General features: G+C 69.9%; 48 protein-coding genes, 3 tRNA genes and 1 pseudogene (1 of these 52 cut by a window edge). 24 read left to right on the plus strand and 28 right to left on the minus strand.

Annotated features, from left to right (window positions below; genetic code table 11):
• Positions 1 to 236: 236 nt before the first annotated feature.
• A complete protein-coding gene (locus ACFWYS_RS29555; RefSeq protein WP_384775382.1) occupies positions 237 to 896 on the minus strand; it encodes an HNH endonuclease family protein in 660 nt (219 codons plus the stop codon).
• A 604-nt stretch (positions 897 to 1500) separates the two neighbouring features.
• Here ACFWYS_RS29555 and ACFWYS_RS29560 point away from each other — a divergent pair.
• The 4 genes and pseudogenes from ACFWYS_RS29560 (at position 1501) to ACFWYS_RS29575 (ending at position 6873) form a co-directional block, all read left to right on the plus strand.
• The gene (locus tag ACFWYS_RS29560; protein WP_384775384.1) at positions 1501 to 2106 is read left to right on the plus strand and encodes an NB-ARC domain-containing protein; all 606 of its coding nucleotides are present in this window, start codon (positions 1501 to 1503) and stop codon (positions 2104 to 2106) included.
• Positions 2107 to 2121: 15 nt separating this feature from the next.
• Positions 2122 to 2336: pseudogene (locus ACFWYS_RS29565) on the plus strand (MerR family transcriptional regulator); the annotation flags it as partial.
• Between the two features lie 229 nt (positions 2337 to 2565).
• Complete coding sequence (locus ACFWYS_RS29570; RefSeq protein WP_384775387.1) at positions 2566 to 4548, plus strand: potassium transporter TrkA; 1983 nt, start codon at positions 2566 to 2568, stop codon at positions 4546 to 4548.
• An 897-nt stretch (positions 4549 to 5445) separates the two neighbouring features.
• Positions 5446 to 6873: a family 2B encapsulin nanocompartment shell protein gene (locus ACFWYS_RS29575; RefSeq protein WP_384775390.1), complete on the plus strand. Its 1428-nt coding sequence runs from the start codon at positions 5446 to 5448 to the stop codon at positions 6871 to 6873.
• Between the two features lie 43 nt (positions 6874 to 6916).
• On the opposite strand, the gene ACFWYS_RS29580 is transcribed toward ACFWYS_RS29575, so the two are convergent.
• Positions 6917 to 7126, minus strand: coding sequence for a hypothetical protein (locus tag ACFWYS_RS29580; protein ID WP_384775642.1), 210 nt, complete (start codon positions 7124 to 7126; stop codon positions 6917 to 6919).
• Between ACFWYS_RS29580 and ACFWYS_RS29585 the strand changes: the two genes are divergently transcribed.
• From ACFWYS_RS29585 to ACFWYS_RS29595, 3 genes are all read left to right on the plus strand, one after another.
• A complete protein-coding gene (locus ACFWYS_RS29585) occupies positions 7035 to 8222 on the plus strand; it encodes a family 2 encapsulin nanocompartment cargo protein terpene cyclase (protein ID WP_384775638.1) in 1188 nt (395 codons plus the stop codon). The two genes, ACFWYS_RS29580 and ACFWYS_RS29585, sit on opposite strands and share 92 nt — an antisense overlap.
• Positions 8223 to 8284: 62 nt before the next feature.
• Positions 8285 to 9160 (plus strand): geranyl diphosphate 2-C-methyltransferase, encoded by an 876-nt coding sequence (locus ACFWYS_RS29590; RefSeq protein ID WP_384775393.1) that lies wholly within the window; start codon positions 8285 to 8287, stop codon positions 9158 to 9160.
• Positions 9161 to 9389: 229 nt separating this feature from the next.
• The gene (locus ACFWYS_RS29595) at positions 9390 to 10742 is read left to right on the plus strand and encodes an FAD-dependent oxidoreductase (RefSeq protein ID WP_384775396.1); all 1353 of its coding nucleotides are present in this window, start codon (positions 9390 to 9392) and stop codon (positions 10740 to 10742) included.
• 1118 nt (positions 10743 to 11860) lie between these two features.
• Here the strand turns inward: ACFWYS_RS29595 and ACFWYS_RS29600 are convergent.
• The 7 genes from ACFWYS_RS29600 to ACFWYS_RS29630 form a co-directional block, all read right to left on the minus strand.
• The gene (locus ACFWYS_RS29600) at positions 11861 to 12094 is read right to left on the minus strand and encodes a hypothetical protein (protein WP_384775399.1); all 234 of its coding nucleotides are present in this window, start codon (positions 12092 to 12094) and stop codon (positions 11861 to 11863) included.
• Between the two features lie 217 nt (positions 12095 to 12311).
• Positions 12312 to 13220: a ParB N-terminal domain-containing protein gene (locus tag ACFWYS_RS29605; protein ID WP_384775401.1), complete on the minus strand. Its 909-nt coding sequence runs from the start codon at positions 13218 to 13220 to the stop codon at positions 12312 to 12314.
• 2 nt (positions 13221 to 13222) lie between these two features.
• Entirely contained in the window at positions 13223 to 14557 is a 1335-nt protein-coding gene (locus tag ACFWYS_RS29610; RefSeq protein WP_384775404.1) for a hypothetical protein, read from the minus strand.
• Positions 14558 to 14687: 130 nt separating this feature from the next.
• Positions 14688 to 15101, minus strand: a complete 414-nt coding sequence (locus ACFWYS_RS29615) for a hypothetical protein (RefSeq protein ID WP_384775407.1) — start codon at positions 15099 to 15101, stop codon at positions 14688 to 14690.
• A 221-nt stretch (positions 15102 to 15322) separates the two neighbouring features.
• The gene (locus ACFWYS_RS29620; protein ID WP_384775409.1) at positions 15323 to 15556 is read right to left on the minus strand and encodes a hypothetical protein; all 234 of its coding nucleotides are present in this window, start codon (positions 15554 to 15556) and stop codon (positions 15323 to 15325) included.
• Positions 15557 to 15727: 171 nt separating this feature from the next.
• Entirely contained in the window at positions 15728 to 16855 is a 1128-nt protein-coding gene (locus ACFWYS_RS29625) for a ParB/RepB/Spo0J family partition protein (protein ID WP_384775412.1), read from the minus strand.
• 431 nt (positions 16856 to 17286) lie between these two features.
• Positions 17287 to 17463 carry a hypothetical protein gene (locus ACFWYS_RS29630; protein ID WP_384775415.1) on the minus strand — a complete coding sequence of 59 codons (177 nt, stop codon included), beginning with the start codon at positions 17461 to 17463 and terminating at the stop codon, positions 17287 to 17289.
• 228 nt (positions 17464 to 17691) lie between these two features.
• Between ACFWYS_RS29630 and ACFWYS_RS29635 the strand changes: the two genes are divergently transcribed.
• Together ACFWYS_RS29635 and ACFWYS_RS29640 are read left to right on the plus strand one after the other, a co-directional pair.
• Complete coding sequence (locus ACFWYS_RS29635; protein WP_384775417.1) at positions 17692 to 18234, plus strand: hypothetical protein; 543 nt, start codon at positions 17692 to 17694, stop codon at positions 18232 to 18234.
• A 5-nt stretch (positions 18235 to 18239) separates the two neighbouring features.
• Positions 18240 to 19052: a hypothetical protein gene (locus ACFWYS_RS29640; protein ID WP_384775420.1), complete on the plus strand. Its 813-nt coding sequence runs from the start codon at positions 18240 to 18242 to the stop codon at positions 19050 to 19052.
• On the opposite strand, the gene ACFWYS_RS29645 is transcribed toward ACFWYS_RS29640, so the two are convergent.
• Together ACFWYS_RS29645 and ACFWYS_RS29650 are read right to left on the minus strand one after the other, a co-directional pair.
• Positions 19030 to 20022, minus strand: coding sequence for a recombinase family protein (locus ACFWYS_RS29645; RefSeq protein ID WP_384775422.1), 993 nt, complete (start codon positions 20020 to 20022; stop codon positions 19030 to 19032). The two genes, ACFWYS_RS29640 and ACFWYS_RS29645, sit on opposite strands and share 23 nt — an antisense overlap.
• A gap of 102 nt (positions 20023 to 20124) precedes the next feature.
• Entirely contained in the window at positions 20125 to 20373 is a 249-nt protein-coding gene (locus ACFWYS_RS29650; protein WP_384775425.1) for a DNA-binding protein, read from the minus strand.
• Positions 20374 to 20521: 148 nt separating this feature from the next.
• Between ACFWYS_RS29650 and ACFWYS_RS29655 the strand changes: the two genes are divergently transcribed.
• Positions 20522 to 22411 carry a tyrosine-type recombinase/integrase gene (locus ACFWYS_RS29655; RefSeq protein WP_384775427.1) on the plus strand — a complete coding sequence of 630 codons (1890 nt, stop codon included), beginning with the start codon at positions 20522 to 20524 and terminating at the stop codon, positions 22409 to 22411.
• A 148-nt stretch (positions 22412 to 22559) separates the two neighbouring features.
• Here ACFWYS_RS29655 and ACFWYS_RS29660 read toward each other — a convergent pair.
• The 3 genes from ACFWYS_RS29660 to ACFWYS_RS29670 form a co-directional block, all read right to left on the minus strand.
• Positions 22560 to 22636: transfer RNA gene (locus ACFWYS_RS29660), tRNA-Ile, on the minus strand.
• 179 nt (positions 22637 to 22815) lie between these two features.
• Positions 22816 to 22888, minus strand: a tRNA-Asn gene (locus ACFWYS_RS29665).
• 5 nt (positions 22889 to 22893) lie between these two features.
• Positions 22894 to 22966 (minus strand) — tRNA-Asn (locus tag ACFWYS_RS29670).
• 158 nt (positions 22967 to 23124) lie between these two features.
• Here ACFWYS_RS29670 and ACFWYS_RS29675 point away from each other — a divergent pair.
• The 4 genes from ACFWYS_RS29675 to ACFWYS_RS29690 all read left to right on the plus strand — a co-directional run bounded on the left by ACFWYS_RS29675 (position 23125) and on the right by ACFWYS_RS29690 (position 28873).
• Positions 23125 to 23433, plus strand: coding sequence for a YtxH domain-containing protein (locus ACFWYS_RS29675; protein ID WP_384775430.1), 309 nt, complete (start codon positions 23125 to 23127; stop codon positions 23431 to 23433).
• A gap of 175 nt (positions 23434 to 23608) precedes the next feature.
• Positions 23609 to 25060 (plus strand): FGGY-family carbohydrate kinase, encoded by a 1452-nt coding sequence (locus ACFWYS_RS29680; protein ID WP_384775433.1) that lies wholly within the window; start codon positions 23609 to 23611, stop codon positions 25058 to 25060.
• Between the two features lie 151 nt (positions 25061 to 25211).
• A complete protein-coding gene (locus ACFWYS_RS29685) occupies positions 25212 to 26945 on the plus strand; it encodes an ABC transporter ATP-binding protein (RefSeq protein ID WP_384775436.1) in 1734 nt (577 codons plus the stop codon).
• On the plus strand, positions 26945 to 28873 hold the full coding sequence (locus tag ACFWYS_RS29690) for an ABC transporter ATP-binding protein (RefSeq protein WP_384775439.1): 1929 nt from the start codon (positions 26945 to 26947) through the stop codon (positions 28871 to 28873). Before ACFWYS_RS29685 ends, ACFWYS_RS29690 begins: the two co-directional genes overlap by 1 nt.
• Positions 28874 to 29005: 132 nt before the next feature.
• On the opposite strand, the gene ACFWYS_RS29695 is transcribed toward ACFWYS_RS29690, so the two are convergent.
• The 5 genes from ACFWYS_RS29695 to ACFWYS_RS29715 all read right to left on the minus strand — a co-directional run bounded on the left by ACFWYS_RS29695 (position 29006) and on the right by ACFWYS_RS29715 (position 36120).
• Positions 29006 to 30325, minus strand: coding sequence for an RNA polymerase sigma factor (locus ACFWYS_RS29695; RefSeq protein ID WP_384775442.1), 1320 nt, complete (start codon positions 30323 to 30325; stop codon positions 29006 to 29008).
• A gap of 125 nt (positions 30326 to 30450) precedes the next feature.
• Positions 30451 to 32352, minus strand: a complete 1902-nt coding sequence (gene dnaG, locus ACFWYS_RS29700; RefSeq protein WP_384775444.1) for a DNA primase — start codon at positions 32350 to 32352, stop codon at positions 30451 to 30453.
• Positions 32353 to 32381: 29 nt separating this feature from the next.
• Complete coding sequence (locus ACFWYS_RS29705; protein ID WP_384775446.1) at positions 32382 to 33647, minus strand: NAD(P)/FAD-dependent oxidoreductase; 1266 nt, start codon at positions 33645 to 33647, stop codon at positions 32382 to 32384.
• A gap of 158 nt (positions 33648 to 33805) precedes the next feature.
• Positions 33806 to 35059, minus strand: coding sequence for a deoxyguanosinetriphosphate triphosphohydrolase (locus ACFWYS_RS29710; RefSeq protein WP_384775449.1), 1254 nt, complete (start codon positions 35057 to 35059; stop codon positions 33806 to 33808).
• Positions 35060 to 35232: 173 nt separating this feature from the next.
• Positions 35233 to 36120: a sirohydrochlorin chelatase gene (locus ACFWYS_RS29715; protein WP_384775452.1), complete on the minus strand. Its 888-nt coding sequence runs from the start codon at positions 36118 to 36120 to the stop codon at positions 35233 to 35235.
• 224 nt (positions 36121 to 36344) lie between these two features.
• On the opposite strand from ACFWYS_RS29715, the gene ACFWYS_RS29720 reads away from it, so the two are divergent.
• Positions 36345 to 37031, plus strand: coding sequence for a vancomycin high temperature exclusion protein (locus ACFWYS_RS29720; RefSeq protein ID WP_384775454.1), 687 nt, complete (start codon positions 36345 to 36347; stop codon positions 37029 to 37031).
• Between the two features lie 152 nt (positions 37032 to 37183).
• Here ACFWYS_RS29720 and ACFWYS_RS29725 read toward each other — a convergent pair whose 3' ends face one another.
• From ACFWYS_RS29725 to ACFWYS_RS29735, 3 genes are read right to left on the minus strand one after another with little or no spacing between them, the layout of a single operon-like run.
• A complete protein-coding gene (locus ACFWYS_RS29725; protein WP_384775456.1) occupies positions 37184 to 37951 on the minus strand; it encodes an enoyl-CoA hydratase-related protein in 768 nt (255 codons plus the stop codon).
• A gap of 25 nt (positions 37952 to 37976) precedes the next feature.
• Positions 37977 to 39224, minus strand: a complete 1248-nt coding sequence (locus ACFWYS_RS29730) for a hypothetical protein (protein ID WP_384775458.1) — start codon at positions 39222 to 39224, stop codon at positions 37977 to 37979.
• Positions 39221 to 40759, minus strand: a complete 1539-nt coding sequence (locus ACFWYS_RS29735) for an amino acid adenylation domain-containing protein (RefSeq protein WP_384775459.1) — start codon at positions 40757 to 40759, stop codon at positions 39221 to 39223. Before ACFWYS_RS29735 ends, ACFWYS_RS29730 begins: the two co-directional genes overlap by 4 nt.
• Positions 40760 to 41084: 325 nt before the next feature.
• On the opposite strand from ACFWYS_RS29735, the gene ACFWYS_RS29740 reads away from it, so the two are divergent.
• Entirely contained in the window at positions 41085 to 43331 is a 2247-nt protein-coding gene (locus ACFWYS_RS29740) for a molybdopterin oxidoreductase family protein (protein ID WP_384775462.1), read from the plus strand.
• A gap of 156 nt (positions 43332 to 43487) precedes the next feature.
• Here ACFWYS_RS29740 and ACFWYS_RS29745 read toward each other — a convergent pair whose 3' ends face one another.
• The gene (locus tag ACFWYS_RS29745) at positions 43488 to 43916 is read right to left on the minus strand and encodes a gamma-glutamylcyclotransferase family protein (protein WP_384775464.1); all 429 of its coding nucleotides are present in this window, start codon (positions 43914 to 43916) and stop codon (positions 43488 to 43490) included.
• A gap of 112 nt (positions 43917 to 44028) precedes the next feature.
• Between ACFWYS_RS29745 and ACFWYS_RS29750 the strand changes: the two genes are divergently transcribed.
• The gene (locus tag ACFWYS_RS29750) at positions 44029 to 45675 is read left to right on the plus strand and encodes a M4 family metallopeptidase (protein ID WP_384775466.1); all 1647 of its coding nucleotides are present in this window, start codon (positions 44029 to 44031) and stop codon (positions 45673 to 45675) included.
• Between the two features lie 122 nt (positions 45676 to 45797).
• Here the strand turns inward: ACFWYS_RS29750 and ACFWYS_RS29755 are convergent, their stop codons facing one another.
• Positions 45798 to 46340: a GNAT family N-acetyltransferase gene (locus ACFWYS_RS29755; RefSeq protein ID WP_384775469.1), complete on the minus strand. Its 543-nt coding sequence runs from the start codon at positions 46338 to 46340 to the stop codon at positions 45798 to 45800.
• A gap of 62 nt (positions 46341 to 46402) precedes the next feature.
• Positions 46403 to 46777 carry a VOC family protein gene (locus ACFWYS_RS29760; protein WP_384775472.1) on the minus strand — a complete coding sequence of 125 codons (375 nt, stop codon included), beginning with the start codon at positions 46775 to 46777 and terminating at the stop codon, positions 46403 to 46405.
• Between the two features lie 194 nt (positions 46778 to 46971).
• Between ACFWYS_RS29760 and ACFWYS_RS29765 the strand changes: the two genes are divergently transcribed.
• From ACFWYS_RS29765 to ACFWYS_RS29775, 3 genes are all read left to right on the plus strand, one after another.
• Positions 46972 to 47364, plus strand: a complete 393-nt coding sequence (locus ACFWYS_RS29765; protein WP_384775475.1) for a VOC family protein — start codon at positions 46972 to 46974, stop codon at positions 47362 to 47364.
• A gap of 269 nt (positions 47365 to 47633) precedes the next feature.
• Complete coding sequence (locus ACFWYS_RS29770) at positions 47634 to 48152, plus strand: hypothetical protein (protein ID WP_384775478.1); 519 nt, start codon at positions 47634 to 47636, stop codon at positions 48150 to 48152.
• A 121-nt stretch (positions 48153 to 48273) separates the two neighbouring features.
• On the plus strand, positions 48274 to 48978 hold the full coding sequence (locus tag ACFWYS_RS29775; protein ID WP_384775481.1) for a class F sortase: 705 nt from the start codon (positions 48274 to 48276) through the stop codon (positions 48976 to 48978).
• Here ACFWYS_RS29775 and ACFWYS_RS29780 read toward each other — a convergent pair.
• Positions 48913 to 49317, minus strand: coding sequence for a winged helix-turn-helix transcriptional regulator (locus ACFWYS_RS29780; RefSeq protein ID WP_384775483.1), 405 nt, complete (start codon positions 49315 to 49317; stop codon positions 48913 to 48915). The genes ACFWYS_RS29775 and ACFWYS_RS29780 overlap by 66 nt on opposite strands.
• A 98-nt stretch (positions 49318 to 49415) precedes the next feature.
• Here ACFWYS_RS29780 and ACFWYS_RS29785 point away from each other — a divergent pair, with 98 nt between their 5' ends.
• Positions 49416 to 50315, plus strand: coding sequence for an NAD(P)-dependent oxidoreductase (locus tag ACFWYS_RS29785; RefSeq protein WP_384775486.1), 900 nt, complete (start codon positions 49416 to 49418; stop codon positions 50313 to 50315).
• A 17-nt stretch (positions 50316 to 50332) separates the two neighbouring features.
• Here ACFWYS_RS29785 and ACFWYS_RS29790 read toward each other — a convergent pair whose 3' ends face one another.
• Positions 50333 to 51115 carry a sulfite exporter TauE/SafE family protein gene (locus ACFWYS_RS29790; RefSeq protein WP_384775489.1) on the minus strand — a complete coding sequence of 261 codons (783 nt, stop codon included), beginning with the start codon at positions 51113 to 51115 and terminating at the stop codon, positions 50333 to 50335.
• 248 nt (positions 51116 to 51363) lie between these two features.
• On the opposite strand from ACFWYS_RS29790, the gene ACFWYS_RS29795 reads away from it, so the two are divergent.
• From ACFWYS_RS29795 to nirD, 3 genes are read left to right on the plus strand one after another with little or no spacing between them, the layout of a single operon-like run.
• Positions 51364 to 52587, plus strand: coding sequence for an NAD(P)/FAD-dependent oxidoreductase (locus tag ACFWYS_RS29795; protein ID WP_384775492.1), 1224 nt, complete (start codon positions 51364 to 51366; stop codon positions 52585 to 52587).
• Positions 52587 to 55199 (plus strand): nitrite reductase large subunit NirB, encoded by a 2613-nt coding sequence (nirB, locus tag ACFWYS_RS29800; protein WP_384775495.1) that lies wholly within the window; start codon positions 52587 to 52589, stop codon positions 55197 to 55199. Before ACFWYS_RS29795 ends, nirB begins: the two co-directional genes overlap by 1 nt.
• On the plus strand, positions 55196 to 55546 hold the full coding sequence (gene nirD, locus ACFWYS_RS29805) for a nitrite reductase small subunit NirD (RefSeq protein ID WP_384775498.1): 351 nt from the start codon (positions 55196 to 55198) through the stop codon (positions 55544 to 55546). The genes nirB and nirD overlap by 4 nt, the downstream gene beginning before the upstream one ends.
• A 39-nt stretch (positions 55547 to 55585) precedes the next feature.
• Here nirD and ACFWYS_RS29810 read toward each other — a convergent pair whose 3' ends face one another.
• Positions 55586 to 56245 carry the 3' portion of an oxidoreductase gene (locus tag ACFWYS_RS29810; RefSeq protein ID WP_384775501.1) on the minus strand. Its footprint extends 270 nt past the window's final position, so 660 of the gene's 930 nt are visible here — the last part of the coding sequence; its start codon lies beyond the right edge, outside the window; its stop codon occupies positions 55586 to 55588.

Consider the following 56245-nt stretch of genomic DNA (forward strand, 5'->3'; position numbering starts at 1 on the left):
GTTGGGTTTCACTACACCCCCCCCCCTGTTGGGGGGTGTTCGCGGGTTGTCCCCCGCCGCGGGGCCCCGGCGCGGGCGCCCGGCGGGGGGCGCTGCGCAGGCGGGCCCCACGCATTGCCCGGTTCCCATGGACTCAGACGGCGGACACTTCGGCGTCACAGCATGCGTTGCGTATGCGGCTGAGGCACCATGCACTGGCTGGGCCCGCCGCATTCGCGGCGGGCCCGTTTCCTTGTTCAGGGGGCGGGATCGTACGTCACCGTCTGGCCCGGACAACCCGAAGCCACCCCCTCCAGCGCGGCCAGCTCGGCGTCGTCGACGGCCAGGCCCCAGCGGAGTTTCGTGCCCACCCACTCGCCGACGTATCGGCAGTGCGCATCGGCGGCGGGCGGCAGCCACTGCGCGGGGTCCTGGTCGGCCTTGCTGCGGTTGGAGCGGGCGGTGACGGCGACGAGCGACTGTTCGGCGCCCTGGTCGTTGGCATACGCCTCCCGGCGCTGCGCGGTCCAGGCGGAGGCTCCGCTGTCCCAGGATTCGGCGAGGGGCACCATGTGGTCGATGTCGAGCCCGGACGCCGACGTCACGACAGTGTTGTCGTAATACGAGAACCAACTCCCGCCGGTCAGCCGGCAGCCCGGCCCGACGGCGGGCGGGGCGACCGCCTCATGGAGGAGGACCTCGGCGCGGGTGTTGCAGCCGTCGGCCGGGGCGTCGCCACTGTTCCAGTGGCGGAACTTGTTGCGGTCGTAGCCGTCACGGGACTCAGTAGCCACGGGCAGGCGGGCGACGGCTTCCGTAAGGAGCATGGTCTCCGCGGCATGGGCGGGAGTTACGACGGTGAGAGGCAGGACGGCGAGGGCGGCGGCCGTGAGACCGCGCAGGACAGCATTGATCATGTGCCGTTGATAGCCCCGCTCCCGGGGGCGTGATCAGCAGTTTCCTCGGAGCGCCGCCCTTGTGGGTGGAAAGGTCATACCGGAGAAACGAAACGCCCCGCGGCTCGACGGCGGTGGGGTTCAGTTATGCGGGGTGCCTGCTAGTGCCGTCTTCTCCGATGGGAAGCCAGTCTGGCCGTAGCTGATCCGCCAAGATGCGCTTCGCCGGGCACCGTTGTCGGATGTTCCGCTGCTGAGGTGATGGCCTGTCACTATGGTCCGAGCGAGTGGCCGTCGTCGGGGGTTCGGGTGCGCGTTCGGTTCGTGAGCTTGGTGTCGCTGGCTGGCATGGGTGCGGTGCTGGCGGTCGGTCTGGCGCTGGCAGGAAACGCCGCCACATCCGGTGATCGGTGGCCCGGACTGCTGGATGAGCTGCGGAAGCATCCGTGGCCATGGACCGGCGCGCTGGCCGGACTCGCGCTGGTGGCGGCGTGTGCCACGGTGTGGATACAAGAGCGTGTACCGGCGGCTTCGGACGATCCGCCGCCCCCGCCGCCCGCAGCCGTGCCGGGCTGGTTCGTGGACCGGGAGCAGACCCGGGCAACGGTTGGAGCGGTGTGCCGTGATGGCCGTGCAGTTGGCATCACCACTTCCCTGTGGGGGGGCGGGCGGCTTCGGCAAGACCACACTCGCCACCGCCGTGTGCGCGGACCGGTCGGTGCGGCGCCGGTTCCGCCAGCGCGTCTATCCCGTCACCATCGGCCGGGACGTCCGCGGGCGGGCCGCTGTCGCCGCGAAGGTCGCCGAGGTCACCCGGTTCATCACCGGTGACACCGCCGAATTCGACGATCCTGACCTGGCCGGCGCCCACCTCGGGCGGCTCCTCGACGCACGGCCGCGCACCCTGCTCCTCCTCGACGATGGGTGGGAGAGCGAGCAGCTCACCCCGTTCCTGCACGGAGGCCGGCACTGCGTCCGGCTGGTCACCACCCGCAATCCCGACCTCCTGGCACCTGGCACCTGGCACCTGGCACCTGGCACCTGGCACCTGGCACCTGGCACGCACCGTATCCAGGTCGACGAGATGTCCCCCCTCCAGGCGCGGGCGGTGCTCACCTGGGATCTGCCGCCCCTACCCGATGCCGTTCGAGGACCTGATCCGCACCACCGGCCGACTCCGCATTCTTACAAACGTCGCGGCACGCCACCCCGGCCAGCTCGGCTTCGATGAGCGGGATGCACCGCCCTGCGCTTCTACGGGCGCGGAGGGCCTGCTCGTCGGACCGGTCCAGCGCATCGGGCGGCCGACGGCGCTACAGCTCCGGCGATGCCGAGTGGATGCGGGTCTGCGTCAACCTCCGCGAATCCGGCATGCCGCTTGCCGATATCGAGCACCTCGCTGAACTGGCAAGCCGAGGACCGGGCAACGAAGTGGATCGTCTGCGACTGCTCCATCAACATCCCTACCCGCAACAAGTAGTTGTCCCAGATGATCGCTATTTACGCGTCCGAGCCAAGATGAGAGGCGAAGGCGCGGGGAGCCATCCCGCCTGTCCGCTTGCTGTGTGCACCTCTGCGCCCCCTCGATCCCCTGTACCCCCTGTGTCCTGGCGATTAAGTGATCGCGTCGACGGTAGGAATGCCGTTGCTCGGGGGAGGGCCACCGGCAGCGGAGGGAAGGTCTTCGGCGGTGCGCGTGAGGCTGCGGGAGCGATTGCGGTACTGGTTCGACGGGACGATGGACCGGGGGACGCAGGCATTGATCGGCTGGCTGGGCCTGGCCTCCGCCGTGTTGATCGTCCTGGTGACGTCCGGTGTGGTCGCGCTCACCGACGAGGACACCGAGAGGAACGGCGGCTGGCTGGGCGTGGCCTGGATGAGCCTGCTGCGTACGCTCGATCCCGGCACGATGGGCGGGGACACCGGGGGTCCGCTGTTCCTCGGCCTCATGCTGGCCGCGACCGTCGGCGGGATCTTCATCGTCAGCGCACTCATCAGTGTGCTGACCGCCGGTCTGGAGGCCCGGATCCACGAACTGCGGCGGGGCAAGTCCCGGCTGATCGAGCGTGGGCACACCGTCGTGCTCGGCTGGTCGGAGCAAGTCTTCACGGTGATCGCTGAGTTGGTCGAGGCCAACCAGAGCGAGCGGCGTTCGTGTGTCGTGATCCTCACCGAGCGCGACAAGGTGGAGATGGAGGACGAGATCCGCAGACGGATCCCCGACACCAGACGCACGCGGGTGATCTGCCGGTGCGGCAGCCCACTTCAGCGGGCGGATCTGGAACTGGTGAGTCTGGACGCGGCCAAGTCCGTCATGATTCTGCCGCCCGGCGGGGACGACGGGGACACCGATGTCATCAAGACGTTGCTGCTCCTGAACAACCGGTCGTGGAGCGGCCCGCGTCCGAACATCGTTGCGGCCGTGCACCGGTCGCCCAATCTGGCGGCGGCCCGCCTCGCCGCAGGCGAGGACGCCCTGGTGATCGACGTCGACGACATCGCAGTACGCCTCATCGTGCAGTCGCACCGGCAGACGGGCCTGTCCACCGTCTTCAACGAAATGCTCAGCTTCGTCGGCAACGAGTTGTATCCCTACCCCGTGACCAGGCTGGCCGGCTCCACGTACGGGGAGGCGCTCAACAGATTCGACCTCGGCATTCCGGTCGGACTGCGCAGGAAGGACGGTGAGTCCCTGGTCAATCCGCCGATGGACACGGTCATCGCCCGCGATGACGAGGTGCTCGTCCTGGCCGAGGACGACCTGCTCATCCGGCTGGCAGACGCCCGGCCCGCGATCGTCGGCTCGGCGATCACCTCCGCCCCCGGCCGGCCTCCGACACCCGACCGCACCCTCATGATCGGCTGGAACTCCCGTTCGGCAAAGATCATCACGTTGCTGGACTGCCTGGTGGAGCCCGGATCGCTGATCGACATCGCGGCGGCCCAACGCCCCGAGTGCGACCTCCAGCAGCACGTGGAGAAACTCACAGTCGGCTACAAACCCTGCGACCCCACACTCCGGCCGTCGCTGGAGTCCTTGGGACTGGACGGCTACCGCAACATCATCGTCCTGACCGATGACGACATCGACCCCGAATGGGCCGATGCACACACCTTGGTGACGCTGCTTCACCTGCGCGACATCGCCGTTAGGTACGACAGTCCGTACTCGATCGTCACCGAGATGAACAATGACGCCAACCGCGAGATCGCCCAGGTCACCAAGGCGGACGACTTCATCGTCAGCACCAAGATAATCAGCCTCCTGCTGACCCAGCTTGTCGAGGACCGCCACCTCCACGCCGTGTTCACCGATCTCTTCGATCCGGCGGGATCGGAGATCTACCTCAAGCCGGCCACCAACTACCTCTTTGCGGAAACGCCAGCGAACTTCGCGACCGTCATCGAGGCGGCCCGGCAACAGGGAGAGACAGCAATCGGCTACCGGATCGCGCGGCACAGCGAGGAACCTCCGAACTACGGCATCTTCCTCAATCCCGCCAAGACCGCGCCACTGACCCTGAGCGAGGACGACACCGTCGTGGTCCTCGCCGAGAACGGCCGCCCGGCCATCACCATGCCCACAGCTCTAGACGGCCACCAGACCGGCGGTGCAGAGGCGGTACCGCCCTTCAGCTCCGGCCGCAGGCCGTCCGCACCAGGTCCTGCCTGAACGCCGGGCACCTTGGGCTCGGTTCTGCCGGGATGCTCCTGCGCCAACGGGTGTTCGATGAGGGTCCGTGGTGGCCCCGCCCCGTGGCTGCAGCCGCAGGCAGGCGGCAAATGGGGCCGCTTCAAAACGTCACCCGGCGCTCGCCGTCCAGGCGGGGCCAAGTGGCCCATGTCGAGGGGCCGATGAACGGCGTCAAGGCCACCGCAGGCCGCCCACCCAGGCGCCGTGCTTGCCACTCGGTAGGCTCCAGCTCTTCTGCGCCATCCACTCCGAGTAGCACCTTCCGCGCGGTCAGCGGTTGCCGGAGGTGACCGGGAGGCCAGGCGACACTGTCGGCGATGATCCGCTGACCGGTGAAGCCCAGGCAGCGGGTCGGCCGCCATTCGAGGTCGCTCGTGATCTCGATGCCGACTCCGGGTTGCCCGTAGGGCGTGGAGGACTCCCGGCACGTAACGGGCTTGGAGCGCGCAGTGGACGGAGACGTCGAAGTGGCGGGCGAACGCCGCGTGCAGTGCGTGACAGTTGTCGACCGCGCGGCGTGGCAGGTACAGCAGCGGCCACGTCTGAGCGTCCGCGGCGTGATCGGGACGCACGATGGCCCGGGCCGTTTGACTGCGGTGCGGGCTTGCGGTGTTCGTGACGGCGTCACACGATCGCCGTGCCTGTCACCTTGTGCTGACCTGCCGGTGTCACTCTCAGGCTGACGCACGTGTCCTCTGAACAGCAAGTTTGACCGATGAGGGGGCGTGGGGGGCGCATTTCAGTGCGAGCAACGCCCTCACGCGCCACCCAGGTCGATTACTCACCGTGACAGATTCCTGATAGTTCTGTGCACGGAGCGTGACGACACTGACGGTCGACACGTCGGTCACCCGTGCGATTAGGAAGAGGTATGTGATGTCGGTCGAGACCCGGACAGCCCCGGCGGACCCCGAGGCGGCGCAACAGCAGGAGCAGCAGAGCCTCAGCACTACGGCAGCGCGCAATCTGGCCACGACGACCAAGTCCGAGCCCCAGATGCAGGGGATCAGCTCGCGCTGGCTGACCCGGATGCTGCCCTGGGTGAACGTGCCGGGCGCGACCTACCGGGTCAACCGCCGCCTGTCGTACACCCTGGGTGACGGCCGGGTCTCGTTCGTGAAGACCGGCTCGAAGGTCCAGGTCGTGCCGGCCGAGCTCGGCGAGCTGCCGCCGCTGCGCGGCTTCACCGACGACGACGCGCTCGGCGCGCTGGCCGAGAAGTTCGTGCAGAAGGAGTACGAGCCGGGCCAGGTCATCGTGCAGGCCGGCCGCAAGGCCGACCACGTGTACCTGGTCGCGCACGGCAAGGTGGAGAAGATCGTCGAGGGCCCCTACGGCGACGAGTCGGTCGTCGGGCTGCTGGCCGACGGGGACGCCTTCGGCGGGCAGGCGCTGGCCGATCACGGCCAGAAGTGGGAGTTCACGGCGCGTACGCTGACCGCCACGACGATCCTCGCGCTACCGGTGACGGCGTACAAGGCGATCGCCGAGCGGCACGAGAAGCTGCGCGCGCATATGCAGATGATCAGCTCCAACGGCCACCGGAAGATGAACAAGGCCGGCGAGGCCGAGATCGCGATGAGCTCGGGCCACATCGGTGAGGAGACGCTGCCGCAGACCTTCGCGGACTACGAACTCAAGCCGCGTGAGTACGAGTTGAGCGTGGCGCAGACGGTACTGCGGGTGCACAGCCGGGTCGCCGACCTCTACAACGAGCCGATGAACCAGACGCAGCAGCAGCTGCGGCTGACCATCGAGGCGCTGCGCGAGCGGCAGGAGCACGAACTGGTCAACAACAAGGAGTTCGGCATGCTGCACAACGCCGACTTCGACCAGCGCATCTCCACCTTCTCGGGCCCGCCGAGCCCGGACGACCTGGACGAGCTGCTGGCCATGCGGCGCAAGACCCGCTGCTTCCTCGCCCACCCGAAGGCCATCGCCGCGTTCGGCCGCGAGTGCAACAAGCGGGGCATCTACTTCGGCGGGGTCGAACTGCACGGCAACCACCTGCCCGCCTGGCGCGGGGTGCCGCTGCTGCCGTGCAGCAAGATCCCGATCAGCAAGCAGGGCACCTCGTCGATCATCGCGATGCGCACCGGCGAGGACGACCAGGGCGTGATCGGCCTGTACCAGACCGGGATCCCGGACGAGGTCGAACCCGGCCTGAACGTGCGCTTCATGGGCATCAGCGAGCAGGCGATCATCTCCTACCTGGTCAGCAACTACTACTCCGCGGCCGTACTGGTGCCCGACGCCCTCGGGATCCTGGAGAACGTGCAGGTCACCCGCACGAACGGGAGCTGACGGCGGTGTCGCTGATCTCCCGGATCACCGCGCCCTCAGCGGGTCACGACGTGGCGGGGCTGGTGCGGGCGCTGCTGGCGGAGGGTGCGTCGGCCGAGCCACGGTCGCCGTCGCCCGCGAAGGCGACGAGCGGCCCGCGACTGCCCTTGGCCCCCACCGGGTTGGGTACGTCGGCGGCACGGATCTCCTCCGGCCCGGGCACGGCCGGAATCCGCACCACGACGAGCGGCGCGACAGGTGTCGCCTCCCCCACGCTTCCCCTCCCGCCCCCATCGGCCACACCGCAGGCCATGCCCGCCCTGCCCACCGGCCCCACCGGCCTGGGCACGTCCGCGACCCGCCCGGTCCCGGCTCCCCGACCTCACCGTCGATCGGCACCGGCGGATCCCGCACCCCGGCTCCACTGCCCGCCCGCCGTCCGCGACGACCGCGCTCTCGGGGACACCGTCACCGAACGCCTCGTCACCTGGGCCGAGGAGATCGGGATCTATCCCGGCCAGCTCGACAAGATCCGCAAGGCCGACTTCGGCCGGCTGATCATGCTCGCGCACCCGGAGTCCGACGACCCCGACCGGCTTCTGGCAGCGGCCAAGTGCGCCCTGTCGGAGTGGGCGGTGGACGACCACTACGTGGACGGCGAGGTGGAGGAGGCCCGGCACGACCTGCTCGGCCAGCGACTCGCCATCGCCCACTCGGTGATCGACCAGGCCAACCTCCCGCTCGCGTACGCGGGCCAGTTGGAAGAGGTCGTCACGGCGGACCCGGTGTGCCGGGCCCTGCGGGACAGCCTGCGCAACCTCCACTCGTACGCGACGACCTCACAGGTACGCCGACTGCGCCACGAGCTGGGCATCATGTTCGTCGCCTACGGCCAGGAAGGGGTCTGGCACACCAAGGAACAGACCCCGCCGGTGTGGGAGTTCCTGATGCACCGGCACGAGAACAGCTTCATTCCGTGCATGGTGCTCATCGACGCGGTCGCCGGTTACGAGCTGCCGTACGGCGAGTTCGCCGATCCCCGGGTCCGCCGCGCGTTCACCCTGGCCGGCACCGCCAGCGTGATCGTCAACGACCTCTACTCCATGGGCAAGGAGGACCCGACGGACTTCAGCCTGCCGAGGCTGATCGTCGCCGAGGACGACTGCTCGCTTCAGGAGGCCGTGGACCGCACGGTCGACATCCACAACGAGCTGATGCACACCTTCGAGGCCGAGGCCGCCGCCCTCGCCCTGACCGGCTCCCCGGAACTGCGCCGCTTCCTGGCCGGTACCTGGGCCTGGCTGGGCGGCAACCGGGAGTGGCACGCCAACAGCGCCCGCTACCACGGCGACGAGGCGAACGCCGCCTGACCACAGACCCGTTCACGCCCGGCCTGTGTTCCACCCACAACGAGTAAGGACCTGCACGACTCATGTCCCGCATTTCGACGCAGATGGAGGACATCGCCATGGGCGACGTCCTGCGCACCGACTACCAGAAGTCGGTTGCCGCGTACTGGAACGCCGAGAAGGACCCGGTCAACATCCGCCTCGGTGAGGTCGACGGCCTCTACCACCACCACTACGGCCTCGGCGAGTACGACCCCTCCGTCCTGGCCGGTCCGGCCGAGACCCGCGAGCAGCGCATCATCGAGGAGATGCACCGCCTGGAGACCGCCCAGGCCGAGGTCCTCCTCGACCACCTCGGCGCCATCAAGCCCGCCGACCGCCTGCTGGACGCCGGCTCCGGCCGCGGCGGCACCAGCATCATGGCCAATGCCCGCTTCGGCTGCCACGTCGACGGCGTGAGCATCTCCGAGCAGCAGGTCGCCTTCGCCAACGGCCAGGCGGAAAAGCGGGGCGTGGCCGACAAGGTCCGCTTCCACTTCCGCAACATGCTCGACACCCGCCTGGACACCGGCTCGCGCCGCTCGATCTGGACCAACGAGACGACGATGTACGTCGATCTCTTCGACCTGTTCGCCGAGTTCTCCCGCCTGCTGGAGTACGGCGGCCGCTACGTGTGCATCACCGGCTGCTCCAACGACGTCACCGGCCTGCGCTCCAAGGCCGTCAGCAAGATCGACGAGCACTACACCTGCAACATCCACCCCCGCAGCGAGTACTTCAAGGCCCTCGCCGCCAACAACCTCGTCCCCATCCAGGTCATCGACCTGACCCCGGACACCATCCCGTACTGGGAACTGCGCGCGCAGTCCTCGGTGGCCACCGGCGTCGAGGACCCCTTCCTCACCGCATACAAGGAGGGCAGCTTCCACTACCTCCTGATCGTCGCCGACCGCATCTGACCTGACGACGGCGCTCGGCCCCGGACCCCCCGGCCCGGGGCCGGGCCGAGCCCCGCCCAGTCCAGGAAGCACCTTGCGCCCAGGAGCGGGAGCGCGGCTTTGGTGTGCCGCAGGTGCTTCGAGCTCCGGTGATCGCGCCGGTGACCAGTTGACGGCCGTATCGCAATGATCAGTGTCCAGGGGTTGATCCCCGTGATCCGCCCCGCCCTCGACAAGCATGGGAGCCGAGATGAAGACGAACCGCCCCTGGGACAAGGCCGTGGTCATCGGCGGGAGTTACGCGGGGCTGGTGACCGCGCGGGTGCTCGCCGACTTCTTCGCGCACGTCGTCCTCGTGGAGCGGGATGCCATCGACGAGGACACCGGCGCCCATCCGGGCGCGCCGCAGGGCTATCACGCGCACGCGATGCTGGCCAAGGGCGGCGAAATCCTCCAGCGGCTCTTTCCCGGGCTGCGGGAGGAGCTACGGGAAGCCGGTGCGCCGGTGTTCGACTACGGGGAGGGGATCGACTTCCTGCTGCCGACCGGACTGGTGCCCCGGGGACGGACGGGGGTGCAGATCCAGTCGTTCACCCGTGACGAACTGGAGCGCCGACTGCGGCGCAAGGTCCTTGCCCGGGCCGAGGTCACACTGATGTCCGCCACGCAGGTCTCGGGCCTGACCCGGGACGCCTCGGGGCGAGTGACCGGGGTGACGTGCCGGCAGCAGGGCGCGGAAGCGATCGATCTGCCCGCCGATCTGGTCGTTGACGCCTCCGGCCGGTCCAGCGCACTGGAGGACTGGCTGCACGCGGCCGGCGTCACGGTCCCCCCGAAACGGACCGTGAAGGCGAAGGTCACCTACACGTCGATGAACTTCGACCGCCCGGAGGAGGACCACCCGAGCCACCCGGACTTCTACGTCGCGTACCAGATGCTGTTCGCCCCCCGTGTGCCCCGGGCCGGGGTCCTGCTGGCCGTGGAGCGCAACCGGTGGACCTGCTCGCTGTTCGGCTTCCAGGACCAGCCGCCCACCGACGACACCGGCTACCTGCAGTTCGCCGAGAGCCTGGACAACCCGCGCCTGGCCCAGCAGATCGGGCGCCGCACGGCCCAGGAGTCCACCTATCGCTACACCAACGTCGACAACCAGTGGCGGCCCTATCACGCCGTCAAGAACTGGCCGGACCGGCTGATCGCTGTCGGGGACGCGGTCTGCGTCTTCAATCCCGTCTACGGCCAGGGCCTGACCGTGGCCGCGATGGAGGCCGAGCTGCTGCACCGGATGCTGGCGCGCCACAGAACCTCCGGGAAGCAGCTGGACGGGCTGGCCCGCGGCTACCAGAAGCGGGTCGGCCGGCTGCTGCTCGGCCCGTGGACGCTCTCCACCAATTCGGACCTGATGTGGAACCCGGACCGTCAGCCCGTTGGAGCGAGGTTCGCGCACTGGTACAACACCAGGCTCTTCCATGTCGCGGTCAAGGACGCGGCCGTTTGGACGAGGTTCGTGCGGGTGGTGAACATGGTGGCTTCCCCCGCCGTGCTCTTCCATCCCGCCGTGGCGTGGAAGGTCCTGTCCACCGCGTTCACCCTGCGGGACTGAGCTTGACTCCGTCGGGGTTCTCGGAGTTGCCGAGGTCAGCTGCCCGCGGTCAACGACGCAACCCGCGAGCTAGGGATTGCCTTGGGCATCGCCCTGTTCAGCACCCTGGCCACCGGCACCTACACGAATCACGTTGGCGACGCGGCCCGTCGACTACCCCCGCCATACGCGGAGACAGCCCACGATTCCGCCGCCGGGGCGCTGGCCACCGCCCAACACCTCGGACCTGAAGGCAATGCCCTCGCCCATACCGCCCGCGACGCCTTCGTCCACGGCTTCTCCTTCACCGTTCTTGTGGGCGCGGGATCCTGCTCGCCACTGCGCTCGGAATCCTCCCCCGCCTCCTGCGGAAATAGGGCCCGGCCCGGCGGTCAGGCCGCCATGCGATGGTGGGACCGCTCGCGTTGCGGACCTTCTCCCTCGTGATCCGAGTATGGTGCGGCAGAACGAGAAACGACGTACTCGCACTCAAGCATGCAGGTCCACCTCGACGAACTCACCCTCCGGCTGGCCCCTGTGAGGGCCTCGCGGGTACCTCGGCTGGGCTCTGGCACTCCTGGGGTAGTGGCGGGTCATGCCCTCTGCTGTGATCTCCGTCTGCTTCAGCATGCCATCGGTCTGTTTCGGAGTCGCCTGTGTGCCGTGGCTGACCAGTGCGCTGCTGCCGGTCTTGAGCAACGGGTCTTCACTCAGAAATGAGGTGGGTGCGGTCTAGGCGGATGATGACAGCCGATTGATTGATGGCCTGCTCGCGCAGGGCTGTGTTCTCCGCGAGCAAGACGGCGATGACGGTAGCGGCTGCGTCGACCTGGTCCTGGAGTTGCTGTCGCTCTTGCCGGTTGTTCTTGAGTTGGCGGCGAAGATCAGCGATCTCCTGCGTTTGCCGTTGGTCGAGGAGACTTGCCGGGCTCTGGCCGATGTGGTCGTCCTAGTCAGGGAGCACGTCGGTGGCGCGGTTCATGGTGGCCCGGCTGACGCCGGCCTCCCGCCAGAGGTTGTTCTTTGTCCGGTATTGCCGAACAGCGGCGGACAGCCGCCTTCCAGGACCGGGGGGGACTGGATGACGGGCTCGTCGTCCCGGAAGACCGAGACGGGCAGGGCGAGCGGCAAGCGGCTGGTCATGCGTCGAAATCCACGTGCGCCGAGAGGGGAAGAGGCAAGGCCGCCTTGCCTTCGGCGATCTGGCGGCGGGCCTGAGCGATCTCTGCGCCGGTGCGGGCCTTGATCGCTTCGGTGACGTTGACGCGGCTCTGTCCCCAGAGCGTGTGGAAGAGCTGAGGCGACAGCCGCAACTGGAGGCGTTCGAGATGGTCGGAGAAGAGCAGAAGCTGGGGCAGGTTCGAGGGCAGCACGAACGCGTCACACCTCCGACTGGCACAGAAAGGCTGCACGTTGCCAGAGTGGTGACGCTCGCCTGTGGGGACAGGTCCAGAGTGATGGTGTTGGTGTCCTGCTCCCCGCACACGCGAGGATGGTCCCAGGGCGGCGCTCGTCGGCACGCCGTGCGTGGCCTGCTCCCCGCACCTACGGGGATAGTCCCAGCCATGCCGTGGCCGTGGGGCAGGGCTCTTAGACCCACTTTGAGTTGCCAGCCAGAACGCCGAGAGCTTGCCAGGGCTCGTTCTCCGGTACGGTGCCCTCCTGCACCATGCGGTCCATCACTGCTCGTATGGCGGCCGCGGTTTCCACCGGGATCTCCCGCACACCGAAAACCGACTCCAGCGGCGCAGTCCCCGCCCGGGTCGCCTCCCCGGAGTACGCGTCGAACCAGCCCTCGGCCAGCTCGCCCACATGTCTCTCGAACACGGCGAGGATCACGCCGAGCGCCGTCGCGCTGTTGCCGATCTTGTACGCAGCCCGGGAGGTCTCCAGCGCATCTAGTACCGGCTCGTACTGCTCCAGCCCGGCCACCCATCGCTGGTCCGCGGTCGCCGTCGACCGGGCCGCGTCGAAGGCGGCCTCCGCGCGCTCCAGCTCTTCGGGCAGGAACATGAACTGCACGCTGGCGAAGTCGAGGTTCGCCTCACCCAGGGAGGCGACGTCCACCTTCTCCAGCAGATCCAACGCCTTGTCGTCCAGGCCCGTGTACTGGCGCCACTCCACCGACTCCAGCTCGTCGTACAGCTCCTTGAGGATCGCCGGATCGTCCTGCCCAGCGATCGCGTTGTGGGAGAGCTGGAGCGCGATCTGCCGCTGCCGGGGCAGTGGCTCGTCGATCTGCATCCACCAGATTTCTGACAGGCCGGCCTCGATCGCGGCGAGCGTTCGGTGGTTGCCTGACAGCACAACGAGCCGCCTGGTTTCGGTGTCGTTCCACACCAGAGGCGTCGAGGTCAGACAGCCGTCGCGCTCGATGTTCGCGACGAGCTGCCGGAACTGCTCGTGCGGCAAAAACCTGGCGTTGACGTCGAGAAGCGTCAGCGTGCGCGGATCGCCCTGCACCATCTGCGGCGGGGCGAGGCGGCTGGTGTCCTCCATGATCAGACTCCCGTCTTCGTAGCCGGGGCGCCCCACCGCTTCACCCACATATCCAAGGCCTCGGCCAGCGTGTGCTGGCCCATGGCCCCCTGGTACTGGAGCTGGAACTTCCAGCCGTCCTCGTTCGACGGGCTGCGCTTGTTCAACCGCAGCAGCCCGCGGTACTTCATCGACACCGGGTTGTTGCTGAACGCCGTCGTCGCCACCCGCCGGATCCGCCGCGAGAACGCCCGCTGGCACAGCAACTGCGCCTCGCCGGAGGTGGCCGCGAGCACGATCAGCTTCGACAACCGCGGATAGGCGGTCGGCGCGACCGCGAAGTCCGAGAGCACGTACACCTCGTCGGGCGTGAACGTGCTGGGTGCCATGGCGAACACCCCGAGCAGCCGCCCACCGCCGTCCCGGACCGCAACGGCCAGATTCGCCGCGCCGGGCGCGATCCTCGGGTTCAGATATCGCGAGCGCAGCGCGTTGAACTGGCCGGGTTTCAACAACGACAGGGAGAGAGGGCCGACCAGTTCGTCTCCTTCGCGCAGGCGCGGGGCCTTCACCGGCTCGATCGGTTGGCGCGGAGCGACGATCCGCGTCCGGGCCTCGCTGGCGTACACGTAGAAGGGAGCGGCACGCGGCGTCGCCTTGATCACGCCGCGCAGGTAGGAGTGAAGCTCGGGTACATCGTGGTTGGAGGCTGTCAGCCAGTACGGCCGGCCCGTGATCGCACCGAGCACGCTGACCACGTCGTCGTCGGACAGCGGCTCGTACTGGGGCGCGTCCCAGGTGAAGTGGGCTTCCAGCGGCTCGTACAGCTTCTCGTATCCGCCGCCGTAGAAGGGAGGGAAGGAGCACACGGGAGCGTCACCGGGGACCTTCTGGAGCCAGGAGCGCACGTCTTCCATCTCGTACGAGGCCAGTTCGACGTCCGAGCGGGACAGCCGCTCCACGGTCTCCGCGTGCTTGGCTTTCCACTGCTCCCGGTAGGAGCGCACCACCCGCTCGTGCCACAGCCCTTCGCGTCCAACGCTGGCGAGGAACCGTGTGCCGAGCATGAGCGTGGCCACGGTGCCGACGCCGTCGTCCATGGAGTCTGCGAGCCAGCCGAGTTCGTCTGCACTGTCCTTGCGGAGCTGGATGCCGACCGGCTGCCGAGTGAGCCAACGGCCGACCGCGCTGGTGTAGATCGACACGTCGGAGGAGTGGAGGTCGAAGCCCAGGCCGGCCAACGAGCGTTCGATGGTGAAGTTCCCGCAGCACGGGACGTACACCGGACCGCGTGGCCACAGGCTGGCGGTCTCCCGCACGATCGAGCGCATGGGGCCTGGGATGGTGCCCTGGAACATCTCTCCTCCTGGAAACGACAACGCCCGGCCTCGGCGGGATGCCGGGCCGGGCGCCGTGCTGGAACCTAACACGAGGAGCGCATAGCCCCTTGAAATAATGCCACCTATCTATGGGGAGCGGTTCCGAGGTTCACATCAAGGTTCCCTGACGGTAGTGGCCGCCCTCCCCCGGAGACAGCTCCCGCACCTCATCCCCCGTGCGCTCCTTCCACCAGGAGGCGAACACGCTGCGGTGACACCACACTCCCGGCTTGGCCAGATCCTCGAAGCAGAGCAGGACCAGGCGGTGATCGCCCTCGGTTACCGCGATCTGATGGAGCAGCGCCGCGATCCGCTCGGGGCCGAGCTGGTCGAGGTCGGCCCGGTACGCCTGGGTGAACTCGGGCTTCGGCGCGGAGAGGTAGTCGCGACGTGGCGCGAGCTCCCGCACCGCATGGGTGAGGGAGTAGGGGAGCTTGAAGCGGACACCGCCCAGGGTGATCCGTACCGGCACCCCTTGCAGGGGCTGGAATGCCTGAAAGCGGTTGGTGAACAGGGTGAGCACTCAGCTGTTCCTTTCGTGCCGCTCGGCGGCCGGGTGCGCTTGCTGGCGCCGCCGCCGGCGGGCCCGGATTTCTTCGATGCCGCCCGTTCCGGCCCTGATGGACCTCAGCGGCACCGGGTGTGCAGGGAGCGTGTGTGTCCGGCACGCCCGGCTCGGGCTGCCACGCGCACGGGCGCGGGGTGCCGGTGCGGAGGGGGCGCGGATCCGTGCCTCCTTTGCGCTCAGTCGTCGCGTTCGGTCGCGGACTCCTCGCCGGAATCGTTATGCCAGTAGCCGTTCAGTAGCCAGTTGGCAGTGTGAGTCCAGTTCACGCAGTCCAGGTGTCGCCGTTCCTTGTGGGCCTTGTTGGCCTCATTTACCGCTTCCAGCGTGAGCTGTGCGACCGGCCCACGCGGGCTGGCGTATTCGTCATCCGAGGTGAGAGTCCAGACACTCCCCTGGAATTCAATCTCCACTGGAATTCCTTTCCGTTTACTCTTGGTTATATCTTATGACATTCCCAGCTCTATTGGAATTAAATTCGGAGGAAATTCACAACACAAAGCGGGCGCTCCCGGAATTTCGGTCGCGCCCACTCTTCTTTGCTCGGAGAGGAGCGGGGCGCGGCCTCCGCCGCGCCCCTCGTCCTACTTCGCCGCGCTGGCCTTCTTGGCGGGCGTCCGCCGCGCCGGGGCCTTGGCGGTGGCGACATTCCGCGCCGCGGGCTTCGCTGCAGCCTGCTTGGCGGTGGGCCGTGCCTTGGCTGCTGCCTTGGCCTCGCCCTTCCCGGTGGCCTGCGGTTCGGCGGGCTTTTCGGCCGTCTCGGGCTCAGCCTCCTCCGTGTTCTTCGCCGCCGCCTCCTGCTTCACCTCAGCGGCCGCCTTGTTGAACTCGGCTTCCATGGCCCGCTGGATGCCCTGGGCCTTGCTGAGAATGTTCTTCACCATCTGGACCTTGGCGTGCAGGCGGGTGACAACCCGCAGGTGCCGGGCGAGGTCGCCGCCGAGGATGACGGCCAGGTCCTCGGGCTTCTTCTCGGCCAGGTCCTCCAGCAGGGGGATCAGGACCTCTTCCGCCTTGCCGAGGCCGTCCTGGGTCTTTGCCTTGGCCTTCTTCCGCTTCTCCTGCTCCTCGGCCGACGGTGCCTTCTCGTTGGTGAGGGAGGTCTGCTGCTCGGTCATCTTGAGGCCGTTGGCGAAGTGCTGGGCCTCGGCCTCGCTGTCGAAGTCGCCGCGCACGTAGCGCATGGCGGCCACCATCTGGTTGGCGGGGCTGAGCTGGGCGATGTGCCAGGCCAGGTTGTTCTTGATCTGGCCCTTGTTGACCATCTCGGCGACCTCGGGCCGCAGGGTGAGCAGGCCGAGACGCCAGGTGATGTGGGTCTCCGTCTTGCCGAACTGCTTGGCGATCTTGGCCGGGCTCCAGCCGGCCGCCTTGAGGTCGGCATACGCACCGGCCTCCTCCATGACCGTCATGTCCGCGCGGCCGACGTTCTCCGCGATACCGAGGACGTACGCCCGCTCCTCGGCGGCATTCTTGATGATCTTGGCCTCGATCACATCCATGCCGAGGGCCGTGCAGGCCCGCAGCCGACGCTCGCCCGCGATCAGCATGTACGGCGCCTCGACACCCTCAACCGGGCGGACGACGACCGGCTGGAGGAGGCCGTTCTCCTTGATGGTGCCCTTCAGCTCCTCAAGCTTCGCCTCGTCGAAGAACTTACGGGGCTGGTCGGGGTTGGTGGCGATCTCGGAGATCTTGAGGTTAGCGAACATTTTTCCCGCGCCTTTCAATTTCATCGGAAAGCCGTCTTTTGGGCTTTCCCTTTTTCCTTATACTTATATCTTAATCGCATACACATCCAATGCAAGTGGGAATTCTTTTTAATTTCAGGAATTGAATTCCGAATTCTTCGCCCCGACTCCCGCATTCAGCGAAGGGTTGCCCGGGAACGAGGAGAGCCCGCCGCGGCGCCTTGCGCCGTGGCGGGCTCCGCTCCCATCACGCACCCCACTGGCCGCACCGACACGGCCGCTCCTCGCGGGTGGGGCGCGGGGGGTCGGCCACCCGCGAGGAGCAGGGAAGGGCGTCGTTCAGTACGACGCCGCCGGAGCGGGGTCCTGCGGCTGCTGTACCCGTCCGACGCCCAGAACGTACCTGAGCAGATCAAAAATGTCACCTATCTCTAGGGGTGGCGTGAGCCTCCTCAGTCACCTTCCCCCGCCCCCTGGCACGTACCGTCCTGCTCCTCGCGGCGCATCATGGCCATCACTTCCAGCACCGTGCGCACCTCCTTGAGGGCCTTCGCGCTGGCCCCGCCCCGCACTACCCGCGGGGGCCTCTTGGCCAGCTCGGCTATCCGTTGCTCGTCCAGCTCGGACATGAAATCCCTCCCGTAAACGGCAAGCACGTCGCCGCGCCCCGCCCACTGGATGCTTCCGCGCATGCCCGCCTGGCCGCAGGCGTGAGGGATGGCCCGGCGTCCGCCCCGCCCTCCCCAACTCCTTCACGGAAACTATCCAGCAAACCGTATAACCCATCCGACCTGCGATGTAGCTTAAATGTCAAGCAGTACCTATGCATTGGGCATATGCCGGGATGGGGGCGGGACATGGCAGACACCTCGGGTTCGCCCGAACTCATGAGCCTGAGCGCGAAGTTGATGACGTTGCTGCGTCTGCGCCGAGACCCGGACGGGTTCACGCCCAGCGCCCATGACGTTGCAAAGGCGACGTCAGAGTCCCCTCGCAGCAAACCGGTTGTCTCCCATGGTCAGGTCAACAGCCTTCTGAACGGGTCTAGTTGCAACCCCCGGTCATCCACCGTCACCGCACTCTCGCGGGCACTCGACGCCCCGGCCGCGTTCCTGCTATGCGGGCCGGAATGGGACGACCTCACCGCACTGACCGTGTACCGGGAGCAGCCCGCGGCGCGCGAGGTGCTGCGCTTAATGAAGGACCTCAAAGCAGAGGACTTTGTTGAAGTCACGTCGATGCTCAGGAAGATGCGCCGGGATGCGGGACTTCCCGAAGACGTCCCGGCGATCCCCCCACCGCCCCCTGGCGTCGACCAACCCCGTGAAGGCCGCCCGCGTCGCCGCTTGAGCCTGAGCGAAGCCGCTGAAAGGGCAGCGGCTGACCTGGAAGGACGCTGAACCCCTTGAACACCCATCTCTTCAGCGCGAGCGCCCTGCTCATCGCACTCGCCACGGCCGCCTACCTCACCTCCGCTCCCCACCCCTCACCCCAGGAGCCGGACCCCATCACGCGCCGCGCCCGCACCGTGCTGTGTACGGGCGCCTTCTTCAGCGCCTTCCTTCTGGTTCCCCCCGTCGCCGAAGCCGTGGACGAGATCACCGGCCGTGCTGGTGCGGGCGCTCTGCTCAACGCCCTGACCAGCGGGCTGACCATTCTCAGCATGCAGCTCGTGACGGTGAGCTGGTGGCTGCCAACCATCGGCGTGCGCAGAGCCGTTGTGGCCCACATCGTCTTCTACTGCTGCGTCATGGCCGTGCAGGTCTGGGAGTTCCAGTACGTCCGCGCCTCATCCGCCGAGCTGCTCTTCACACACGATGGGGACGGCATGGCGGCAGCCTTCGTACTGACGCACGTCGGCTTCTTGGATGTGATGACCATCGCTGTCAGCCTGCAGTACTTCCTCCTGGCTTATGCCGCCTGGCCGCGCTGGCGCATGGCAGCTGCAGGTCTCGCCGTCTCGGCCGTGGGGACCATGCTGGGTCTGGCGTACGCCGGCACCCGCACCGGACTGACCATCGCCCACCTCGCAGGATGGGCATGGCCGTCTGTTGTGGAGACACACGTTGTACCCATGACCGGCGCCCTGGCGGCGTTCTTCGTCTGCGTGGGCATCACGTTGCCCACGGTCGCGAAGCGGGTCTTCCTGCCGCGCGGCCGATCGGCAACGGGCCGGGCCGCCAAGGACACAGCGGTCAGGCGGATTGCTCTTCTGTAGATGGCGCCGATGTAGATGGCGCCGAGTCCCACACCCGCCATTTCAAGGCCACCCGGTCGGCGTCCACGGTGCGCGAGCCCCTGGACGCCGCCGGGTACACCGCCACCTGCTCCAGCATGAGGACCAGAACGCCCCTCTTCGCGGCCAGCGGCGCGTGCTTCCACCACCGCACCAGATCCGCCACATCACCGACCGGCACGTGCTTGACCTGTTCCAGGAACCGCGCCTTGGCCGCGCCCCCGCGGATCTGCTCGGTCAGCTCCTTGTCGGCCGCCTTGAACGCCTTCGTCGACATCCCCGACCGCGCGTAGTCCTCGCCCAGCTTCTTCTGCCGACGCTTCGAGGCAGCCACCTGCTTGCGCAGCTCCGCCGCCTCAGCCAGCAACCGGTCACGGACCTGCCCGATCAGGGCACTGACCTCCGGCTTGGCCAGCTCCGCCAGCACATTCTCAGCCAGGTAGGTCTCCAGCCGCTCAGCATTGATGCGGACCTTGCCGCACCCACCAGGATGCTGCGCGGTGCTGGGGGGACAGCGGTGGCCGCGGCTCCCCGCGTTCGAAGGCGCGCTGACCAGGGTGGTCGCGCACATGCCGCAGACGCCCAGCGGTCCGGAGAGAAGGTTGTCACGCTGTACAACCGGCTTGCCGTCCGGGCTGCCGGTCTGACGCATCGCGCGGATGGTCAGGAAGTCCTCGGCAGGGATGATCCGGGGACCGCCGCTGTCCACCAGTTCCCCGTCCTCGTTCTCCATCAGGCCGGCAATGGCCGGGTGGTGCAGGATCCTCGCCAAAACATCCGGTTTGAAGGGGTTGCCTTGTGTCGTGCGCCAGCCCCCAGCGTTCACCGCTTCGCAGATATCGGGAAAGCTCTGCTCAAGCAGGCGCCGCGACGCAGCGAGCCGGATGCCCTCCGCCTCACTCTCACGTACGCGGCGATACGCCATGTCCTGAAAGCCGAACAGCCTTGGCACCACTCCGCCCCTTCGCCGATCCTGCTGACCCCTGGTAGTGAGCCACCTTAGCGAAGATAGGTCGCCTTTTTGCAAAAAAGGTGAACATATCGAAAAGGCGCCTCACCCGTGCCGATCACGCTCTACACCGAGCACCTTCCACAAGCCCGCCGTCGGGACCCGCATCGTGCTGCCCAGCAGCAGCGTCCTGACCGGGAACTGCCCGTCCTTGATCAGCTGGTACGCCTTGTTCGGCGAAATCCCCAGCGCCCGCGCAGCAGTCACCACATTGACCGTGGCAGGAAGAGCCAGCAGCTCCTCCAGACCCATCACTCCGGCTGAAGCCTGCCCGCCAGCGTCCTGAGCAGCCATCTCGTTGGTCGCAATCTCCCCCGCGCCAACTTGCACGCGACTTTACATGAGTGTCCGACAACCCCAGCAAGATCGAAACAGATCCCGCTCAACACGCACCGATGCGTGCACACAACGACAGCGGGCCACCACGAACGCAAGGGATCGGATGTTCGAGCCGAGCTACTACCGGCGCTGCCAGTGCAAGGGACAGCTCACAGACGAGGACGGCCAACCAGTCCTCGGCGCCGACGGAGCACCGAAGATCGGGGACATCGGGCTCACCTGCCCGAAGCTCGGGAAGGGACACGGCAAGTGGTACTTCTACTTCAGAATCGAACCCTGCCCGGGCGCCAAGAGCGGAAAGGTCCGACGCGGGGGCTTTGCCACCCGGACAGAGGCCCAAACCAAGGCGAAGGAAACCTACGACGCCCTCAGCGCCGGCACCGACGTCCTCTCCCACGAGAAGTGCGCAGACTACTTCCTCCGCTGGATCAAGGCGAAGAAGTCCCTCGCCCGCACCACCCGCCACGGGTACGAAGAGCACCTGAACAACTACCTGCTCCCCCACCTCGGACACATCAAGCGGCGCGACCTCAAGGTGCGCCACCTCGACCTCATGTACGACGCCATCGACAAGGAGAACGCCGAGAGGATCCTTCACCGCCTCCGCGTCGATCAGCTCCAGAAAGACCGCGACGACGCACACCAAGCCTGGGTGAAGAAGGCCGGCTACGCCAAGCGGGAAGAGCGCCGAGCCGCCCGCCGAGCCTTCCTCGACGCCAACGCAGCCCTCCGCGAAGGGAAGAAGGGCCTGCGAAAGATCACGTCCGCCGCCACCATGCACCGCATCAACGACACCCTCAGCTCCGCCCTGTCCTGGGGGATCAAGCGCGAGCAGGCCTTCGCCAAGAACTGGGCCCAGCTCGTCGAGCTACCGCCCGCCACCCGGCCAAAGCCGCTCGTGTGGACGCCCGAACGCGTCGAACACTGGAAACGCACCGGAGAGAAGCCCGGACCGGTCATGGTCTGGACGCCCGAGCTCACCGGCCAGTTCCTCGACTTCGTCAAGAACGACTGGCTCTACGAGCTGTGGCACTCGTTCATCTTCCTCGGCCCCCGCCGCGGCGAGATGGCCGCGCTGCCCTGGACCGAGGTCAGCACCGACGCACTCTGGCTGCGCATCTCACAGCAGATCGTCGAAGTCGCCTACCAGTTGTACGGCGAGACACCAAAGGCCGAGAGCGTTCGCACCCTCTCACTGAGCCTGGAATCCGGCGACAACCTGATCCGCTTCCGCGCCAAGCAAGAGCGCAAGCGACAGGAGTGGGGCCAGGCCTACGTGGAGACCGGCCGTGTGTGGACCCGCGAAAACGGCGAGGAATTGCACCCCGACTGGATAAGCCGCCGCTTCGCACGCCTCGTGGAGCTATCCGGACTTCCTCCAGTGCGTCTCCACGATCTTCGGCACCTCGCCGCCACCCTGTCCCTGCTCGCCGGAAACGACATCAAGGTGGTCCAAGAGAAACTCGGCCACTCCTCCCGTCAGATCACCTCCGACACCTACACCAGCGTGCTGCCCGAGATGATGCGGGCCGAGGCCGAATCGGTCATGGCCGTCGTCCCCCGCGACATCGCCTTCGACATACGCACCCCGCTAGAGGTCCCAGAGGAGACCTGGCAGGACGGCCTCGCGGTCCTCCTCGCCCACGGCGCACGGCAGCCGGACGGCACCTGGGCCGTCGGAGCACAGACCCGCCCCGATGCCGATCTCCTCGGCATGGTCACGCTCACCGGCCACAGCCAGGACGACGCCGCCAACGCGGCCGTCAGATGGATACGCGATCACTGCGCCGCGAACAACCTGGAACTCGTCCGCGTCGAGAACTTCAACGACCGCTACTCCGAAGAGCAGCGGCCGGACTTCTCGCTGACGCGCTTCACGGTCAGCCGCTCGCAGGACCCCAGCCTGGACACCTGGGTGCTTCCGACAGGCCTGCCGACCACGACACGGAGCCGCTCCCGCCGCCCTGCGAACAGCCGCCGCAAGGCGGCGTGATGGCCCCTGCGTCCCCTGATCCGGTCCCGTGTCCCCTGTATGTCCCCTGGATCTTGGTCTGAACAGCAGAACGGGGGCCACCACTTTCGAGTGGTGACCCCCGTCGCGACGTTTGCGCAGGTCGGATCGTTTCTTCCCGCGTAGCAAGTGGTGGGGCGGGTGGGACTCGAACCCACGGCCGACGGATTATGAGTCCGCTGCTCTAACCGGCTGAGCTACCGCCCCATAGCGGCGTGTCGCGTACAAGTGTGCGCGCCGTCTGCCGCAGCATAGCCGCTCATACGATCTCCTGCTTCGTATGGTCGACTTCGCCTGCCCTGAAGGACTCCGCCACGACCTGCACGGTTCCCACGACAGGTGATCAGACATGAAAAAGGACCCCTGAGGGGTCCTCGTTCAGCATGCTCCCCCGACTGGACTCGAACCAGTAACCTGCCGGTTAACAGCCGGCTGCTCTGCCAATTGAGCTACGGAGGACCGAGCTCCCCCGACTGGACTCGAACCAGTAACCTGCCGGTTAACAGCCGGCTGCTCTGCCAATTGAGCTACGGAGGAATGCCTCGTTGCATCGAACGTACCTACCTGGGTATTCGCCAGGGGGCGTGCGCTCGCTGCGACACATACATTAGCGCAAGCAGGGGGGTGCTCCGCCAATCGGTTCCCCCCGGCGTCGACGCCGCACCAGGGACCTACGCAAGGGAAGGGTGGCCGCCATGCGCTACCGGCTCACGTTCGCGATCGGACTCGCTGTCGGTTACGTCCTCGGGACACGCGCCGGACGCGAGCGCTACGAGCAGCTGAAGAAGTCCGCTCGCGACTTCGCCCAGAACCCCGCGGTCCGCAACACCGCCGAGTCGGCGGCACAGCAGGGCCGCCACTTCGCGGGCAAGGCGTACCACACGGTCAGCGAGAAGGTCGGAGACCGAGTCCCGGAATCGGTCGCCCAACGAGTCCGCAGCCTCCGCGAACGCAGCGCCCACAACGGAGGCGCAGAGGACGACTGGGGCACCAGCAACACATGACAGCACCTCTGCTGCGCCGGGCACCGCAACGCCGCCAGGGGCGCGGGCTGTATCGATCTGCGGCTCCGCCGCGTGGGCGCGACCAGCCCCCACACACCCCGCACCCGAAACACGACCCGCATCCCTACGGCGCCCACGGCCCAAGCCAGCGCAGCGCTACGGCACAATTTGGGCCATGGGGATAGTCGCCGGGCTGGACAGTTCGCCCGATTTCACTCGCATCGTCGTCTGCGACACGGACACAGGCGCCGTGCTCAGGCAGGGGTATGCCTCGCACCCGGTGGAATCGCCGGACGGCGGCCGCCCCTCCGACATCGATCCGCAGGCCTGGCTGCTGTCCCTGGGCGAGGCGGCGGGCGGTGGGCTGCTCGAAGGTGTGCAGGCCATCGGCGTGTCGGCGCAGCAGAACGCATTGGTCCCGCTCGACGCGCAGGGCAACACTGTGCGCCCGGCGATGGTCGGCGGCGACAAGCGGGCGCAGGTCGCGGCGGCGGATCTGATCGACGCGCTGGGCGGGCGCGAGGCCTGGGCGCAGGCCGTGGGGTGTGTGCCGCAGGCCGCGCAGCCGGTGACCAAGCTGCGCTGGCTGGCCAAGACCGAGCCGGAGAACGCCGTACGCGCCGCCGTGCTGATGCAGGCGCACGACTGGCTGGTGTGGCAGCTGCTCGGCCGGCCCGTGAGAAGGACCACAGATCGGGGCGGTGCCTCCGGGACGGGCTACTGGTCGGCGGCGACCGGCACCTACCGCGGCGATCTCGTCGAGCTGGCACTCGGCCATCAGGCGATGCTGCCCGAGGTGATCGGGCCCGCTGAAGCGGCCGGTACGACTCCCGAGGGGCTCCTGATCTCCGCGGGGACCGGCGAGACCATGGCCGCCGCCTTCGGGCTCGGCATCGGACTGGGCGACGCCGTGGTGTCGCTCGGCGCGTCCGGGTCCGTGATGGCCGTCCATCCCGAGGCGCTCGTCGACAGCAGCGGGATGATCACCTCGCTGGCCGACGCGACCGGCATGCACCTCCCGGTCGTCACGACCCTCAACGCCGTACGCACCCTGCGCGGCACCGCCGAACTCCTGGGCATGCCCGACCTGGAGAGCCTGTCCGACCTGGCGATGAAGTCGACGCCGGGCGCGCACGGGCTCGTACTGCTGCCGTATCTGGAGGGTGAGCGGACGCCGCACCTGCCGCACACCGCGGGGACGCTGGTGGGGCTTCGGCGGGAGTCGATGAAGCCGGAGCATCTGGCGCGGGCGGCGTTCGAGGGCATGCTGTGCGGGCTCGCGGACGCGCTCGACGTGCTGCGCGGGCGGGGTGTCGAGGTGCGGCGGATCTTCCTGCTCGGGGCGGTCGCCGAGCTGTCGGCCGTGCAGGCGGCGGCGCCCTCGCTGTTCGGGGTGCAGGTCGTCGTACCGCAGCCCGCGGACTACGCGGCGATCGGCGCCGCCCGGCAGGCGGCCTGGGCGCTCGGTGTGTCGCAGGGCAGCCTCGACCCGCGTACCCCGCCGGTCTGGCAGGGTGCGGCCGCGCAGGTCCTGGAGCCCGGCGAGGAGCTGGCGGTGGGGCAGGCGGTGCGGCAGCAGTTCGTGTCGGTCCGGGAGCAGACGCATCCGGGGGCGTTCCGGCCGTAACGGAACGTAAGAGACCGGTAGGAGTCGTACCCATAAGGCCGTACGAAGCCCCGCCGACGGGTTAATCGGTTGAAGTAACGCCGCGTGAGTGTTCGACGATAGGGGCCAAGGGCAACCGATCGCCCCTTAAGTCGGCTCCCAGAGGAGCAGCGTGCTCATACAACTTCTGCGGACCTACCTCAGGCCCTACCGGAAATCCATCACCTGGCTGGTGCTGCTGCAGTTCCTGCAGACCTGCGCCACCCTCTACCTGCCCACGCTGAACGCGGACATCATCGACACCGGCGTCGTCAACGGCGACACCGGCTACATCCTGTCCCACGGCGCCCTGATGATCGGCATCTCGCTGGCGCAGGTCGTGTGCAACATCGGTGCCGTCTACTACGGCGCGCGGACCGCGGCGGCGCTCGGCCGGGATGTGCGGGCGGCCGTGTTCGACCGGGTGCAGTCGTTCTCGGCCCGGGAGGTCGGGCACTTCGGCGCGCCCTCGCTGATCACCCGTACGACCAATGACGTCCAGCAGGTGCAGATGCTGGCGCTGATGACGTTCACGCTGATGGTGCCGGCGCCCATCATGTGCGTGGGCGGCATCGTGCTGGCGCTCGGCCTGGACGTGCCGCTGTCCGCGGTGCTGGTCGCCGTGGTGCCCGTGCTGGGCGTCAGCGTGGCCTTGATCATACGGCGGCTGCGGCCGCTGTTCCGGACCATGCAGGAGCGCCTCGACACGGTGAACCGGGTGCTGCGTGAGCAGATCACCGGCAACCGGGTGATCCGGGCGTTCGTGCGCGACGAGTACGAGCAGCAGCGGTTCCGGAAGGCGAACACCGGGCTCACCGAGATGGCGATGGGCACCGGCAGGCTGCTCGCGCTGATGTTCCCGATCGTCATGACGGTGGTGAACCTGTCGTCGATCGCGGTGGTGTGGTTCGGGGCGCACCGGATCGACAGCGGCGGGATGCAGATCGGTGATCTGACCGCGTTCCTCGCCTATCTCATGCAGATCGTGATGTCCGTGATGATGGCCACCTTCATGTTCATGATGGTGCCGCGCGCGGAGGTGTGCGCCGAGCGGATCCAGGAGGTCCTGGACACCGAGTCGAGTGTGGTGCCGCCGGTCGCGCCGGTGCGTGAGCTGCGCCGGCACGGGCATCTGGAGCTGCGGGGCGCGGGCTTCGGCTATCCGGGTGCCGAGGAGCCGGTGCTGAAGGCGATCGACCTGGTCGCGCTGCCGGGTGAGACGACGGCCGTGATCGGGTCGACGGGCAGTGGGAAGTCGACGCTGCTGGGGCTGGTGCCGCGGCTGTTCGACGCGACCGACGGCCAGGTACTCGTGGACGGGGAGGACGTGGCGGCCGTCGATCCCCAGCTGCTGGCGAAGACCGTCGGGCTGGTGCCGCAGAAGCCGTATCTGTTCGCGGGGACGGTGGCGACCAACCTGCGCTACGGCAACCCGGACGCGACGGACGAGGAGCTGTGGCACGCGCTGGAGGTGGCGCAGGCCAAGGAGTTCGTGGAGCGGCTGGAGAACGGGCTGGACTCCCCCATCTCGCAGGGCGGCACGAATGTCTCCGGTGGTCAGCGGCAGCGGCTCGCGATCGCCCGCACCCTCGTGCAGCGCCCGGAGATCTACCTCTTCGACGACTCCTTCTCCGCCCTCGACTACGCCACCGACGCGGCGCTGCGTGCGGCGCTCGCGCGGGAGACCGCCGAGGCGACCGTCGTCATCGTCGCCCAGCGGGTGGCGACCATCCGGGACGCGGACCGGATCGTCGTGCTCGACGAGGGCCGGGTCGTCGGCACGGGCCGGCACCACGAGCTGATGGCGGACAACGAGACGTACCGGGAGATCGTGCTCTCCCAGCTGACGGAAGCGGAGGCTGCCTGATGGCCGGGCCCATGGGACGGATGATGGCCGGGGGCGGTCCCGATCAGCGCTCGCTGGACTTCAAGGGGTCCGGCAGACGGCTCGTCGCGCGGTTCAAGCCGGAGCGGCTCACGGTCGGCGCGCTGCTGTTCTGCGTGTTCATGAGCGTGGGGCTTTCGGTCGCCGGGCCGAAGATCCTCGGCGCGGCCACCGACCTGGTGTTCGCGGGCATCGTCGGGCGGCAGTTCGAGTCCGGGACGAGCAAGGAGCAGGTTCTCGCGGCCATGCGGGAGCGCGGCGACGGCGAGATCGCCGACATGCTGCGCAGCACCGACTTCACACCGGGCGAGGGCATCGACTTCACCGCCGTCGGGGAGGTGCTGCTGTTCGCGCTCGTCGTGTTCCTCGTCGCCGGTCTGCTGATGGCGGTGGCGACGCGGCTGGTGAACCGGGCCGTGAACCGCACGATGTTCCGGATGCGCGAGGACCTCCAGGCGAAGCTGTCGCGGCTGCCGCTGTCGTACTTCGACAAGCGGCAGCGCGGTGAGGTGCTGTCCCGGGCGACGAACGACATCGACAACATCGGGCAGACCCTCCAGCAGTCGATGGGGCAGCTCATCAACTCGGTGCTGACCATCATCGGTGTGCTGGCGATGATGTTCTGGGTGTCGTGGCTGCTGGCGCTGGTCGCGCTGGTGACGGTGCCGTTGTCGTTCGTTGTCGCCACGCGTGTGGCCAAGCGGTCGCAGCCGCACTTCGTGCAGCAGTGGCGGTCGACCGGCAAGCTCAACGCGCATGTCGAGGAGATGTACACCGGGCACACCCTGGTGAAGGTGTTCGGGCGGCAGGCGGAGTCGGCCCAGCAGTTCGCCGAGCAGAACGACGCGCTGTACGAGGCGGGCTTCAAGGCGCAGTTCAACAGCGGTGCGATGCAGCCGCTGATGCTGTTCGTGTCGAACATCAACTATGTGCTGGTCGCGGTGGTCGGCGGGCTGCGGGTCGCGTCCGGCGCGCTGTCGATCGGCGACGTGCAGGCGTTCATCCAGTACTCGCGGCAGTTCTCGATGCCGCTGACGCAGGTCGCGTCGATGGCGAACCTCGTGCAGTCGGGTGTCGCCTCGGCCGAGCGGATCTTCGAACTCCTGGACACGGAGGAGCAGGAGGCGGATCCGGTGCCGGGGATGCGGCCGGAGGAGCTGCGGGGGCGGGTGGCGCTGGAGGGGGTGTCCTTCCGGTACGACCCGGAGAAGCCGCTGATCGAGGACCTGTCGCTGGCGGTGGAGCCGGGGCACACGGTGGCGATCGTCGGCCCGACGGGCGCCGGCAAGACGACGCTGGTCAACCTGCTGATGCGCTTCTACGACGTGTCGTCCGGCCGTATCACCCTCGACGGCGTCGACATCGCGCGCATGTCCCGGGACGAGCTGCGGGCCGGGATCGGGATGGTGCTGCAGGACACCTGGCTGTTCGGCGGCACGATCGCGGAGAACATCGCGTACGGGGCGTCCCGCGACGTCACCCGGGGCGAGATCGAGGAGGCCGCGCGGGCCGCCCATGCCGACCGGTTCATCCGTACGCTGCCCGACGGGTACGACACGGTGATCGACGACGACGGGGCGGGGGTCAGCGCGGGTGAGAAGCAGCTGATCACCATCGCGCGGGCCTTTCTGTCCGACCCGGTGATCCTGGTGCTGGACGAGGCCACGTCATCGGTCGACACCCGTACCGAGGTGCTGATCCAGAAGGCGATGGCGAAGCTGGCGCACGGGCGTACGTCGTTCGTCATCGCGCACCGGCTGTCGACGATCCGGGACGCGGACACGATCCTCGTCATGGAGAACGGCTCGATCGTGGAGCAGGGCGCGCACGGTGAGCTGCTCGCGGCCGACGGGGCGTATGCGCGGTTGTACAAGGCGCAGTTCGCCCAGGCGGTGGCCGAGGTGGACTGAGCGGGGCTGGCGGCTGCGGGCCGGTGGGGGTCGGTCGCGCAGTTCCCCGCGCCCCTGAAGGGGCGTCAGCTGCACGCACCCAAGGGGCGCGGGGAACTGCGCGACCAGCCCTCACCGGACCCGCAGACGGCCTCAGTCCAGGTAACCCCTCAGCTGATCCGCGAAGGCGTGGTCCCGCAGCTTGTTGAGCGTCTTCGACTCGATCTGCCTGATCCGCTCCCGTGTCACGCCGAATATGCGGCCTATCTCCTCCAGGGTGCGCGGGCGGCCGTCGGCGAGGCCGTAGCGGAGCTGGACGACCTTGCGTTCACGTTCGCCGAGGGTCGACAGAACCGCTTCCAGGTGTTCGCGCAGCAGCAGGAACGCCGCCGACTCCACCGGCGATGTCGCGTCGCCGTCCTCGATCAGGTCGCCGAGGGCGACGTCGTCCTCCTCGCCCACGGGCGCGTGCAGCGACACCGGTTCCTGGGCCAGGCGCAGCACCTCGCTGACCCGCTCGGGCAGCAGGTCGAGGTGGGCGGCGACCTCTTCCGGCGTCGGCTCGTAGCCGCGTTCCTGCAGCATGCGGCGCTGGACACGGACGACCCGGTTGATCAGTTCGACCACATGGACCGGCACCCGGATGGTGCGGGCCTGGTCGGCGAGGGCGCGGGACATGGCCTGCCGGATCCACCAGGTGGCGTACGTCGAGAACTTGTAGCCACGGGCGTAGTCGAACTTCTCGACGGCCCGGATCAGACCGAGGTTGCCCTCCTGGACCAGGTCGAGCATGGTCAGCCCACGGCCGACGTACCGCTTGGCGACCGACACGACGAGCCGCAGGTTCGCCTCGATCAGGCGCCGTTTGGCCATCCGGCCCATGACGACCAGACGGTCCAGGTCGAGGGCCAACTGGCTGTCCAGGTCGGGGGTGTTGATCAGTTTCTCCTCGGCGAACAGGCCGGCCTCGACCCGGCGGGCGAGTTCGACCTCCTCGGCCGCGGTGAGCAGGGGGATGCGGCCGATCTCCCGCAGGTACTGGCGGAAGAGGTCCGAGGACGGGCCGCTGGTGTCGGCGCGGCCCCGGGCGGGCAGCGGCGCCTCGACCGGTTCGGCGACGTCGGGGGCGTCCAGCGCCTCGGCGGGCGGCTCGGCGGGCTCGGGCGGGGCCTCCGCCTCCGGCTCCGTCTCCGTCTCCGGGTGGTGCGCGACACGGCTCTGCGGCGGCACCGCGACCAGAACGTCGGTCTCGGCGTCCGGCTCCGTGGCGTCCGTACTGCTGTCGGTCTGGATAAGGGTCTGGGTCTGCACGGGGGCGACCTCCAGGATGATCGCTGCCGAGGCGTACGGCAGCGCTGCTTCGAGGGCGGAGTCGGCGGCCTTGCCGCTGTCCGTCCCGTACGCGATGAGCGGAACCGCGGGGGTGTGGGACCCGTGGGGAACGGATCGGCCGCGCTCCGAGGACTCAGGCACCGGAACCCAGTGTGGAGTACGACACATAGCCGCCACGAGGGGCGTGCGGTGACTTTTTGAGTCCGGTCCGTGACCGACCGGTTACTCAGGCCGTTTGACCATCGGACTCACGTACGAGGACCGGCTCACAAAGCCGCGGCTCCCCGCTCCCGCAATGCCTGGTCGTACTGCTGCAGAACCCACAGTTCGTTCTGTACGGCGGCCAGTTGGGCCGGGTCGCCGCCCGCGCCGAGGCGGGTCAGCTGGCTCTGGACGTCACGGACGCGGCGCTCCACGGCGCGGCGGCGGACGGTGACCAGTTGTTCGCCGGCGTAGTTCTCGTCGACCGTCCTGCGCATGATCGCCTCGACGGCCAGCTCCGTGACCATCGCACGGACCTGGTCGTCGGGGGCCGCCTCGCGGACACGGACCAGGTACTCCTGCGAATCCTGGATGCCGTACTCCGCGCCGGACGCGTCCATGATCGCCTGGCGTACGGCGGCGTAGGGCGCGGCGGTGAACTCGTCGACGCCGTACGCGTCGAACGCCGGGGAGACCAACTCGGGGCGCTGCAGGGCGAGTTTGAGGAGTTCGCGTTCGGTGGCGTAGACGGGGTTGCGCAGCGTCAGGGCGGGGCCGGAGGCGCGGGGCGCGGGGGCAGCGTCGTACGGCTGCTGCGGGCCCCGGGACGTCGGCGCGCCCCTGCCGCCCCGGTCCCGGGCCCAACGCGCCAGCTGCGCCACCCGCTTGACCACGAACTGGGTGTCGAGGATGCCGAGCATGCCCGCGAGCTGGACGGCCACCTCGTGCTGGGCGCCGCTGTTCTTGATGCGGGCGACGATCGGCGCCGCCTCGTCCAGCGCGGACGCGCGGCCGGCCGGGGTGTCGAGGTCGTAGCGGACGACGATCTGGCGCAGCGCGAACTCGAACAGCGGCGTGCGGGGTTCGACCAGGTCGGAGACCGCCTCGTCGCCCTTCGCGAGCCGTAGTTCGCAGGGGTCCATGCCGTCGGGCGCGATCGCGATGTACGTCTCGGCCGCGAACTTCTGGTCGTCCTCGAAGGCGCGCAGGGCGGCCTTCTGGCCGGCCGCGTCGCCGTCGAAGGTGAAGATCACGCGGGCCGAGCCGTTGTCCATCAGCAGTCGGCGGAGGATCTTGATGTGGTCGCCGCCGAAGGCCGTGCCGCAGGTCGCGATGGCCGTGGTGACGCCGGCCAGGTGGCAGGCCATGACGTCCGTGTAGCCCTCGACGACGACCGCGCGGCTGGCCTTGGCGATGTCCTTCTTCGCGAGGTCGATGCCGTACAGGACCTGGGACTTCTTGTAGATCGCGGTGTCGGGGGTGTTGAGGTACTTCGGGCCGTTGTCCGCGTCGTACAGCTTGCGCGCGCCGAAGCCGACCACCTCTCCGCCGATGTCGCGGATCGGCCACATGAGGCGGCCCCGGAAGCGGTCGATCGGGCCGCGGCGGCCTTCCTGCGACAGCCCGGACAGGAGCAGTTCCTTGTCGGTGAAGCCCTTGCCGCGGAGGTAACGGGTGAGGTGGTCCCAGCCCTGGGGGCTGTAGCCGACGCCGAAGTGGACCGCGGCGGCCTGGTCGAAGCCGCGCTCGGCGAGGAAGATCCGTCCGGTGTCGGCCTCGGGGCTGGTGGCGAGCTGCTCGGCGTACCAGTCGGCGGCGATCTTGTGGGCCTCGACCAGGCGGATGCGTTCGCCGCGCTGGTGGGAGGGGTTGTAGCCGCCCTCCTCGTAGCGCAGGGTGATGCCGGCCTGGGCGGCGAGCCGCTCGACGGCCTCGGAGAAGGAGAGGTGGTCGACCTTCATCACGAACGTGATGGTGTCGCCGCCCTCCTGGCAGCCGAAGCAGTGGAAGAGTCCCTTGCTCGGGCTGACCTGGAAGGACGGCGACTTCTCGTCATGGAAGGGGCACAGCCCCTTGAGGTTCCCGCCGCCCGCGCTGCGCAGCTGGAGGTACTCGGACACCACGGAGTCGATCGGGACCGCGTCCCGTACCGCCTTCACGTCCTCGTCGTTGATCCGTCCTGCCACGCGTGAATTCTAAGCGGGCGGACTGACAGCTACGGGACGAGGTTTTCGAGCGGAACGTGCGGGTCCGCCAGGGTCTGGGTGTTCACCTGTGCCTTCGAGCGGATCAGCTGCTGGATGGGCTCTGTGACGTCCCACACGTTCACGTTCATCCCGGCCAGCACCCGGCCGTCCTTCACCCAGAACGCGATGAACTCCCGCTTCCCGGCGTCCCCGCGGATCACCACTTCGTCGTACGTCCCCGGCGGCGCCCACCCGCTGTACTCCATCCCCAGGTCGTACTGGTCGGAGAAGAAGTAGGGGACGCGGTCGTAGACGGTGTCCTGGCCGAGCATCGCCCGGGCCGCCGCCGGGCCGCCGTTGAGCGCGTTGGCCCAGTGCTCCACGCGCAGCCGGGTCTCGAACAGGGCGTGCGGGAAGGAGGCGACGTCGCCGGCGGCGTAGATGTCGGGGTCGGAGGTGCGCAGCCGTTCGTCGACCACGACGCCGCGGCCGTGGGGGCGGTCGGCGATCTCCAGCCCGGCCGCCTCCGCGAGGCCGATGCGCGGGGCCGCGCCGATCGCCGCGAGGACGTCGTGCGCGGGGTGCTCCTCGCCGTCGTCGGTGCGGGCCGCCAGCACCATGCCGTCCTGGCCGACGATCTCCGTCAGCCGCCGGCCGAAGTGGAAGCGCACGCCGTGCTCGCGGTGCAGCTCGGCGAAGACGGCGCCCAGCTCGGGGCCGAGGACGCCGTGCAGCGGGGTCGGGTTGTGCTCGATGACGGTGACCTCGGCGCCGTACTCCCGGGCCGCCGCCGCGACCTCCAGGCCGATCCAGCCGGCGCCGGCGATCACGATGTGCCCGTTGTCCCGGCCGAGCGAGGCGAGGACGCCCTTGAGGCGCTCGGCGTGCGCGAGGCGGCGCAGATGGTGGACGCCGGCCAGGTCGGTGCCGGGGATGTCCAGGCGGCGCGGTTCGGCGCCGGTGGCCAGCAGGAGCTTGTCGTAGTGGACGAGGGTGCCGTCCTCGCCGAACCGCACGGTCTTCGCCGCGCGGTCGATCGCGTCGACGGTCTGGCCGAGGTGCAGCTCGATGTCGTTGCGCGCGTACCAGGCGGGCTCGTGCACGAAGACGCTGTCGCGCTCCTCCTTGCCGAGGAGGTAGCCCTTGGAGAGCGGCGGCCGCTCGTACGGGTGGTCGCGCTCGTCGCAGATCAGTATCACCCGCCCGGTGAAGCCCTCCGCGCGGAGCGTCTCGGCCGCCTTCGCGCCGGCGAGTCCTCCTCCGACGATGACGAATGTCTGATCCGCGTCGACCACTTGATGCCTCCTCGTAAACGTGCCGCCACATGCGAGCGTCCCGCACGCAGCGTGATGCGGGAAGAGGGGGTGACCCGATCAGGCCACGCAGGGTCACTTTCGAGTGCCCGTTCGCCTCCTGTGTCTCATCTGTCGCGCGCGGGTGACGGCATCGGCGCTCACGGCCGCTGGGTGAGCCGCGCGTGCAGGGCGCGCGCCGAGGCGTCCGTCAGGGACGCGATCTGGTCGACGATCACCCGCTTGCGGGCACGGTCGTCGGCGGCCGCGTCGAACAGCGCGCGGAACTGCGGGTCCAGCCCGTCGGGGGCGCGCGCGGTGAGCGCCTCGGCCAGTTCGGCGACCACGATCCGCTGGTCGGCGCGGAGCCGCTCCTGCTCGGCGCGCTGCATGACGTACCGGTCGGCGACCGCCTTGAGGACCGCGCACTCCAGACGGGTCTCGCGCGGTACGACGAGTTCGGCGCCGTAGCGGGTGAGCCGGCCGTCGCCGTACGCCGCGCGGGTGGCCCCCTCGGCGGCCAGGCAGAAGCGGCCGATCAGCTGGCTGGTGGCGTCCTTGAGGCGGGCCTGCGCCACGGCCGAGCCGTCGTAGCCGTGCGGCCACCAGGGTTCCTCCTGGAGGCGGTCGAGCGCGGCGGCCAGTTCCGCCGGGTCGGTGTCCTCGGGGACGTACCGTCCGATGGCGACCGCGAAGACGGCCGCGCGTTCGGGCTCGGCGTGCAGGCAGTTGGGGTCGATGTGGCCGGCGTGCAGGCCGTCCTCGACGTCGTGCACCGAGTACGCCACGTCGTCGGACCAGTCCATGACCTGGGCCTCGAAGGTGGTGCGGGTGCCGGGGGCGTCCTTGCGGACCCAGTCGAAGACGGGGCGGTCGTCCTCGTAGACGCCGAACTTCGGGGAGTTCGGGTCGGTGGGGTGGGCGCCTCGGGGCCAGGGGTACTTGGTGGCGGCGTCGAGGGTGGCGCGGGTGAGGTTGAGGCCGACGGAGCCCTCCGGGGTGAACCGTTTGGGTTCGATGCGGGTGAGGAGTCTCAGGGACTGGGCGTTGCCCTCGAAGCCGCCGCAGTCCTCGGCGAATTCGTTGAGGGCGACTTCGCCGTTGTGCCCGAAGGGGGGGTGGCCGAGGTCGTGGGAGAGGCAGGCGGCTTCCACGAGGTCGGGGTCGCAGCCGAGGGCTGCGCCGAGTTCTCGGCCGACCTGGGCGCATTCCAGGGAGTGGGTGAGGCGGGTTCGGGGGCTGGGGTCCCAGGCGTTGCTGTGGGTTCCTGGTGTGACGACCTGGGTTTTGCCGGCGAGCCTTCTCAGAGCGGCGGAGTGCAGTACGCGGGCGCGATCACGTTGGAAGGCCGTGCGGCCTGGGCGTTTGTCGGGTTCGGGGGCCCAGCGTTCGACTGCCGACTCTTCGTAGTACATGCACCGACAGTACGGGCAGACACTGACAAACGGAGGGCTGTGTTGCGCCTACTCGTCTGCCGGAATCTGTTGTGTCGCGAGTGCGGGTTGTGTGTGGCTTGTCGCGCCCACGCGGCGGAGCCGCAAATCGATACAGCCCCGCGCCCCTGGAGGGCGCGTTCCTGCCCGGCGTTCTAAGCCGACGCCAGTTCCGGTGCTGCCGTGGCCGGGATCGCGAGCATCCGGTCGTAGCGGTGGAGGAGCAGGCGGGCCATCGCCGGGTGGGTGCCCAAGGGGGCCGACGCCATCCACGGGGCCGCCTCCGCGCTCTCCGTCGCGAAGCGGCCGGGGGCCGTGAAGTACGACGCCACCGCGACCCTTGTGCGGCCCCGTGCGGCGAGAGCCTGGATCGCGTCCGGGACCGTGGGGGCCGCCGTCGTCGCGTAGGCCGGGATGACCGGGACGCCCAGGCGGTTGGCGAGGAGGTGGGCCGTGCGGGAGGTGTCGACCTTCGACTCGGGGTCGCGGGAGCCTGCCGCCGCGAGGACCACGGCGCTGGTGCGGCGTGTCGCCTCGTCCATGCGGGTGCGCCAGCCCGCCTCGACGAGGCGGGAGTAGAGGGCCTCCACCAGCAGGGGGTGCGGGCCGAGGGCGCCGGCCACGCGTGCGCGTACCCGCGACTCGGCGGCCATCTCGGGGATGTCCCGCTTGATGTGGTAGCCGCGGCTGAGCAGGAGGGGGACGAGGATCGCCGCGCGGTCGCCGAGGGCGGCGAAGGTGTCGGGGAGCAGGGGCTCGTTCAGTTCTATGTGGCCGAGGTGGACCGGGAGGCCGGGGCGCAGCTCGCGGACCTTGTCGAGGAGCGCGCGCACGGTGCTCAGGGCGCGCGGGTCGCGGCTGCCGTGGGCCACGACGACGAGCGCGGGAGGTTCCGGGCGGCGCCGGCCGTCGAGCGCGACGAGGCTGAGCTGGCTGGCGAGCTGGCTGCTGATCCGGTTCATGAGGTGCGCCGTACTGTCGAGGTGGGCCCCCGGGCCGGGGCGGGTCGTGGACTCGTCGTGAAGAGGGTTCGACGCCGTCATGAACCGATGGTGGCGGCGGCACGTTGCCGCCCCGTTTCACAGGAGTGACGGGTTCTTACGCCGGGTTCACGCCACGGTGCCAGGGCATTGTGAGGTGGTGTGACCTGCGGCTTCGCGGAATGAAGTGAAGCTGGTCACGTTGCGTACGGTGAACCGCCGAGGGCGACAGGACGTCCCTGAGTGTCGAGGGCGGGCCGTGAGCCGCCCCGGGGAGGGACTGTCCGATGCGTCTGCCGAAGCCGCGCCGACCGAGACTGCCGCGCACCCGTACCGGGCAGCGGCGGCTGGTACAGGCCGTGATGGCCGGGTGCGTGCTGGCGCTGCTGCCGGCCACCTGGATGTACGTCGTGACCGGTGACCGGCTGCGCACCACGGCCGACGTGCCGCGCACCGACGTCGCCGTCGTCTTCGGTGCCGGGCTGTGGGACGGCGAGCCGTCGCCGTATCTCGCCCACCGGCTCGACGCGGCGGCCGAGCTGTACCGCGCGGGGCGGATCGAGGTCGTCCTCGTCACCGGTGACAACAGCCGGGAGGACTACGACGAGCCCGACGCCATGCGCGCGTATCTGACCCGGCACGGTGTGCCCGACTCGCGGATCGTGAGTGACTACGCCGGTTTCGACACCTGGGACTCCTGTGTCCGGGCCAAGGAGATCTTCGGGGTCGACAGGGCGGTGCTGATCAGCCAGGGCTTCCACATCCGGCGGGCGGTCGCGCTGTGCCAGGAGGCGGGGGTGGCGTCGTACGGCGTCGGGGTCGACGCCAAGCATGACGTGACCTGGTACTACGGCGGTACGCGGGAGCTGTTCGCGGCCGGCAAGGCCGCCCTGGACGCCGTGTTCGAGCCGGATCCGAGGTTCCTCGGGTCGAAGGAGCCGGGGGTGGCGAAGGCGTTGGCGGCGGAGCGGTAGCGGTAGCGGCGCCCGGTACTGCGCGTACGAGTGCTGAGCCGGGGCGTCGTCCTCTGGCCGAGGACGGTCCCTGAACGGGTGGGAGTGGGGCGCCCTTGCCCCGCTCCCGCCCTCCGCATGTCCGGAGCCCGGTCCCGGCCTCGGCCTCAGCCTCAGCGTCCGGTGAAGCGCGGCCGGCGTTTCTCCAGGAACGCCGCCATCCCCTCCTTCTGGTCGTCGGTCGCGAACAGGGCGTGGAACACCCGGCGTTCGAAGAGGATGCCGTCGCGAAGCCCGGTTTCCAGGGCCCGGTCGACGCACTCGCGGGCCGCCGTGACCGCCGCGCGGCCGTACGAGGCGATCGTCGCCGCCGCCTCCAGGGCCTCGGGCAGGACCCGGTCGTCGGGGACCACCCGGGAGACAAGTCCGCAGCTGCCGGCCTCCCGTGCGTCCATCGTGCGGCCGGTGAGCACCAGGTCCATCGCCTTCGCCCGGCCGACCAGCCGGGTCAGGCGCTGGGTGCCGCCGATGCCGGGGATCACGCCCAGCTTGATCTCCGGCTGGCCGAAGACCGCCGACTCCCCCGCGATGACCAGGTCGCACATCATCGCCAGCTCACAACCGCCGCCCAGCGCGAAGCCGTTGACGGCCGCGATCTTCGGGGTGTGCAGGGCCGCGAACTCCTCCCAGGCCCCGAAGTAGTCCTCGGCCGCCATCTGCGCGGCCGTCCTCCCCGCCATCTCCTTGATGTCGGCGCCCGCCGCGAACACCCGCTCCGAGCCGGTGACGACGAAGCAGCCCACCTCGGGGTCGGCGTCCAACGGGCGCAGGGCGTCCAGGAGTTCGGCCAGCAGGTCGCCGCTCAGCGCGTTGAGCACCTGCGGGCGGTGCAGGCGTACGGTCACCACGGCGCCGTCGCGCTCGATCTTCAGGTTGTCCATGAGTGCCTCCAGGTTCCTCGGGGGTCTACGAGTCCCAGATCGCGCCGTACGCCGGAATCCCGCGCCGCTCCAGGCCGTGCACCACCTGCCAGGTGAGCTTCTTGTTGGAGATGCAGATGACGGCCTCGGCCCCGAAGTCCCGGTACGCCTCGTAGGCGAGCCGCACCATGTCGGGCTTGCCGTGCCGGGAGGTGTCCCAGATCAGGGCGTGCGGCTGGACGGCGAGGATCTCGTCGACCAGGGCGTCGCCGTAGGTGGTCCGGGGGTCACGGGTCGCCCAGACCAGGCGGGCGGGGACCTCGGCGGCCAGCAGATGGGGCAGACAGGGGCCGATGCCGCTGCCGGTGGCGACGTAGACCACCTTCTTGAACAGGGTCTCGATGTTGGCGACGCCCGCCGTGGTGATGCCCTTGACCCACACCTTCGGCGGCAGGTCGTCGATGAACGACCCGGTCCAGTCCCCGGCGCGGGAGATGGTGAGCCGGAAGCCGGACTCGCCGGGGGCCGGGACGTTGGCGAAGGAGTGCCACTCCTTGAGCGGGCTGCGGCTGATCGCCGTGGAGGAGCCCGCGAAGGGGGTCTCGCCGTGGTCGAAGCGGGCGAGGACGACGTGCGGGGAGGGCCGTTCGAGGCGTACGGCGACCTTGCGCAGCCGTAGCCAGGGCAGGGCGACGCTGAAGGTGACCACCGCCAGGACGGACACCTCCACCGGGCCCGGCGTGGACAGGAGGGTGTGCGCCCAGAAGAGGGCGAGGGCGCTCCAACCGCCGAAGCGGTGGATCTTCTCGAAGTGGTCGTGGTGGCGGGAGCGGAACGGCGGCAGGGCGGTGGCGACGATCACGGCGAGGAGGGCGACGAGGGTCCAGCTCACCACCGCCGGCAGGCCGTCGGCCCCGGTGAGCGTCAGCGCCAGGAACCAGGCCGCTCCCGCCAGCGCCCCGCCGATGTGCAGCCCGCCGAAGTGGTACACCTTGCCCAGCGTCCAGCGGATCTTCAGCGGCCAGGTGGGTGGCGCCCAGGTGGCCAGCCGGAAGAAGAGGTTGATGACGTACTGCTGGCGGACCAGGACGGCGAGCGCGAGGTCGGCGAGGGCCGCGCGGCCCATGGTCTGCGGGGAAGGGACCCAACTCGCCCACACGAAGACCAGGTTGGCGGTGAGGACCAGTGCCGCCAGCCGGTTGTGATGCATCAGGCGGGGGTGCTTGAGCAGGCGGCGCGGGAGCGAGGTGAGCGGGGGCAGTTCGACGGCCTCACGGCGCAGGGAGGTGGTCATCGGGCCACCGCCATGCGCTCCTCGACCATCCGCAGCAGCGCCTGCTTGTCGATCTTGCCGCGGTCGGTCTCCGGCAGGAACGGCAGGGGCATGACATGTTCGGGCACGCAGTAGTACGGCAGGGCGTCCGCCACCGCGCGCCGGGCCGTGTCCGGGTCGACGTCCGCCGGGCAGACGAAGGAGACGAGGGTGCGCGCGTCCCGTTTCAGGGTCACCGCGCGCAGACAGCCGTCCACCCGCTCCAGTACCGAGGAGACGGAGTCGAGCTCGACCCGGAAGCCGCGCACCTTGACCTGGTCGTCGGTGCGGCCGAGGTGTTCGAGTGCGCCGTCGGGGGTCCAGCGGCCGAGGTCGCGAGTGCGGAACATACGGCGGCCGGCGCCCAGGAACGGGTCCGGGGCGTAGCGCTCCGCGTTGAGGGCGTCGTTGCCGAGATAGCCGGCCGACACACAGTCGCCGCCCGCCCACATCTCCCCGACCTCGCCGATGGGCAGGGGGCGGCGGCCGGCGTCGAGGACGTAGACCGTGTTGTTGGGGGTGGGGCGGCCGATGCCGAGCAGCGGGTCGGACGGGCGGTGGCGCTGCATCGTGTTGACGATGGTCGTCTCGGTCGGGCCGCAGCAGTTGTGGAAGGCGGCGGTGCTGGCCCACCGGTCGGCCAGCGGGCGCGGGCAGGGCTCCCCGGCGACGGCGACCGTGCGGACGCCCGGGCAGGCCGCCGGATCGATGCCGGACAGCACGGTCGGGGTCGCCACGATGACGTCGGCCGTGCGGGCCGCCGCGGCGATGTCCTTGCCGCGGAGCACGAGGGTGCCGCCGTGGGTGAGACAGCCGAGGATCTCCCAGGCGGCCATGTCGAAGGCGACGTTGAGCAGCTGCGCGACCCGGTCACCGGGGCGGATGCCGAGGCCGCCGGGTTCGGTGAGGAGGATGTTGGCGACGTTGCGGTGGGTGACCTTCACCCCGTTGGGGCGGCCGGTGGTGCCGGAGGTGAACAGGACGTAGCAGCCGTCGCCGGGCCCCGTCCGGGTCCGTGGTCCCGTGGCGTACGGCTGTGGCTCGTCCAGCGTGATGATCAGGTGGCCGTCGGGCAGCGGTACGCGGTGGGCGTGCTCGGCGACCGTGAGGACGACGCGGGTGCGGGCGGTGCGGACGACGTGGGCGAGCTGGTCCGGGGGCGTGAGGCCGATGTCCTGGGGGACGTAGGCGGCGCCCGCCTTCAGGATGCCGAGCAGGCCGACGAGCATCGGGATCGAGCGGCGCACGAAGAGGCCGACGTGATCACCGGGGCGTACGCCCTCGCGGGCGAGCCGGGCGGCGAGGGCATCGGCGTGCCGGTCCAGCTCGCCGTAGGTGATGCGGTCGCCCAGGTGCTCGGCGGCGACGGCGTACGGGGCGGCCGCGGCCTGCCGTTCGACGGCACGGTGGACGAGCGGGTCGGGGACGGGGACGGTGGGGCCGCGACCGTACTGCCAGAAGAGGCGCTGGTCACGGGGAGTGAGGTGGCCCAGGGGACCGGGGGTGCGCAGGGGCATGACGTGGGGACCTCCTGGCTGTTTCGAATGTCGAATGCCGTGCGGAGTCCATGCGTCGTACAGCGCTAGCGCAGTGCTGGACGTGCGCACGACTGTAGCTCTGGCTCTTCAACTCTCAACAAGGCGTGATCGGCCAACTACGAGACCGAATGAGCCACATGTGGCGTCTTTCACACCAGCGGCAACTTTCGTACCGCCCGGCGGCGACTCCATGCGGGGCGCCTGTGCGCCTCACGGCGGCCGGGCGGCGACGGGGAGGTCACCGTCCCGGCCGCGTAACAGGGAGCCGTCCCGCACGTAACACGCCCGACTCACGCTGGACGGCATGCCGAACTCCGCGACACCCACGCACTGCCCGTACTGCGCCCTGCAGTGCGGAATGAACCTCACGCCCTTGCGGGACGGGGGTGTCGCGGTGGTCGAGCGACCGGACTTCCCGGTGAACAAGGGGGCACTGTGCGGCAAGGGCCGTACGGCCCCCGCGGTGCTGTCGTCGAGTGTCCGCCTGACCTCACCGCTGGTGCGGTCGGGCGGCACGCTCGTGCCTGCGACCTGGGACGAGGCGCTCGACCGCGTCGCCGAGGGCCTGCGCCGCACGCGTACGGAACATGGCCCGGACGCGTGCGGGGTCTTCGGCGGGGGCGGTCTGACGAACGAGAAGGCGTACCACCTCGGCAAGTTCGCGCGGATCGTGCTCGGCACCTCACAGATCGACTACAACGGCCGTTTCTGCATGTCCTCGGCCGCCGCGGCCGGGATGAAGGCGTTCGGCCTGGACCGGGGGCTGCCGTTCCCGCTGGAGGACATCCCGAAGACCGGCTGCGTCATCCTCGTCGGCTCCAACCTCGCCGAGACGATGCCGCCGTCGCTGCGCTTCTTCAACGAGCTGCGCGAGAACGGCGGCACGCTGATCGTCATCGACCCACGCCGCACGAAGACCGCCGAGCAGGCCGATCTGCATCTCGCGCCCCGCCCCGGCACCGACCTCGCGCTGGCCCTCGGCCTGCTGCACCTGGTCGTCGCCGAGGGGCGGGTGGACGAGGAGTACGTCCAGGAGCGCACGGCGGGCTGGGAGGACGCGCGGGCCGCCGCGATGGCGCACTGGCCTGAGTACGTGGAGCGGATCACGGGGGTGTCTGTTCCTCAACTCCGGGAAGCCGTACGGATGTTCTGCGAGCCCGAGCACGCGATGGTGCTGACCGCGCGCGGGCCCGAGCAGCAGTCCAAGGGCACCGACACGGTGGGCGCCTGGATCAACCTGTGCCTGGCGACGGGGCGGGCGGGCCGTCCGCTGTCCGGCTACGGCTGTCTCACCGGGCAGGGCAACGGACAGGGCGGGCGCGAACACGGCCAGAAGGCCGACCAGCTGCCCGGCTACCGCAAGCTGGACGACCCGGCGGCGCGCCGGCATGTCGCCCAGGTGTGGGGCGTGGACCCGGACAGCCTGCCCGGACCCGGGCGCAGTGCGTACGAGCTGCTGGACGCGCTGGGCTCGGACATCAAGTCGCTGCTGCTGATGGGCTCCAACCCGGTGGTGTCGGCGCCGCGTGCCGCGCATGTCGAGGAGCGGATCAAGTCCCTCGACTTCCTTGCCGTGTGCGACGTCGTGCTGTCGGAGACGGCCGCGCTCGCGGACGTGGTCCTGCCGGTCACCCAGTGGGCGGAGGAGACGGGCACGACGACCAACCTGGAGGGCCGCGTCCTGCTGCGCCGCCGCGCCATCGCCCCGCCGGAGGGCGTCCGCAGCGACCTGGAGGTCATGCACGAGCTCGCGGCCCGGCTGGGCGACGAACGCGGGCTGGAGAAGGGCTTCCCGACCGACCCCGAGGAGGTCTTCGAGGAGCTGCGGCGGGCGAGCGCGGGCGGCGCGGCGGACTACTCGGGGATCACCTACCGCAGGCTGGCGGAGGAGAACGGGGTGTTCTGGCCGTGCCCCGCGACGACGGCGACGACCGCGGCGGACGCCGCCGAAGGCCCCGACGGCCCCGACGGCTACGAGGGCTACGAGGGCTCCGGCAGCCCCGAGGACTGTGAGGACGCCTCGCTGGACGCGACCGCGGGGGCCGACGACCCGGCGCAGGACGACGAGGCCACGGGCACCGCCGTACACCCGGGTACGCCCCGTCTCTTCCTCGACCGCTTCGCCACGCCCGACGGACGCGCGAGGTTCGTCCCCGTCACGCACCGGGCCGCCGCCGAGGAACCCGACGACGAGTACCCGGTGCTGCTGACGACGGGGCGGGTCGTGGCGCAGTACCAGTCCGGCGCCCAGACCCGCCGCGTGGACGAGCTGAACGCCGCCGCGCCGGGCCCGTTCGTGGAGCTGCACCCCCGGCTGGCGGCGCGGCTCGGGGCGGCCGAGGGCGACCCGGTGGCCGTGGTCTCACGCCGGGGCCGGGCGGTGGCGCCCGCCCGCATCACGACCGGCATCCGCCCGGACACCGTCTTCATGCCGTTCCACTGGCCGGGCGAGGGCCGCGCCAACACCCTGACCAACCCGGCGCTGGACCCGACGTCGCGGATGCCGGAGTTCAAGGCGTGTGCGGTGCGTGTGGAGACGGTGCAGCCGTAGCGGCCGGGGCGCCTCAACGCCCTGGGGGGCGGGTGGAGGCGGCGCGTCGCAACGGGCGGCACCCCAACGCCCTGAAGGGGCGCGGGGAACTGCGCGACCAGCCGAAACGGCGCCGCAGCCGAACGACGACCGATCGCGGCACCCCCAGTAGGTCCTTCAGCGCCGCCCCCAGTCCCCGCCGGCGATCGGCGCACCCCGAACCCGCAACCGGGCGGCGACTGCCGGAGCAGCCACATACACCCACGCCCGCACGGCAGTTCCGTCGGCATCGCGGAGCACCTCGCGGGCGACGCGCTCGTACAGGTTGCGCGCGTCACCCGGCGTGTACTCCTCCAGGAGGTCCAGGGCGGCCACCAGCGCCGCGTACTCCTCCGGCCGGGCGTCGACCAGATCGCCGTACACGACGCCGCCCCCGCCCACCTCCTCGACGACATACGGATACCCGGGCCCGTCGTACAGCACCGCCCCTTCCATCCGCGCCGGTTCCTCCGCGCGGACGCGCCCCCGCAGGAAGGCGTCGTGGTTGGGCTCGCCGGGACGCAGGGTGCCGTAGACGAAGAACGGCAGTCGAGGAGAGAGGGTCACGGAAACGATTCTCTCCCCTCACACACCTCCACGTATTCACCCTGGCCACGGCATGTGAACGCCCCCTTGAATCTTGGTCACCCGCCTGAGCCCGTCCAGTTCGAGGAGACCGATGAGCCGAATACGGCCGCACATACGAGGTTCCCGTCTCGCCACCGCGGGCACCGCCACCGCGGTGACCGCCCTGATGGCCGCCGCCCTCTCCCCCACGGCGGGCGCGGACGACAGGCCGAGCAGGGCCACCGCGCTGGAGAACGCGTCGTCGGTCCTCACGGACCTGGCGGGGAGTCTGGGGCTGACGCCCGAGCAGGGCACGACCGCGCGGGACGTGGTCGTGGACGCGGACGGCACACAGCATGTCCGCTACGACCGTACATATCGCGAACTCCCCGTTCTGGGCGGCGACTTCGTCGTCCATCTGGCCGAGGACGGCACGTACCGCAACGCCTCCCGGGCCACGAAGGGCGCCGTCTCCCTGTCGAGCATCACGCCCAGGGTGTCCGCGCCGAAGGCGGCCGACCTCGCGGCGAGCGCACTGCGTGCGGCGAACGTCGGCGAGACGCTGAAGCGGCTGACGTCCAGGCCCGAGCTGGTCGTGGACGCCCTGCACGGCACCCCGAAGCTGGCCTGGCGGACCAATGCGGCCGCGCAGGACTCCCTCGGCAACCCGGTCGCCCGCACGGTGCTGACCGACGCCCGCACCGGCGCCCGGATCGACGCGTGGGACAGCATCGAGACGGCGTCGGGCGACGGGAAGTCGCTGTACGGCGGCACGGTGCCGTTGGAGACGACGCAGTCGGGATCGACGTACCAGTTGAAGGACCCGACGCGCGGCGGCACATACACGGGTGACGCCGGCAACAAGACGGACCTGTGCGTCCTGGCGGTCTGTCTCAACCGCGCCCCTGCGACGGTCTTCACCGACGCCGACAACCACTGGGGCACGGGCACGGCGGCCGACCGCTCGACGGTCGCGGTGGACGCGCAGTACGGCACGGACATGACCTGGGACTACTACAAGGACGTCCACGGCCGCAGCGGCATCGCGGGCGACGGCAAGGGCTCGTTCAACCGCGTCCACTACGGGAACGGCTACAACAACGCCTTCTGGGACGACAACTGCTTCTGCATGACGTACGGCGACGGTGACGGCAGCCAGCTCGGTCCGCTGGTGTCGCTGGACGTGGCGGGCCACGAGATGTCCCACGGGGTCACCTCGAAGACGGCCGCGCTAACGTACTCGGGCGAGTCCGGCGGGCTGAACGAGGCGACGTCCGACATCTTCGGCTCGCTGGTGGAGTTCCACGCGGGCAACACCTCGGACCCCGGGGACTATCTGATCGGCGAGAAGATCGTCCGGTCCGGCCTCGGGCGGGACGCCCTGCGCTTCATGGACAAGCCGTCGAAGGACGGCAAGTCGGCGGACTGCTGGAGCGCGTCGACCAAGGATCTCGACGTCCACTACTCCTCCGGCGTCGCCAACCACTTCGCGTACCTGCTGGCAGAGGGCAGTGGCGCCAAGACGGTCAACGGAGTCCAGTACAACTCGCCCACCTGCAACGGCTCTTCGGTGAACGGGATCGGCCGGGACAAGCTGGGCAAGATCTGGTACCGGGCGCTGACCGTCTACATGACGTCCTCGACGAACTACGCCGCGGCGCGGACGTCGACGCTGAGCGCGGCGAAGGACCTGTACGGGGCCGGGAGCGCGGAGTACGGCGCGGTGGCCGCGGCCTGGAGCGCGGTGAACGTCGGCTGAGGGAGCCTGCGGGAAGCAGTCCTGGAGAACGACGAAGGGGGGACCGGCCCGTGCCGGTCCCCCCTCCTCCGGTTACGCGCGGCCGGGGCAGGTCCATGAGTACTTGTCGGCCGACACGGACCCTAGCCCTTCGCGTTCGCCTTCCATTCCTCGGCGAGGAGGCCGAGGAGTACCTCGTCCAGGAACTCCCCCAGGACCCAGGCCGAGGAGCGGAGCACGCCCTCGCGGACGAAGCCGTTGCGCTCGGCGGAGCGCAGCATCGCGAAGTTGTCCGCGAGTGTCTCGATCTGCAGCCGCTGCAGGCCGCGTACGGCGAAGCCGTAGTGGCACAGCGTCGCGACCACGTCGGTGCCGTAGCCCTTGCCGCGTGCGGCAGGCAGCAGCCCGAGGCCGATGTGTGCGCATCGGTTGTGGTTGTCGATGCCCCACAGGGTCGCGGTGCCGAGCAGCGTGCCGCCGTCCAGCTCGACCACGGAGAACGGGACGCTGCCCTGCACGCTGTCGTCCACCACGAGCCGTGGGTCCTTCGAGCCCGGCGTGATCGGCCGCCAGGGCCCGCCCTCGGCCCGCGAGCCGTTGACCACGTCGTCGTAGAGCTCGGTCCGCAGGACCGGTATGTCGTCCTCGTGGCGGGCCCTCAGCCCGACCCTGTTCCCCTTGAGCATGCGGACTTCCTATCCGACCGCGCTGACCAGCGGCAACCGAATACCTCGGGGTGAGGTCAGGGTCAGTGGAGGCAGAGGCAGAACGGATGGCCGGCCGGGTCCGCGTAGACCCGCCAGTTGGCCCCCGGGCGGAGCTGGTCCGTCCGCTCCAGCACGGTCGCGCCGAGGGCGAGCGCCCGCTTCTCCTCCCCGTCGAGGTCGTCCACGTCGAAGTCCAGGTGCATCTGCTGCGGGCGTTCCTGGCCGGGCCACTGCGGCGGGCGGTAGCCGTCCGCACGCTGGCAGGCCAGCGGCGTCCCCTCGAACCCGTGCACCTCGACCCACTCGGGCGCCTCGGGGTCCACGACCACCCGGCCGCCGAGCAGCTCGGCGTAGAACTCGGCGAGACGTACCGGATCGGGGCAGTCCAGCGCGACCGCCTGCAGCTTTCGAATCACTTCCGACACTCCTTCGCTCTTCGGCGGCTTCCGCGACGCCCCGGTACGGGAGGCGTCGTACCCGCCATCGCGGCGGGCATGCGCGCAAGCATGCCCACCCCGACGAGCTCACCGGGGGTTCCGGGCAGACACTGTTCGGGATCTGCTCGCGCCTGAGACCAGGCCAACCCGTCCGGACCGGAGGAGAGCACACCGTGAAGATCCATCTGACCAGCGTCTTCGTAGACGACCAGGCCAAGGCCCTGCGGTTCTACACCGAGATCCTCGGCTTCGTGAAGAAGTACGACGTCCCGCTCGGCGAGCAGCACCGGTGGCTGACCGTCGTCTCGCCCGAGGAGCCCGGCGGCACCGAACTCCTCCTGGAGCCCGCCGGCCACCCTGCCGCCCAGACCTACCGCGACGCGCTCGTCCAGGACGGCATCCCGCTCGCCCAGTTCGCCGTCGACGACGTGCGGGCGGAGTTCGAGCGCCTGCGCGGCCTCGGTGTGCGGTTCGTCCAGGAGCCCCTGGAGATGGGCCCCGTCACCACCGCCGTCTTCGACGACACCTGCGGCAACCTGATCCAGATCGCGACCCAGCCGCAGTAGCCGCAGCCGGTCACCCGTTCACACGCCTGGCCCTCCGCTCATCGGATTCTCTTCCGCGGCACCCCCCGGACCGTCGATGACCTGCTGAAACACCGTCGGTTCGAGCACTCCGGCGCTGCCCTGCGCCACCCGTTCACCCCGTTTCCGCCGTTTCCCCGACAAGCGGTCCCGCCCCGCTTCCCCTTACCTCGAAGGGCAGGGGTCTCGGCCGAGGCGGCGGCACAAGGGGGTGTCGCGGGTCGTGAGTCCGTGAGCTCGGAGGAGCATCGATGCGACGTACCGCCCGTCTGCTGACCGGGACCGCGCTGGCCGTCGGTGCCGCCGGTCTCGCCGTCGCGCCCGCCCATGCCGACGGGGGTGGTCTGGAGGTGTCCCCGGCCTCGGTGGTGCCCGGCGGGGACGTCACGGTGAGCACGGCCGACTGCGGGGACGACGGTACGGCGGCGGGTGACGCCAGTGCCGTGGGCGCCGGTGACTTCACGCTGGCGCCGGACGGCGACGAGCAGCGGGCGGCCGGGGAGTTCCGGGTGCCGCCGAGCGCGCAGCCGGGGACGTACGAGATCGTCGTGACCTGCTCCGACGGCGGCAAGCGGGTGAGCGGGGACCTCGTGGTCACGCTGACGGCGCCGCGCGGGCAGGTGCATCCGAGAGGAAGTGTGAAGACGGGGGTCGGCGGCGCCTTCGACCGCGATCCCGTGCAGACCGCGGTCGGCGTCTCGGCTCTCGCCGTCGCCGCCGCGGGCGGTACCTGGCTCCTGCATCGCCGGGCGAGAGGCGACGGGTTCTGACGGACACCCTCCGCTGTCCGTCCACTGGTACCGCACGTCCCCTCCCCCTCCGGGTCCGACGCCCCTCGCGGCCCGGAGGGGGATCGGGGCGGCCCAGGAGAGTGAGTCCCGGGAGGCTCCCGTGCGCGTTCACCGCGGCGTCGGCAACGGCGCGATAGCCGTCGTCACCGTACTGGCCCTGTGCTCCGGCGCCTGGCTGCTGAGCAGCGGCGCCGACACGAAAGCCCCGCCCCAGCCGTCGGCCGCGCAGGCCAGCGGGGCCGGGGACGGCGGGGAGGCCCCGCACACCGGGGAAGCCGGGGAATCCGGGGAGTCGAGGGGGGCGCACACCCACCCGCGCGCCCCGCGCTCCGCCGCCCCCGCGCTCCCGCCCTCCCCTCCCGACCGCATCCGCATACCCGCCATCCGCGTCGACGCCCCCCTCATGGGCCTGGGCCTGACGAAGACCGGCAGCCTCGATGTGCCGCCCGCCGAGCGGAAGAACCTCGCCGGCTGGTACGAGGCCGGGACCACGCCCGGTGAGACGGGCACCGCGATCGTCGCCGGGCATGTCGACAACGCCGACGGGCCCGCCGTCTTCTACCGGCTCGGCGCCCTGCGCAAGGGCACCGTGATCGAGGTGGACCGGCGCGACGGCGGCACGGCGCGCTTCTCCGTGGACGCCGTCGAGGTGTACGACGCGAAGGCCTTCCCCGACGAGAAGGTGTACGGCCCGGCGCCACGCCCCGAGCTGCGGGTGATCACCTGCGGCGGCGGTTACTCACGGTCGACCGGGTATCGGGGCAATGTCGTGGTCTTCGCGCATCTGGTCGGCGGCGGTCGCTGACTCCTGCGCACGCTCTTGAAGGATGTTCTCCCGGCCCCATGTCCCCAGCGGGGCCAGAGCAGCGTTGAGCGTCGTGCCGAGCGGCGTCAGTGAGTACTCGACGCGCGGGGGCACCTCGTCGTACGCCTCCCGGTGGACGATGCCGTCGGCCTCCAGCTCCCGCAACTGTGCGGCGAGCACCTTCTCCGTCACGCCCTTCACCTCCCGGCGCAGCTCCCCGAAACGGCACGGACGCACGCTCAGCGCCCAGAGGATGAGCACCTTCCACTTCCCGCCCACCACGTCCATCGCCGCGTCGATTCCACAGACGTACGCCCCCGGCCGCCGACCGACCGCCATGGCACCCCTCCCCCTGCCTGGACTCTTTCCCCGCGGTAACCACCCACTCGTAAGTACGTACTTGAGCGGGCCATTCCCTTGCGACGAGCCTAAACGCCATGACTGACAACGCACTTGCCCCCACTGTCCCGACCCCGCTCACCCTCCTCGGCACCGGCGCCATGGGCACCGCCCTGGCCCGTGCCTGGCTCGCCGCCGGGCACCCGGTGACCGTCTGGAACCGCACCCCGGCCCGGGCCGAACCCCTGGCCGCCGAGGGCGCCACCGTCGCCGCGAGCGCCGCGGCGGCGGTGGCCGCGAACCGGCTGGTGGTCGTCTGTCTGCTGGACGACGCCTCAGTCGGCGAGGCCCTCGAAGGCGCCGACCTCACCGGCCGTGACCTGGTCGATCTCACCACCGGAACGCCCGCCCAGGGCCGCGCCCGCGCCGCCTGGGCCGAAGCGCGCGGCGCCCGCTTCCTGGACGCGGGGATCATGGCCGTACCGCCGATGATCGGGGCCGCGGAGTCGGGGGCGTATGTCTTCTACAGCGGCTCGCCCGGCCTCTTCGAGGAGCACGCCGACACCCTCGCCGTCCCGGCCGGCACCCGGTATGTGGGCGCGGACCCGGGCTTCGCGGCGCTGCACGACGTGGCGCTGCTGAGCGCGATGAGCGGCATGTTCGCCGGCATCCTGCACGCCTTCGCGCTGATCCGCCGGGAGGACGTCGCCCCGAAGGACTTCGCGCCGCTGCTCGTGTCCTGGCTCGGGGCGATGGCGCCCTCCGCGCTCACGGCGGCCGAGCAGGTGCGGAGCGGCGACTACGGCGGCGACGTCGTCTCCAACCTCGCGATGCAGGTCGCGGGCAACGCCACCCTGCTGGCCACGGCCGAGGAGCAGGGGGTGAGCCCGGAGCTGCTGACGCCGTACATGTCCCTGCTGGAGCGCTGGCTCGCCGAGGGGCACGGCGACGAGGACACCACCGGCGCGGTCGAACTGCTGGACCTGCGGCGGGCGTAGAGCCGGGCCGACAGGGCCTAGGCCACCCACTGCTCGTACGCCAGCTTCGCCACCAGTGCGAACACCACCGTCAGCAGCACGCCCCGGACGAAACCGCTGCCCTTCTTCAGTGCGGTACGGGCCCCCAGCATGCCGCCCGCCAGGTTGAACACGGCCATCAGGGCGGCCAGTTGCCACAGGACCGTGCCCTGCCAGGCGAAGGTGGCCAGGGCGCCCGCGTTGGTGCAGCAGTTGACGATCTTGGCGGTGGCGGACGCGGTGACGAGGTCGAGGTGGAGGACCGCGGTGAGGGTGAGGACCAGGAACGTGCCGGTGCCGGGTCCGATCAGGCCGTCGTAGAAGCCGATGCCCAAGCCCGCGAGGCCGATCGCGGAGAGGACCTGGCGGCGGGTGGCCGGACCCGTCGCCGGGGCCGTGCCGAAGGCGGGGCGCAGGATCACGAAGGCGGCCACGGCGAGCAGCACCACCATGATCACGGGCTTCAGCACCTCGGTGCTCATGCCGGCCGCGAAGAAGGCGCCGGCGGAGCTGCCCGCGAGCGCCGCCAGCCCGATGCGTACCGCGAGGCGCACGTCCACGGGTGCCTTGCGGGCGTACGTCACCGCGGCGCCCGACGTGCCGACGATGGCGACGGCCTTGTTGGTGCCGAGCGCGTACGCGGCCGGGGTGCTCGCCGGGAGGCCGAGCAGCAGGGCCGGGAGCAGGAGCAGGCCTCCGCCGCCGACCACGGCGTCGATCCAGCCGGCCCCGAGAGCTGCGATACACAGGACGACGACCATGGTCAGCGATATGTCGGGCATGATCGCGACCCTAGGCAGAGGGTGCGTGTGCGGTCCATGTACATGAGGAGTATCTGAGGTTCGAGGACCGGCCCGGTGACGGAAAAGCGATCTTGACGGGCTTTGTCCGGTGCCGCCGACCTCACAGCCCGCCCCTGCCTCCCCCTTCGAACCCTCACACCGGCTCCCGGCCCCCGCTGAGGGCAGCGTTCCTCGCGGGAAACAGGGGTGATGCGGTCGGGAAACACCGGCAACGCACGCTCCTGGACATGACCTCGAATACGCGTGTGGTGGTGATCGGCGCCGGCCTCGCGGGCGTACGGCTCGCCCGGCGGCTCGGCGAGCTCGGCACGCCCGTGACGCTCGTCGGCGACGAGGAGCACCGCCCGTACAACAGGGTGCTGCTCGCCGAGGTGCTGGCCGGACGCTACAGCCCCGAGGTGATCGCCCTCCCGGCGCCCGCGGAGCTCACGCGCGGCCGGGTCACCGGCATCGACCGCGAGCTGCGGACCGTACAGCTCGCGGACGGGTCGGAGATCGCATACGACACGCTCGTCCTGGCCACCGGCTCCAACCCGGTGCTGCCGCCGCTGCGCGGTCTGTTCACCCCGGACCATGTGCTGCCCGAGGGGGTGCACGCGTTCCGGACCATGGACGACTGCCTGGGGCTTTCCAAGGCCGTACGGCCGGGAGTCAAGGCCGTCGTCATCGGCGGCGGGCTGCTCGGGGTCTCCGCGACCCGGGCCCTGGCGCTGCGCGGCGCACAGGTGGTCCTCGCCCAGCAGGGCGAGCGGCTCATGGAGCGCCAGCTCGACCCGAGCGCCTCGAAGCTCGTACAGCGGCACCTGAAGGACCTGGGCGTCGAGATCCACACCGAGTGCCGGGTCCGTGACGTGCGCTGTGTCGGCGGCGCGGTCCGCTCGGTGGAGATGGCCGACGGCTATGCCCTGGACGCCGACATCGTGGTCCTGGCCTGCGGCGTCCGCCCGCGTGCGGGCCTCGCTCAGGCCGCGGGACTGGAGGTGCGCAAGGGGATCGTCGTGGACGACGAACTGCGTACGTCCGACCCGCACATCCGGGCCGTCGGCGACTGCGCACAGCACGACGGGACCGTGTACGGGCTGGCCGCGCCCGCGCTCGAACAGGCCGACGTGCTCGCCGAGTCACTGGCCGGGGGCGGCGCCGCCCGCTACACCGGCACCCGGGCGCTGACCCGGCTCACCCTCGCCGGTCAGGACAGCCCGCTGGGCTCCTTCGACCTCGCCGCGTTCGGCGAGACGGAGGCCCTGCCCGGCGACGACGTCGTGCAGCTCGCCGACGCCACCCGCGGCACCTACCGCAAGGTCGTCGTCCGCGACGACCGCCTGGTCGGCGGGGTCCTCGTCGGCGAACTCGGCACCGTCGGCGCGCTCGCCCGCGCCTGGGAGGGAGCAGAGCCGCTCCCCGACGACGGCCCCCTGCTCCACCTGCTCACCAACGATGGAGGCTCCTGATGACCGCCACCCCGGAGGCCACGGAGGCCACCCCCACGATCGTGCTCGTCGGCCACGGCATGGTCGGCCAGCGCTTCCTCGAAGCACTCGCCGAGCGCGGCCTGACCGCCACGCACCGCGTGGTCGTGCTGTGCGAGGAGCCGCGTCCGGCGTACGACCGCGTGGCGCTCACCTCGTACTTCTCGGGCAAGACGCCCGAGGACCTCTCCATGACGGACCTGGAGTTCATCAAGGACCACGGCATCGAGCTGTACGTCGGTGACCCGGCCGTCTCCGTCGACCGCGAGGCGAAGAAGGTCACCGCCAGGTCCGGCGAGGTCTTCGAGTACGAGACCCTCGTCCTCGCCACCGGCTCGTACCCGTTCGTGCCGCCGGTCCCCAACAAGGACGCCAAGGGCTGCTTCGTCTACCGCACGATCGAGGACCTCCTCGCCATCGAGGAGTACGCGAAGACCCGCACGACGGGTGCCGTGGTCGGCGGCGGTCTGCTCGGTCTGGAGGCGGCCGGTGCCCTGAAGGGGCTCGGACTCACCTCCCACATCGTGGAGTTCGCGCCCCGGCTGATGCCCGTCCAGGTGGACGAGGGCGGCGGCGCGGCGCTGCTGCGCACGATCGAGGACATGGGCCTGACCGTCCACACCGGTGTGGGCACGCAGGAGATCGTCATCGACGACGAGGGCGCCGTCACCGGCATGAAGCTCTCCGACGGCTCCGAACTCGCCACCGACATGGTGGTGTTCTCCGCCGGTGTCCGCCCCCGCGACCAGCTGGCCCGCGACTGCGGCCTCACCGTCGGCGAGCGCGGCGGCATCACGGTGGACGAGCAGTGCCGTACGGTCGCCGACCCGCATGTGTTCGCGATCGGCGAGTGCGCGCTGGCCTCGGACGGCCGGGTGTACGGTCTGGTGGCCCCGGGTTACGAGCAGGCCGAGACGGCCGCCGCGACGATCGCCGACGACGAGTCGGAGCAGCTGACCTTCACGGGCGCCGACCTCTCCACCAAGCTGAAGCTGCTCGGCGTGGACGTGGCGTCCTTCGGTGACGCGCACGGCACCGCCGAGGACTGCCTGGACGTCGTGTACTCCGACTCCCGCGCCGGGCTCTACAAGAAGCTGGTCATCGGCCGTGACGGCACGCTGCTCGGCGGCATCCTGGTCGGCGACGCGGACGCGTACGGCACGCTGAAGGCCTTCACCGGCTCGGTCCCGCCGGTCTCGCCCGAGTCGCTGGTGCTGCCGGCCGGTGCGGGCGCCCCCGCCCAGCTCGGCCCGTCGGCCCTCCCCGACGAGGCGGTCATCTGCTCCTGCCACAACGTCACCAAGGGCACCATCCGCGGCGCGGTCACCGACCACCAGTGCACGACCGTGCCCGAGGTGAAGAAGTGCACCAAGGCCGGCACGGGCTGCGGCTCCTGCGTCAAGGTCCTCGGCCAGCTGGTCACCGCCGAGCTGGAGGCGTCCGGCGTCGAGGTCGACAAGGGCCTGTGCGGCTGCTTCTCGCAGACCCGCGAGGAGCTCTACGAGATCGTCCTCGCCCTGCGCATCAACACCTACCAGGACCTCCTCGACCGCTACGGCCGCGACGGCGCCAAGGGCGGCGACGGCTGCGAGATCTGCAAGCCGGCGGTCGCCTCGATCATCGCCTCCCTCGCCCCGACGATCGGCGCGAGCGGCTATGTCCTGGACGGCGAGCAGGCGTCGCTGCAGGACAGCAACGACCACTTCCTCGCCAACATCCAGAAGAACGGCTCGTACTCGGTCGTCCCGCGGATCGCCGGTGGTGAGATCACCCCCGAGGGCCTGATCGTGATCGGCGAGATCGCCCGGGACTTCGGCCTCTACACGAAGATCACCGGCGGCCAGCGCATCGACATGTTCGGTGCCCGGGTCGAGCAACTCCCCCTGATCTGGGCGCGGTTGGTGGACGCGGGCTTCGAGTCCGGGCACGCGTACGGCAAGTCGCTGCGCACCGTGAAGTCCTGTGTGGGCCAGACCTGGTGCCGCTACGGCGTCCAGGACTCGGTCCGGATGGCGATCGACCTGGAGCTGCGCTACCGGGGCCTGAGGTCGCCGCACAAGCTGAAGTCGGCGGTCTCCGGCTGCCAGCGCGAGTGCGCTGAGGCCCAGTCGAAGGACTTCGGCGTGATCGCCACCGCCAACGGCTGGAACCTCTACGTCGGCGGCAACGGCGGCGCGACCCCGCGCCACGCGGACCTCCTCGCGCAGGACCTGACCGACGCCGAGCTGATCCGCCTGATCGACCGCTTCCTGATGTTCTACATCCGCACCGCGGACCGCCTGGAGCGCACGAGCGTGTGGCTGGAGCGGATCCCCGGCGGCCTGGACCACGTCCGTGACGTGGTCGTGGAGGACTCCCTCGGCATCTGCGAGGAGCTGGAGACGCTGATGGCGGCCCATGTCGCGAACTACCGCGACGAATGGTCGGAGACCATCAACGACCCGGAGAAGCTGGCCCGCTTCGTCTCCTTCATCAACGCCCCCGACACCCCCGACCCGGTCGTCGGCTTCGTCCCCGAGCGCGACCAGATCAAGCCCGACCTGCCGCTGCTGACCATCGGCCACCGTCCCCTGGAAGGAAGCGCCCAGCGATGACCCTGGCACCCGAGACGACCGACCTGAAGGTCCAAGTACGGCTGGACGAGGACTGGTTGACGGTCTGCGACCTGACCCGGCTGCTCCCCGGCCGCGGTGTGGCGGCCCTGCTGCCGGACGGCAACCAGGTGGCCCTCTTCCGCGACCGCGCCGGACAGCTGTACGCCATCGACAACCGCGACCCGTTCGGCGGCGCGGCGGTCCTCTCCCGCGGCCTGACCGGCACCCACCAGGGCCGCCCGTTCGTGGCCTCGCCCCTGCTGAAGCAGCGGTTCGACCTGGAGACCGGGCAGTGCCTGGACGACGAGGCGGTGCGGATCACGACGTACGAGGTGCGAAGCGCCTAGCCCGGAGCGGCTGACCGGAGACCTGCGACACCCAAGCGCTCACACCTTGAGGGCGTCGTAGGTCACCCCCGTCAGCCGCTCCGACGCATCCCACAGGAGTTCACCCGCCCGGTCGTCGAGCGTCCACGGTGCCCGCCAGGACGGGGCCGGCGACCCGCGCCACATGGCGAAGGACGGGCCGGTGAAGGAGTCGGGGCGGACTTCGGGGGCGGTGGCTGCGTACAGGGTGGGCAGGGCACCGGCCTCGGCCGACTGCGCGAAGACGCGATTGCCGATACGCATGAACGACTCCCCGGCCCGGCGCCCCGCCATCCGCGGCCCCGCGGTCTGCAGATTGGTGTCCGCGTACCCGGGATGAGCCGCGGCGGCCACCACGTCCGCCGTCCCCCGCGCCGCCAGCCTGCGCGCCAGCTCGTGCGTGAAGAGCAGGTTGGCGGTCTTGGAGCGGGCGTAGGCGGTCCAGCGCCGGTACCGCAGCTCGCTGTTGAGGTCGCGGACGTCGATGTTGGCCATCGCGTGCACCGGACTGGAGACGGTCACCACCCGCGCGCCGGGCGTGCCGAGCAGCGTGGGCAGCAGCAGACCGGTGAGCGCGAAGTGCCCCAGGTGGTTCACCCCGAACTGCGTCTCGAACCCGTCCGCCGTGGTGCCGTACGGCAGGGCCATCACCCCGGCGTTGTTCACGAGCAGGTCGAGCCG

Source organism: Streptomyces sp. NPDC059010 (genome assembly GCF_042740355.1).
Lineage (GTDB): Bacteria > Actinomycetota > Actinomycetes > Streptomycetales > Streptomycetaceae > Streptomyces.

What these genes read in the sequence shown, in the direction of transcription:
- ACFWYS_RS29555 (WP_384775382.1), bottom strand. Translation starts at nt 896, where the DNA reads ATGATCAATGCTGTCCTGCGCGGTCTCACGGCCGCCGCCCTCGCCGTC.
- ACFWYS_RS29560 (WP_384775384.1), top strand. Translation starts at nt 1,501, where the DNA reads ATGGCCGTGCAGTTGGCATCACCACTTCCCTGTGGGGGGGCGGGCGGC.
- ACFWYS_RS29575 (WP_384775390.1), top strand. Translation starts at nt 5,446, where the DNA reads ATGTCGGTCGAGACCCGGACAGCCCCGGCGGACCCCGAGGCGGCGCAA.
- ACFWYS_RS29590 (WP_384775393.1), top strand. Translation starts at nt 8,285, where the DNA reads ATGTCCCGCATTTCGACGCAGATGGAGGACATCGCCATGGGCGACGTC.
- ACFWYS_RS29595 (WP_384775396.1), top strand. Translation starts at nt 9,390, where the DNA reads ATGAAGACGAACCGCCCCTGGGACAAGGCCGTGGTCATCGGCGGGAGT.
- ACFWYS_RS29605 (WP_384775401.1), bottom strand. Translation starts at nt 13,220, where the DNA reads ATGGAGGACACCAGCCGCCTCGCCCCGCCGCAGATGGTGCAGGGCGAT.
- ACFWYS_RS29610 (WP_384775404.1), bottom strand. Translation starts at nt 14,557, where the DNA reads ATGTTCCAGGGCACCATCCCAGGCCCCATGCGCTCGATCGTGCGGGAG.
- ACFWYS_RS29625 (WP_384775412.1), bottom strand. Translation starts at nt 16,855, where the DNA reads ATGTTCGCTAACCTCAAGATCTCCGAGATCGCCACCAACCCCGACCAG.
- ACFWYS_RS29630 (WP_384775415.1), bottom strand. Translation starts at nt 17,463, where the DNA reads ATGTCCGAGCTGGACGAGCAACGGATAGCCGAGCTGGCCAAGAGGCCC.
- ACFWYS_RS29635 (WP_384775417.1), top strand. Translation starts at nt 17,692, where the DNA reads ATGGCAGACACCTCGGGTTCGCCCGAACTCATGAGCCTGAGCGCGAAG.
- ACFWYS_RS29650 (WP_384775425.1), bottom strand. Translation starts at nt 20,373, where the DNA reads ATGGCTGCTCAGGACGCTGGCGGGCAGGCTTCAGCCGGAGTGATGGGT.
- ACFWYS_RS29655 (WP_384775427.1), top strand. Translation starts at nt 20,522, where the DNA reads ATGTTCGAGCCGAGCTACTACCGGCGCTGCCAGTGCAAGGGACAGCTC.
- ACFWYS_RS29675 (WP_384775430.1), top strand. Translation starts at nt 23,125, where the DNA reads ATGCGCTACCGGCTCACGTTCGCGATCGGACTCGCTGTCGGTTACGTC.
- ACFWYS_RS29680 (WP_384775433.1), top strand. Translation starts at nt 23,609, where the DNA reads ATGGGGATAGTCGCCGGGCTGGACAGTTCGCCCGATTTCACTCGCATC.
- ACFWYS_RS29690 (WP_384775439.1), top strand. Translation starts at nt 26,945, where the DNA reads ATGGCCGGGCCCATGGGACGGATGATGGCCGGGGGCGGTCCCGATCAG.
- ACFWYS_RS29710 (WP_384775449.1), bottom strand. Translation starts at nt 35,059, where the DNA reads ATGTACTACGAAGAGTCGGCAGTCGAACGCTGGGCCCCCGAACCCGAC.
- ACFWYS_RS29715 (WP_384775452.1), bottom strand. Translation starts at nt 36,120, where the DNA reads ATGACGGCGTCGAACCCTCTTCACGACGAGTCCACGACCCGCCCCGGC.
- ACFWYS_RS29720 (WP_384775454.1), top strand. Translation starts at nt 36,345, where the DNA reads ATGCGTCTGCCGAAGCCGCGCCGACCGAGACTGCCGCGCACCCGTACC.
- ACFWYS_RS29725 (WP_384775456.1), bottom strand. Translation starts at nt 37,951, where the DNA reads ATGGACAACCTGAAGATCGAGCGCGACGGCGCCGTGGTGACCGTACGC.
- ACFWYS_RS29730 (WP_384775458.1), bottom strand. Translation starts at nt 39,224, where the DNA reads ATGACCACCTCCCTGCGCCGTGAGGCCGTCGAACTGCCCCCGCTCACC.
- ACFWYS_RS29735 (WP_384775459.1), bottom strand. Translation starts at nt 40,759, where the DNA reads ATGCCCCTGCGCACCCCCGGTCCCCTGGGCCACCTCACTCCCCGTGAC.
- ACFWYS_RS29740 (WP_384775462.1), top strand. Translation starts at nt 41,085, where the DNA reads ATGCCGAACTCCGCGACACCCACGCACTGCCCGTACTGCGCCCTGCAG.
- ACFWYS_RS29750 (WP_384775466.1), top strand. Translation starts at nt 44,029, where the DNA reads ATGAGCCGAATACGGCCGCACATACGAGGTTCCCGTCTCGCCACCGCG.
- ACFWYS_RS29755 (WP_384775469.1), bottom strand. Translation starts at nt 46,340, where the DNA reads ATGCTCAAGGGGAACAGGGTCGGGCTGAGGGCCCGCCACGAGGACGAC.
- ACFWYS_RS29770 (WP_384775478.1), top strand. Translation starts at nt 47,634, where the DNA reads ATGCGACGTACCGCCCGTCTGCTGACCGGGACCGCGCTGGCCGTCGGT.
- ACFWYS_RS29780 (WP_384775483.1), bottom strand. Translation starts at nt 49,317, where the DNA reads ATGGCGGTCGGTCGGCGGCCGGGGGCGTACGTCTGTGGAATCGACGCG.
- ACFWYS_RS29785 (WP_384775486.1), top strand. Translation starts at nt 49,416, where the DNA reads ATGACTGACAACGCACTTGCCCCCACTGTCCCGACCCCGCTCACCCTC.
- ACFWYS_RS29790 (WP_384775489.1), bottom strand. Translation starts at nt 51,115, where the DNA reads ATGCCCGACATATCGCTGACCATGGTCGTCGTCCTGTGTATCGCAGCT.
- ACFWYS_RS29795 (WP_384775492.1), top strand. Translation starts at nt 51,364, where the DNA reads ATGACCTCGAATACGCGTGTGGTGGTGATCGGCGCCGGCCTCGCGGGC.
- nirB (WP_384775495.1), top strand. Translation starts at nt 52,587, where the DNA reads ATGACCGCCACCCCGGAGGCCACGGAGGCCACCCCCACGATCGTGCTC.
- nirD (WP_384775498.1), top strand. Translation starts at nt 55,196, where the DNA reads ATGACCCTGGCACCCGAGACGACCGACCTGAAGGTCCAAGTACGGCTG.